This window comes from Klebsiella spallanzanii (assembly GCF_902158555.1).
In the GTDB taxonomy this organism is placed as follows: Bacteria; Pseudomonadota; Gammaproteobacteria; order Enterobacterales; family Enterobacteriaceae; genus Klebsiella; species Klebsiella spallanzanii.
Genome location: NZ_CABGGS010000005.1, coordinates 115344 through 173014, shown reverse-complemented (window position 1 = coordinate 173014; position 57671 = coordinate 115344). Strand labels below are relative to the sequence as shown.

At 55.0% G+C, this 57671-nt stretch carries 53 protein-coding genes and 3 pseudogenes (2 of these 56 cut by a window edge); 23 read left to right on the top strand and 33 right to left on the bottom strand.

The genetic code is table 11. The features are described from left to right. Window positions 1-561, top strand: partial view of a GmrSD restriction endonuclease domain-containing protein gene (locus FN082_RS08225; RefSeq protein WP_142981411.1) — the final stretch only. 1539 nt of this gene lie to the left of the window's left edge; only the last 561 of its 2100 coding nucleotides appear in the window; the start codon falls outside the window, past its left edge; its stop codon occupies window positions 559-561. A gap of 45 nt (window positions 562-606) precedes the next feature. Here FN082_RS08225 and symE read toward each other — a convergent pair whose 3' ends face one another. From symE to FN082_RS08195, 5 genes are all read right to left on the bottom strand, one after another. Next, window positions 607-954, bottom strand: a complete 348-nt coding sequence (gene symE, locus FN082_RS08220; RefSeq protein ID WP_142981410.1) for an endoribonuclease SymE — start codon at window positions 952-954, stop codon at window positions 607-609. 215 nt (window positions 955-1169) lie between these two features. Then, window positions 1170-2870: a restriction endonuclease subunit S gene (locus tag FN082_RS08215; RefSeq protein WP_142981409.1), complete on the bottom strand. Its 1701-nt coding sequence runs from the start codon at window positions 2868-2870 to the stop codon at window positions 1170-1172. Next, complete coding sequence (locus FN082_RS08210; RefSeq protein WP_142981408.1) at window positions 2870-4339, bottom strand: type I restriction-modification system subunit M; 1470 nt, start codon at window positions 4337-4339, stop codon at window positions 2870-2872. The genes FN082_RS08215 and FN082_RS08210 overlap by 1 nt, the downstream gene beginning before the upstream one ends. A 74-nt stretch (window positions 4340-4413) precedes the next feature. After that, window positions 4414-6843, bottom strand: coding sequence for an EcoAI/FtnUII family type I restriction enzme subunit R (hsdR, locus tag FN082_RS08205; protein ID WP_142981407.1), 2430 nt, complete (start codon window positions 6841-6843; stop codon window positions 4414-4416). 864 nt (window positions 6844-7707) lie between these two features. Then, window positions 7708-9120, bottom strand: a complete 1413-nt coding sequence (locus FN082_RS08195) for an aminotransferase-like domain-containing protein (RefSeq protein WP_142981406.1) — start codon at window positions 9118-9120, stop codon at window positions 7708-7710. A gap of 177 nt (window positions 9121-9297) precedes the next feature. Here FN082_RS08195 and FN082_RS08190 point away from each other — a divergent pair, with 177 nt between their 5' ends. The 9 genes and pseudogenes from FN082_RS08190 (at window position 9298) to FN082_RS08150 (ending at window position 18534) form a co-directional block, all read left to right on the top strand. Then, window positions 9298-9462 (top strand): DUF1127 domain-containing protein, encoded by a 165-nt coding sequence (locus FN082_RS08190; RefSeq protein ID WP_139539278.1) that lies wholly within the window; start codon window positions 9298-9300, stop codon window positions 9460-9462. Between the two features lie 231 nt (window positions 9463-9693). Then, entirely contained in the window at window positions 9694-10158 is a 465-nt protein-coding gene (locus FN082_RS08185) for a MarR family winged helix-turn-helix transcriptional regulator (RefSeq protein WP_139539279.1), read from the top strand. 6 nt (window positions 10159-10164) lie between these two features. Beyond that, window positions 10165-11232, top strand: a pseudogene (locus FN082_RS08180) (HlyD family secretion protein). After that, window positions 11222-12286 carry a DUF2955 domain-containing protein gene (locus tag FN082_RS08175; protein WP_139539281.1) on the top strand — a complete coding sequence of 355 codons (1065 nt, stop codon included), beginning with the start codon at window positions 11222-11224 and terminating at the stop codon, window positions 12284-12286. Before FN082_RS08180 ends, FN082_RS08175 begins: the two are co-directional and overlap by 11 nt. A 554-nt stretch (window positions 12287-12840) precedes the next feature. Beyond that, window positions 12841-13209, top strand: a complete 369-nt coding sequence (locus FN082_RS08170) for a winged helix-turn-helix domain-containing protein (RefSeq protein WP_139539282.1) — start codon at window positions 12841-12843, stop codon at window positions 13207-13209. A gap of 198 nt (window positions 13210-13407) precedes the next feature. Then, window positions 13408-13968 (top strand): fimbrial protein, encoded by a 561-nt coding sequence (locus FN082_RS08165; RefSeq protein ID WP_142981405.1) that lies wholly within the window; start codon window positions 13408-13410, stop codon window positions 13966-13968. A gap of 73 nt (window positions 13969-14041) precedes the next feature. Beyond that, a complete protein-coding gene (locus FN082_RS08160) occupies window positions 14042-14737 on the top strand; it encodes a fimbrial biogenesis chaperone (RefSeq protein ID WP_142981404.1) in 696 nt (231 codons plus the stop codon). Between the two features lie 70 nt (window positions 14738-14807). Beyond that, window positions 14808-17327 (top strand): fimbria/pilus outer membrane usher protein, encoded by a 2520-nt coding sequence (locus FN082_RS08155; protein ID WP_142981403.1) that lies wholly within the window; start codon window positions 14808-14810, stop codon window positions 17325-17327. Between the two features lie 16 nt (window positions 17328-17343). Further along, the gene (locus tag FN082_RS08150; protein WP_142462170.1) at window positions 17344-18534 is read left to right on the top strand and encodes a fimbrial protein; all 1191 of its coding nucleotides are present in this window, start codon (window positions 17344-17346) and stop codon (window positions 18532-18534) included. Here the strand turns inward: FN082_RS08150 and FN082_RS08145 are convergent. The 4 genes from FN082_RS08145 to FN082_RS08130 form a co-directional block, all read right to left on the bottom strand. Next, the gene (locus FN082_RS08145; protein WP_142981402.1) at window positions 18521-18790 is read right to left on the bottom strand and encodes a DUF3343 domain-containing protein; all 270 of its coding nucleotides are present in this window, start codon (window positions 18788-18790) and stop codon (window positions 18521-18523) included. The two genes, FN082_RS08150 and FN082_RS08145, sit on opposite strands and share 14 nt — an antisense overlap. Continuing rightward, the gene (gene yjiL / locus FN082_RS08140; protein ID WP_142462172.1) at window positions 18787-19554 is read right to left on the bottom strand and encodes a putative 2-hydroxyacyl-CoA dehydratase activator YjiL; all 768 of its coding nucleotides are present in this window, start codon (window positions 19552-19554) and stop codon (window positions 18787-18789) included. The genes FN082_RS08145 and yjiL overlap by 4 nt, the downstream gene beginning before the upstream one ends. 9 nt (window positions 19555-19563) lie before the next feature. Then, a complete protein-coding gene (locus tag FN082_RS08135) occupies window positions 19564-20715 on the bottom strand; it encodes a double-cubane-cluster-containing anaerobic reductase (RefSeq protein ID WP_139539288.1) in 1152 nt (383 codons plus the stop codon). An 81-nt stretch (window positions 20716-20796) separates the two neighbouring features. After that, the gene (locus tag FN082_RS08130) at window positions 20797-21036 is read right to left on the bottom strand and encodes a DUF2164 domain-containing protein (protein WP_139539289.1); all 240 of its coding nucleotides are present in this window, start codon (window positions 21034-21036) and stop codon (window positions 20797-20799) included. 357 nt (window positions 21037-21393) lie between these two features. On the opposite strand from FN082_RS08130, the gene FN082_RS08125 reads away from it, so the two are divergent. Both FN082_RS08125 and FN082_RS08120 read left to right on the top strand, forming a co-directional pair. Then, window positions 21394-22605 (top strand): phosphoadenosine phosphosulfate reductase, encoded by a 1212-nt coding sequence (locus FN082_RS08125; protein ID WP_142981401.1) that lies wholly within the window; start codon window positions 21394-21396, stop codon window positions 22603-22605. Beyond that, a complete protein-coding gene (locus tag FN082_RS08120; RefSeq protein ID WP_142981400.1) occupies window positions 22605-23231 on the top strand; it encodes an IbrB-like domain-containing protein in 627 nt (208 codons plus the stop codon). The genes FN082_RS08125 and FN082_RS08120 overlap by 1 nt, the downstream gene beginning before the upstream one ends. A 12-nt stretch (window positions 23232-23243) precedes the next feature. Here the strand turns inward: FN082_RS08120 and mdtM are convergent, their stop codons facing one another. From mdtM to FN082_RS08100, 4 genes are all read right to left on the bottom strand, one after another. Further along, complete coding sequence (mdtM, locus tag FN082_RS08115) at window positions 23244-24488, bottom strand: multidrug efflux MFS transporter MdtM (protein WP_185932111.1); 1245 nt, start codon at window positions 24486-24488, stop codon at window positions 23244-23246. Between the two features lie 172 nt (window positions 24489-24660). Next, the gene (locus FN082_RS08110; RefSeq protein WP_142981399.1) at window positions 24661-25950 is read right to left on the bottom strand and encodes a DUF445 domain-containing protein; all 1290 of its coding nucleotides are present in this window, start codon (window positions 25948-25950) and stop codon (window positions 24661-24663) included. Then, on the bottom strand, window positions 25943-26605 hold the full coding sequence (locus tag FN082_RS08105) for a LysE family translocator (RefSeq protein ID WP_142462174.1): 663 nt from the start codon (window positions 26603-26605) through the stop codon (window positions 25943-25945). Before FN082_RS08105 ends, FN082_RS08110 begins: the two co-directional genes overlap by 8 nt. A 46-nt stretch (window positions 26606-26651) precedes the next feature. After that, entirely contained in the window at window positions 26652-27467 is an 816-nt protein-coding gene (locus FN082_RS08100; protein ID WP_142981398.1) for an AraC family transcriptional regulator, read from the bottom strand. Between FN082_RS08100 and FN082_RS08095 the strand changes: the two are divergent. Then, a pseudogene (locus FN082_RS08095) lies at window positions 27457-28189 on the top strand (Rpn family recombination-promoting nuclease/putative transposase); the annotation flags it as partial. The gene FN082_RS08100 and the pseudogene FN082_RS08095 overlap by 11 nt on opposite strands. 180 nt (window positions 28190-28369) lie before the next feature. After that, complete coding sequence (locus tag FN082_RS08090) at window positions 28370-29740, top strand: NAD-dependent succinate-semialdehyde dehydrogenase (protein WP_142981397.1); 1371 nt, start codon at window positions 28370-28372, stop codon at window positions 29738-29740. Between the two features lie 192 nt (window positions 29741-29932). On the opposite strand, the gene yjiA is transcribed toward FN082_RS08090, so the two are convergent. From yjiA to FN082_RS30465, 15 genes and pseudogenes are all read right to left on the bottom strand, one after another. Next, window positions 29933-30889: a GTPase gene (yjiA, locus tag FN082_RS08085; RefSeq protein ID WP_139539297.1), complete on the bottom strand. Its 957-nt coding sequence runs from the start codon at window positions 30887-30889 to the stop codon at window positions 29933-29935. Window positions 30890-30900: 11 nt separating this feature from the next. Further along, a complete protein-coding gene (locus FN082_RS08080; RefSeq protein ID WP_004098292.1) occupies window positions 30901-31104 on the bottom strand; it encodes a YbdD/YjiX family protein in 204 nt (67 codons plus the stop codon). A gap of 110 nt (window positions 31105-31214) precedes the next feature. Then, window positions 31215-33365: a carbon starvation CstA family protein gene (locus tag FN082_RS08075; RefSeq protein ID WP_139539298.1), complete on the bottom strand. Its 2151-nt coding sequence runs from the start codon at window positions 33363-33365 to the stop codon at window positions 31215-31217. Window positions 33366-33670: 305 nt separating this feature from the next. Further along, entirely contained in the window at window positions 33671-34183 is a 513-nt protein-coding gene (locus FN082_RS08070) for a 4-hydroxyphenylacetate 3-monooxygenase reductase subunit (protein WP_004108563.1), read from the bottom strand. A gap of 19 nt (window positions 34184-34202) precedes the next feature. Continuing rightward, window positions 34203-35765, bottom strand: coding sequence for a 4-hydroxyphenylacetate 3-monooxygenase, oxygenase component (gene hpaB / locus FN082_RS08065; protein WP_139539299.1), 1563 nt, complete (start codon window positions 35763-35765; stop codon window positions 34203-34205). A 362-nt stretch (window positions 35766-36127) separates the two neighbouring features. Continuing rightward, a complete protein-coding gene (gene hpaA / locus FN082_RS08060) occupies window positions 36128-37018 on the bottom strand; it encodes a 4-hydroxyphenylacetate catabolism regulatory protein HpaA (RefSeq protein ID WP_142981396.1) in 891 nt (296 codons plus the stop codon). A 9-nt stretch (window positions 37019-37027) separates the two neighbouring features. Next, window positions 37028-38404 (bottom strand): 4-hydroxyphenylacetate permease, encoded by a 1377-nt coding sequence (gene hpaX / locus FN082_RS08055; protein WP_139539301.1) that lies wholly within the window; start codon window positions 38402-38404, stop codon window positions 37028-37030. Window positions 38405-38502: 98 nt separating this feature from the next. Beyond that, complete coding sequence (gene hpaI, locus FN082_RS08050; protein ID WP_142981430.1) at window positions 38503-39294, bottom strand: 4-hydroxy-2-oxoheptanedioate aldolase; 792 nt, start codon at window positions 39292-39294, stop codon at window positions 38503-38505. Between the two features lie 10 nt (window positions 39295-39304). Then, window positions 39305-40108: a 2-oxo-hept-4-ene-1,7-dioate hydratase gene (hpaH, locus tag FN082_RS08045; RefSeq protein WP_043018631.1), complete on the bottom strand. Its 804-nt coding sequence runs from the start codon at window positions 40106-40108 to the stop codon at window positions 39305-39307. A 132-nt stretch (window positions 40109-40240) separates the two neighbouring features. After that, the gene (locus FN082_RS08040; RefSeq protein ID WP_112215119.1) at window positions 40241-40621 is read right to left on the bottom strand and encodes a 5-carboxymethyl-2-hydroxymuconate Delta-isomerase; all 381 of its coding nucleotides are present in this window, start codon (window positions 40619-40621) and stop codon (window positions 40241-40243) included. Window positions 40622-40633: 12 nt separating this feature from the next. After that, the gene (hpaD, locus tag FN082_RS08035) at window positions 40634-41491 is read right to left on the bottom strand and encodes a 3,4-dihydroxyphenylacetate 2,3-dioxygenase (RefSeq protein ID WP_142981395.1); all 858 of its coding nucleotides are present in this window, start codon (window positions 41489-41491) and stop codon (window positions 40634-40636) included. A 1-nt stretch (window position 41492) separates the two neighbouring features. Beyond that, the gene (gene hpaE / locus FN082_RS08030) at window positions 41493-42959 is read right to left on the bottom strand and encodes a 5-carboxymethyl-2-hydroxymuconate semialdehyde dehydrogenase (RefSeq protein WP_142981394.1); all 1467 of its coding nucleotides are present in this window, start codon (window positions 42957-42959) and stop codon (window positions 41493-41495) included. Next, window positions 42956-43720, bottom strand: a complete 765-nt coding sequence (locus FN082_RS08025) for a fumarylacetoacetate hydrolase family protein (RefSeq protein ID WP_139539305.1) — start codon at window positions 43718-43720, stop codon at window positions 42956-42958. Before FN082_RS08025 ends, hpaE begins: the two co-directional genes overlap by 4 nt. Beyond that, complete coding sequence (locus FN082_RS08020; RefSeq protein ID WP_139539306.1) at window positions 43717-44349, bottom strand: fumarylacetoacetate hydrolase family protein; 633 nt, start codon at window positions 44347-44349, stop codon at window positions 43717-43719. Before FN082_RS08020 ends, FN082_RS08025 begins: the two co-directional genes overlap by 4 nt. Window positions 44350-44407: 58 nt before the next feature. After that, window positions 44408-44482: pseudogene (locus tag FN082_RS30465) on the bottom strand (hypothetical protein); the annotation flags it as partial. 152 nt (window positions 44483-44634) lie between these two features. On the opposite strand from FN082_RS30465, the gene hpaR reads away from it, so the two are divergent. Next, window positions 44635-45075 carry a homoprotocatechuate degradation operon regulator HpaR gene (gene hpaR, locus FN082_RS08015; RefSeq protein ID WP_139539307.1) on the top strand — a complete coding sequence of 147 codons (441 nt, stop codon included), beginning with the start codon at window positions 44635-44637 and terminating at the stop codon, window positions 45073-45075. Window positions 45076-45199: 124 nt separating this feature from the next. On the opposite strand, the gene FN082_RS08010 is transcribed toward hpaR, so the two are convergent. After that, window positions 45200-46414: an amino acid deaminase gene (locus FN082_RS08010; RefSeq protein WP_142981393.1), complete on the bottom strand. Its 1215-nt coding sequence runs from the start codon at window positions 46412-46414 to the stop codon at window positions 45200-45202. Between the two features lie 201 nt (window positions 46415-46615). Between FN082_RS08010 and FN082_RS08005 the strand changes: the two genes are divergently transcribed. The 5 genes from FN082_RS08005 (at window position 46616) to FN082_RS07985 (ending at window position 51602) form a co-directional block, all read left to right on the top strand. Further along, the gene (locus tag FN082_RS08005) at window positions 46616-48055 is read left to right on the top strand and encodes an N-acyl-D-amino-acid deacylase family protein (RefSeq protein WP_139539309.1); all 1440 of its coding nucleotides are present in this window, start codon (window positions 46616-46618) and stop codon (window positions 48053-48055) included. 10 nt (window positions 48056-48065) lie between these two features. After that, window positions 48066-48458, top strand: coding sequence for a RidA family protein (locus FN082_RS08000; RefSeq protein ID WP_139539310.1), 393 nt, complete (start codon window positions 48066-48068; stop codon window positions 48456-48458). A gap of 187 nt (window positions 48459-48645) precedes the next feature. After that, window positions 48646-50133 (top strand): sodium:solute symporter family protein, encoded by a 1488-nt coding sequence (locus FN082_RS07995; protein ID WP_139539311.1) that lies wholly within the window; start codon window positions 48646-48648, stop codon window positions 50131-50133. 10 nt (window positions 50134-50143) lie between these two features. After that, window positions 50144-51016 carry a 2-dehydro-3-deoxygalactonokinase gene (locus FN082_RS07990; RefSeq protein WP_142462235.1) on the top strand — a complete coding sequence of 291 codons (873 nt, stop codon included), beginning with the start codon at window positions 50144-50146 and terminating at the stop codon, window positions 51014-51016. Further along, window positions 51003-51602 carry a 2-dehydro-3-deoxy-6-phosphogalactonate aldolase gene (locus tag FN082_RS07985; protein WP_142981392.1) on the top strand — a complete coding sequence of 200 codons (600 nt, stop codon included), beginning with the start codon at window positions 51003-51005 and terminating at the stop codon, window positions 51600-51602. Before FN082_RS07990 ends, FN082_RS07985 begins: the two co-directional genes overlap by 14 nt. Here FN082_RS07985 and FN082_RS07980 read toward each other — a convergent pair. Together FN082_RS07980 and FN082_RS07975 are read right to left on the bottom strand one after the other, a co-directional pair. Beyond that, on the bottom strand, window positions 51599-52462 hold the full coding sequence (locus FN082_RS07980; RefSeq protein WP_142981429.1) for a MurR/RpiR family transcriptional regulator: 864 nt from the start codon (window positions 52460-52462) through the stop codon (window positions 51599-51601). The genes FN082_RS07985 and FN082_RS07980 overlap by 4 nt on opposite strands. A gap of 70 nt (window positions 52463-52532) precedes the next feature. Beyond that, complete coding sequence (locus tag FN082_RS07975; RefSeq protein ID WP_139539313.1) at window positions 52533-53066, bottom strand: GNAT family N-acetyltransferase; 534 nt, start codon at window positions 53064-53066, stop codon at window positions 52533-52535. Between the two features lie 32 nt (window positions 53067-53098). On the opposite strand from FN082_RS07975, the gene FN082_RS07970 reads away from it, so the two are divergent. Beyond that, complete coding sequence (locus tag FN082_RS07970; protein ID WP_142981391.1) at window positions 53099-53935, top strand: GNAT family N-acetyltransferase; 837 nt, start codon at window positions 53099-53101, stop codon at window positions 53933-53935. Window positions 53936-53938: 3 nt separating this feature from the next. On the opposite strand, the gene FN082_RS07965 is transcribed toward FN082_RS07970, so the two are convergent. Together FN082_RS07965 and FN082_RS07960 are read right to left on the bottom strand one after the other, a co-directional pair. Beyond that, window positions 53939-55300: an MFS transporter gene (locus FN082_RS07965; RefSeq protein ID WP_142462187.1), complete on the bottom strand. Its 1362-nt coding sequence runs from the start codon at window positions 55298-55300 to the stop codon at window positions 53939-53941. A gap of 179 nt (window positions 55301-55479) precedes the next feature. Further along, window positions 55480-56394, bottom strand: a complete 915-nt coding sequence (locus FN082_RS07960; protein ID WP_139539316.1) for a GntR family transcriptional regulator — start codon at window positions 56392-56394, stop codon at window positions 55480-55482. A 140-nt stretch (window positions 56395-56534) separates the two neighbouring features. On the opposite strand from FN082_RS07960, the gene FN082_RS07955 reads away from it, so the two are divergent. After that, window positions 56535-57557 carry a zinc-binding alcohol dehydrogenase family protein gene (locus FN082_RS07955; protein WP_142462188.1) on the top strand — a complete coding sequence of 341 codons (1023 nt, stop codon included), beginning with the start codon at window positions 56535-56537 and terminating at the stop codon, window positions 57555-57557. An 11-nt stretch (window positions 57558-57568) separates the two neighbouring features. Continuing rightward, window positions 57569-57671: the 5' portion of a tagaturonate reductase gene (locus tag FN082_RS07950; protein WP_139539318.1), read on the top strand. The gene runs 1343 nt beyond the window's last position; 103 of the gene's 1446 nt are visible here — the first part of the coding sequence; the start codon lies at window positions 57569-57571; its stop codon lies beyond the right edge, outside the window.

The following is a 57671-nucleotide window of genomic DNA, read 5'->3' as shown; positions in this document are numbered from 1 at the left end:
ATTGAGGGTGGCTTTAAACAAAGTCCGTTGCATTTAAACGCCGGATTAGGGCAGTCCGAGAAATGGGATGAAGCAGCGATGGACGCGCGGGCCGAGCGTCTGGCGAAGCGTGCCGTTCAGGTCTGGTGCGCGCCTGCACTGAGTGAAGAGGTGCTGAGCCAGTATCGCCAGCAGCCAGAAAAAACCATGAACTACAGCCTGACGGACTTCCATCAACTGGAAGTTGGTTCGCACAGCCGGATACTGTTTGACCAGCTGGCGCCGGAAATTTTAAAGCTGGATGCAAGCATCACCCAGGACGTGCTGAAGCTGTATATTGCTTTCAAGGCAGAGACCAATTTTGTCGACGTGGTACCGCAGAAAAGCCGACTGCGCCTGTCGCTGAATATGCCATTCCATGAGCTGGTTGACCCGAAAGGGATGGCAAAAGATGTAACGGATCTTGGTCGCTGGGGCAATGGTGATGTAGAGGTCGGTTTCAGCGATATTGCTCAGCTGCCGTATGTGATGGGGCTGATTCGCCAGGCGTTTGAAAAACAGATGGATAGCGCGGCGGTTTAGCCTCGATGTCAACCCGGCAGCGCGGAGGCTGCCGGATAGCTGGTTTTATGGTTTCCGCTTGCGGGGCTTATCGGCAATGACGGCGATAAACTCCTGCACCTGACGCTGCTTACGCGCGGACAATTTAGACACCCGGCGCAGCGACTGTAGCAATGCGGGCTCTTCCGGCTCCGGCTGCTTTGCCGTTAGCACGATACAGCCTTCCATCACTTTGATATCAATTTTGGTGCCGGTGGCAAAACCGGCAGCTTCCAGCCACTGGCCTTTCATGATAATCGCCGGGATATGCTGATGATCTTCAAAGCGGCTCGCGTAACTGACGGTACCTTTACGGTTATTTTCCGGGAAGACTTCTGGAACGGTGAATTCTGCAATAGAATGCGGGGTAGTCATGATGGCTATTCTCCTGAAATAGTGATTGTGATTAGCGAGGCGCTCGTGTTCCAGCACGGGCACCTTGCGAAAAATACCTGTACATATCATCAGGGAATAGAAGGAAAGTCCAGCTGAAAATGAATGAAAATAACGACGTGGATGAAGGGAAAGATTATTACTGGTGATGGGAATAAAGCGGCTATTTAGCCGCTTTATTGGTTTCTGGGGGCGGGTTAATTTATGGCCGCGTCGGTGAGGGCGTCGGCCAGGTGGAGTTGGGTTTGCTGGGCGTTTTTAATCCGAATTTTGATCATTTCTAATAAATCAATAAATTCAGATAATTTGTCAATTATGCGTTGTTGTTCTTTTTGAGGTGCTATTGCTACCAGCATATTTTTCATAATAGTTCCATTAACATTCGCTTGCCCACATTGTTGTTTTACATATGGCATAATTTGATATTTTCTAAAAAGAGGTGCTTGCATATTTAGATTTAGGAAGTCAGGAATAGCATCAACCTTAATTGTTCTTATTCTTATTAAATACGAAGCAAATGAGAATATATTGTTCTCACCTTTGAAAATTCCTGTTTTACCCACTAGATCAGCACTGTTAGTCCTATTGTATAAGATATCATCGTATTCAAGATATAAGAATGGTAATTCTTCTATTGAGTTGTCGACAACTTGTTGATTACCTATTATAACTTTACCATTCTGGATATCTCCCATCTTGAATACAGGTACGCCAATATCAGAAATAAATGTTTTATGAGATAAACCATATTCTGTTGATATACTGTAATTGCCAATACGGCACCATTCCCATCCATCCGGCAGTGCAAACGGTTTTTCCTCATCACTAATTGGCGGCAACGGTTTTTGTTTTTTAATTTTCCCGTCTTTTACCAATTGTGCTTTTTCCTGCGCAATACGTTTGAGCAGTTCAGAAGCCGGTTCGTCGTTCGGATCCTGCGGCACCAGTTTGCCCATCACCGCCAGTTGCAGAATGGTCTGTTTTAAGGCGTCAATACTGGCTTCGGTGGTAAACAGCGTGTCGAAATGCTCGCTGATACGCGCCCAGTTTTCGGCCAGTTCTTCGGCGTTCTGGCTGTCGGTTAGCGTGGTTAGCAGGGTTTCAACCAGCTGTTGATGGGTGTCCAGACTGGTCAGGGAGTGCTGCTCCAGTTGGTCGCAGAGGGACATCAGCTCTTCGAGCTTAGTTACTATTCGGATTTGTTCAAATAAAGGTGGTAGAGAAAATAATTTCTCATTTAACATTTTATAATGCCTAGAATACCCCCTTGATTCAATTTTAAAAGATTTAAGCTGCCAGTAAAAATATCTTTCATTAATAATAAGGGGTGAAAGTATTTTCACACCATCAGCGCCCACGATAAAATCAAAATCAATATACTTTAAATTTCTAGTATGATCGCCAAATATTATAACGGGATTGTTGATCTTAATTAAGAGCTCTGAGCTGTTAGAGTAACCAGATATAAACTCAGCATTTTGTTCAATAACAGGGTGACAGCCTTCATCTATAATATCAGATGACTTAACTTTATGTGATGATTCTGACTGAGGGATATATATTTGTGGTAATCGCGCCCACTCCCACCCCATCGGTAGCTCAAACGGTTTCTCCTCCTCGCTAATCTCCGGCAGCGGCTTGGGCTTTTTAATTTTCCCCTGCTTCACCAGCTCGGCCTTTTCCGCCGCAATACGTTTTAGCAGCTCCGACGCCGGTTCATCGTTCGGATCCTGCGGCACCAGCTTGCCGCGCACCGCCAGCTCCAGAATCAGCTCGCGCAGCTTCTTAATGCCGTACAAGTCAATCTTACCCGAACTGCCGCGCCCCGCCGTGGAGCGGGTTTGCAGCGCCGTGGTCCAGGTGTCGATATGGTCGACAATCAGTTTTTCCACCGCCATCAGTTGGCCTCCTTACCGGAGAGCGCCGCGCCGAGGATATCGCGCAGCTGGTGGCGCAGGGTCTGGATCGCTTCCTGCTGTTTGGCATATTGCGCCAACAGTTCATCCGGATCGTGGCTGACGGTTTCCGCCTGGTGCGGGTTCTTGATATCGAGGTTAAAGTTGCGGGCAATCACCTCGTCGATGCTGACCTTCCACGCCTGCTCGTTCTCGACGCGGCTGGCGAAGCCGTCGGCCTCGTTGCCCCACCAGTCGATCTCGGCCTGGAATTCTTCAAACTTCATTGGTTTGGTTTTGCTGTAGTTCTTCACGCCCGCCGGGTACGGGTGCTCGTAGAACCAGATGTCTTTGGTCGGCTGGCCTTTGGTAAAGAACAGCAGGTTGGTTTTGATCCCGGTGTACGGGTTAAACACGCCGTTCGGCAGACGCACGATGGTGTGCAGGTTGCACTCCTCGGTGAGGAGCTTTTTAATTTTGGTTTTCACGCCTTCGCCAAACAGCGTACCGTCCGGCAGTACCACCGCCGCGCGGCCGTTTTTCGCCAGCACTTCAACGATCAGTTGCAGGAACAGATCCGCCGTTTCGCGAGTCTGCATCTCTGCCGGGAAGTTCTTCTCGATACCGTCTTCTTCGGTGCCGCCGAACGGCGGGTTGGTGACGATCACATTCAGCTGTTCATCCCACGACGACAGCGGCTTGTTGAGGGTGTTGTCGTGACGAATTTGCACCGGCACTTCGATGCCGTGCAGCAGCATATTGGTGGTCGCCAGCAGGTGCGGGAGCTGTTTTTTCTCTACGCCGTGGATCTGCTGTTGCAGTGTCTGGTGATCGGCCACGCTCTTCACGTAGTTGTTTTTTACGTGATCGAACGCGCAGGCGAGGAAGCCGCCGGTGCCGCAGGCCGGGTCCATAATTGACTCGCCGAGCTTCGGATCAACGCGATCGACCATAAAGCGGGTGACGGCGCGCGGGGTATAAAACTCACCGGCATTGCCCGCCGATTGCAGATCTTTGAGGATCTGTTCGTAAATGTCCCCGAACAGGTGGCGTTCGCTGGCGCTGGTGAAGTCGATTTCGTTGAGCTTGTTGATCACCTGACGCAGCAGGGTGCCGTTTTTCATGTAGTTATAGGCATCGCTGAACGCCTGTCTGACCACAAAGCCACGCGGGTTTTTATCGATAGGCGCGGTGAGGTTTTTCAGCGCCGGGAACAGGTCATCGTTGACGAACTCCAGCAGGGAATCGCCGGTAATGCCTTCGGCGTTCGCCGCCCAGGTGCGCCACAGGTAGCGCTGCGGGATCGGGTACTGATAGTTATCCTGCTCCAGTTCCAGCGCCTCTTCCTGGGCGTCAAAGATTTTCAGAAACAGCAGCCAGGAGAGCTGGCCGAGGCGCTGCGCATCGCCGTCCACGCCGGCGTCTTTGCGCATAATGTCCTGTAAGGATTTGATAACTGAGCTGATTGACATGATGTGTTCCATGTTTCATTAACAATAAGGCCTTCTGCTACGCGGTGGCAGCAGAAGGCGCAAAAGGGGAGTGGTTACGCGGAGCGGGGCGGTAAGTGGTAGATTTCGCTCTCCAGCTCGCTGATGGCCTGATTATACCCGTTACGGTCGCCGAATCCGCTTTTAATGATCTCCGGCAGCGTACCCATGCTGTCGAACGGCTTGAGCTTCAGCACCTGAATACTCTCTATTTCCTGCACGCCCGCGTCGGCGTATTTATCCAGCAGCGTATTCAGCACCGCCTGCGCGGCGTCGGAGTATTTGGTGAAGTAGTTGCGTTTACGCACGTTCTCTGCCCGCTCTTTGCGGGTTAACGGCGGCTGACCATACACCACGTGGCACAGCATGTCGAACGGGTCGAGCTCTTTACCGACCTCTTCCGCCAGCACTTCCCAGATAATCCCCTGCTGCTCCAGCTCCTTGATGATGGCCTCTTTGCGCTCGGCGCCCTGCCATTTGCGGGTGAAATCATCCAGCGAGGCGTACTCTTTGAGCAGCGTTTTGCGGGTGTAATCTTTGAAGGATTCGGTGACCAGCTTGCCATCAGCATCGTAATACTGCACGCGCTGGGCAATTACGCCGACGGCGACGCCGTTGACGTGAAACTTGCGCACTTTGTTTTCATCGTCTTCCGGCAGCGGGCCGACATCGTCTGCACCGGTGACGGTATACGGCGCGGGATCTTCATCGGCACCGGTGATGTCATCTTCAGTCTCTTCTTCGTGCTCGTCGAACTGCTCTTCAAAATCAGAGTCCGGGTCGGCGATATCTTCCGGCGTGGTGTCCATCACCTTTTCCGGGATGCCGTCGAAGCGTTCGTCGGCGAACAGTTCGGTAGCCTTTTTGAAGTCGAGGATGGTGAACCATAGCTTGCCGTAGCGTTCATCGATGCGGGTGCCGCGGCCGATGATCTGCTTGAATTTGGTCATCGACTGAATGTTTTGGTCCAGCACCACCAGTTTGCAGGTTTTGGCATCCACGCCGGTGGTCATCAGCTCGGAGGTGGTGGCGATAACCGGATACTCTTTTTTGGGGTTAATAAAGTTATCCAGCTGGGCTTTGCCAATGTCGTCATCGCCGGTGATTTTCATCACGTACTTGTCGTTCTTTTTGACCTGTTCCGGGTTGAGATTGACCAGCGCGCGGCGCATGCGCTCCGCGTGATCGATGTCGTTACAGAAAATGATGGTTTTATCCATCGGGTTGGTGCGCTTGAGGTAATCGGTAATGGTTTTCGCCACCAGTTCGGTGCGTTCATCAATCACCATCGTGCGGTCAAAATCTTTCTGGTTGTAGATACGGTCGTCGATCAGCTCGCCGTTTTTATCCGTCTGGCCTTTGGTGGGACGCCAGCCCTGGAGATCGACATCGATATCGACGCGCACCACTTTATAAGGGGCAAGGAAGCCGTCCTCGATGCCTTCTTTCAGCGAGTAGATATATACCGGATCGCCGAAGTAATCGGTGCTGGAGACTTCATGAGTCTCTTTTGGTGTGGCGGTTAAGCCAATCTGCGTGGCGGCGCTGAAATAGTCGAGGATTTCGCGCCACGCGCTGTCTTCCGAGGCGCTGCCGCGATGGCATTCGTCGATCACAATCAGGTCAAAGAAATCCGGCGCCACCTGTTTAAAGGCTTTTTGATCTTCTTCCGGGCCGGTAATGGCCTGATACAGCGCGAGATGGATTTCAAATGCCGGATCGATGGTACGCCCGGTGACCTTGGTCATCGCCGTGCCAAACGGCAGGAAATCGTTGTTTTTGGTCTGATCGACCAGAATGTTGCGATCGGCGAGAAACAGGATCCGCTTTTTACTTTTCGCTTTCCATAAGCGCCAGATGATCTGGAAGGCGGTGTAGGTTTTCCCCGTTCCGGTTGCCATCACCAGCAGAACGCGGTTCTGCCCGGCGGAAACGGCTTCAATGGTTTTATTGATGGCCTGTAGCTGGTAATAACGCGGCGCTTTGCCGCTGCCGTCGTCGTAGTAGTCCTGAGTAATCACCGGGAGTTGGGCGGCGGTGTAGCCTTTCCAGACGCAGAGCTTATGCCAGAGTTCGGCCGGGGATGGGAACTCATCCAGAGTAATGTGTTTTTCGAGCAGCTCGCCTTCAGTTGCCGTGGCATCGCGGAAAATAAAACCGTCGCCGTTAGTGGCGAAGACGAAAGGAACATCCAACAGGCGCGCGTACTCGATCCCTTGTTGCATCCCTTTGCCGATTTCGTGTTTGTTGGCTTTGGCTTCAATGACCGCCAGTGGAATCCCCGGTTTGTGATACAGCACGATATCGGCGGATTTCACCGTTCTACGCGCCGCGACTTTGCCGCGCACGATGACCTTACCGTCCCGGAGTTTGACCTCTTGTCTGATTTGCGTTGTGTCGTTCCAGCCAGCATCAAGGATGGCGGGCATAACGCGTTTGGTGATGATGTCTGCTTCCGTCAGGGTACTCAGGTTCAGGTCAGCCATAGTTCTCTCTTTACGTGAACAGGAACCTTCTGATTTTACATAATTATCAATTCCGGGAGAAGATATTTATACACTCATTCAGGTATAGGTTTTTATCGATTTTATTAATGTGTGAGGGATTTATTTTTAAATCATAAGATAATTCGCAGAATTCTTTTTTGTTCACGATTCTCTTTCCGTCTACTAATTTCATTTGATTGGCTAAATAATAAGAAATGCTAATTGATAAGAGTAGGATAATTGCACTGGATGGTTTTTTGTAATACATCGACAAGTAATGAAATGATGGAGCTATTAATAATCTGAATGTAAGTATAAGAACAAGTAATGCCAATATAAAACCTATCATTAGATCAATGTTGCCAGATGGTCTGTTAAAATCTCCAGTAAGGAAAATTCTGTTGATTGCTATACAAAACAAGAAGAATATTATTACATTAATAACCGCGTAGGTTTGAAGTACCTGAAAAAAATAAACACTATGGCACACATTTTTTTTAAATCGAGTTGCTGTGGACATACACAGCCAGAAAAAGACTCCAAACTTTATAGGTTGGATTAACAAAAGAATATACCAATATAGTTGATTGAATATTAATTTAAAGCTAGTTATGGGAGCTGATTTAATTGAAAGAAAAGTGAATGCAGTTATCAATGATCCTACAATTAATATGGATTTTAATAGATTAGCGCCAGAGTTTACAAGTGGAGCATATTCATTGTTGCCGTCATATATTTCGGGGTGTTTAATGAATATATACATTTCCGAGAGAAAATCATACCCCGGAATAATTTTTAATGCATTTATCAAAAATGATTTTAGGTTACTTCGCATATATTTTTCCAGTCAGTTGAAATTATTACTCACTCCATCGCCACTTTCACCGCCATGCCCAGCTGCACCATCACCTCCCGATGCTTCTCGATCGGCGGCAGGGCGCAGTTGATCCTTAAGCAGTTACGATACTTCCCTGAAGCCGAAAACAGCGATCCCGGCGCGACCTGGATCTTCATGCGGCACAGCTGTTTGGCGACGCAGACCATATCCACCTGCTCGGGCAGTTCGACCCACAGCATAAAGCCGCCGGTTGGGCGGGTGACGCAGATGCCACAGGGAAAATATTCCCGCAGCCAGCAGGTGTAAATCTCCATATTGCGCTGGTAGATCTGCCGCATTCTTCGCACGTGGCGGTGATAGTGGCCTTCGCGAATAAAGGTGGAGGCCGCCAGTTGAGTTGAGGGGACGTTGGTGCCGCTGGCGGCGTATTTCATCTGCAACAGGCGATCGTAGTAGCGGCCCGGGGCGACCCAGCCGATGCGCAGGCCGGGCGCGATGGTTTTGGTAAACGAGCTACAGAGTATGACCCGGCCGTCGATATCCCATGAATGAATGGTGCGCGGGCGCGGGTAGTCGGTCGCCAGCTCGCCGTAAATATCATCCTCAAAAATCACGATATCGTGGCGCTGGGCGAGGCACAGCACGGCGCGTTTGCGGGCATCCGGCATGATAAACCCCAGCGGGTTGTTGCAGTTCGGCACCAGAATGACCCCTTTGATTGGCCACTGCTCGAGCGCTAGTTCTAAAGCTTCAATGCTGATCCCGCTGTTCGGATCGGTGGGGATCTCAATGGCTTTGATCCCCAGGCCGCGCAGCATCTGCATGGTGCCGTAATAGCAAGGGGATTCGACGGCAACGATATCACCGGGCTGACACACCGCGAGCAGGGCCAGCGACAGCGCGCTGTGGCAGCCGCTGGTGATCACCAGCTCGTCGGCGGTGACGACGGAACCGCCATCGAGCATCAGGCGGGCGATCTGCTCGCGCAGCTCGCGGCGTCCGGCCAGCTCATCGTAGCTCAGCACGTCGATAATATTATGCTGGATCACCCGGCTGAGCTCGCGCCATAGCGGTTTTAAACTCGGCTGAGATACGTCCGGTGAGCCGCCGCCGAACGGGATAATGGTTTTGTCATTGCGGGCGTCGAGCATGTTCAGCACCTGATCCCACTGGGTTATTTCCACCGGGCGTTGTACCGGGCGCGACATCGGCGGTACCGGCGGCTGGGCTTTTTGCGGGGCAACGAAATAGCCGGATCGCGGCTGCGGGGTGATCAGCTGGCGCTGTTCCAGCGTCTGATAAGCCTGCTGGACGGTGCTGATGCTGACGCCGTGCTCCTGGCTCAGGCTGCGCACTGAGGGTAGCTTTTCGCCGTGGCGATACAGCCCTTGTTCAATACGTTCAGCCAGCAAATTGGCCAGATGTTGGTAGCGAGTCATGCTGTATCCCTTTTTGTTGCCATACAGATGGATAAACCAGTACAGATGGGCGGTGAAAACCGCACGCAGATATCGTTTTAATCAATCTGTATGTTAAAGAAAAGTGTTTTGTGAATCTGTATTGTCTGGCCCCGGATCCGCGAAGATAAAGCCTCTGGCAAGGCGAGGAGGCAGAGGATGGAATTTCACGAGAACCGGGCAAAACAGCCGTTTATCGGCTTGGTATTTTTAGGGCGGGCGATCAGAAAATGGTGGCTTCGGATGCAAACGCGACGAGTTTTGCAGCGAATGAGCGATGAACAGCTGAGAGACGTCGGATTAAGACGGGATCAGATCAATTAAAACATGCGGTTTTTCACCCCGCGCGCGTTCGTCGCCTCGGTAAGCGTCAGCGCTACCGGGGTTTTCCCGGAGGCGGCGCTTGACGCGCCTGTCCGGGCTACCAAACCAAACCGATACTCCATCGGGAATTTACATTCACATAATTTATCATTTCATGCTTCTCTACTCTTCGTTTCTTGATACTTACCCTGATAAGTATTATTTTCCTTATCGTTAAATGAGGAAAAGAAGATGACCGAAGACGACCTGTTTGCTCGCCGCCCGATGGGGATGCGTATGGCGATGGTGGTGCGCCAGTGGCGCGCGATTATCGATTCTGCCATTACCGATACCGGCCTGACCCAGTCAAGCTGGACGGTGCTGATGCAGCTGCATCAGCTGGGGGATAACGTCTCGGTCAGCGAACTGGCGGAGGTGCAGGGCATTGAACTGCCGCCGCTGATGCGCACCCTCACGCAGCTGGAAAAGCAGGGCTATCTGATGCGTTCCACATCGCCCTATGACAAACGTATACGCCTGCTGACGCTGACGGCGGAAGGCCGCTCGAGGCTGGAAGAGCTGAACCGCGTGATTGAGACTTATCAAAATCGCGTCACCCGAACCATTCCCGAGGCGGAACTCGCCACCTTCAGCGCTACGTTAAATCACATCGCCTGCAATCTGCGGACTATCCGCGAAGAAGATAATAAGATCTAAAAAACTATGATGACCCCTGAACAGAAGTTTGCCCGTTGGGTAAGGGTGAGTATTGCCGCGTTCCTGGCGATATTCGCCTGGTTTATCGTTGCCGATATCTGGATCCCGCTCACCCCGGACTCCACCGTGATGCGCGTGGTGACCCCGGTCTCGTCGCGCGTCTCCGGCTATGTCTCCCATGTCTATGTCCATAACAACAGCCAGGTGAAGAAGGGCGACCTGCTCTATGAGCTGGACCCGACGCCGTTTATCAACAAAGTTGAAGCGGCGCAGATCGCCCTTGAGCAGGCTAAGCTGAGCAACCAGCAACTGGACGCACAGATCGCCTCTGCCCGCGCCAACCTGCGCACCGCCCAGTACACCGCGCGAAATGACAAGGTTACCCTCGACCGATATCAGCGGCTGAGCACCATGCAGAACGTCTCACAGTCGGACCTGGATAAGGTGCGCACCACCTGGCAAACCAGCGAGCAGTCGGTCAGCGCGCTCAGCGCCAGCATCCAGAACCTGCTGATCCAGCGCGGCGAACGCGATGATGCGCGCAACGTGACGCTGCAAAAGTATCGCAATGCGCTGGAAGAGGCGCAGCTTAACTTCGGCTGGACGCAGGTCCGCGCCGAAACTGACGGCATGGTGAGCAACCTTCAGCTCAACCCCGGACTGTACGCCACCGCCGCCACGCCGTTGCTGGCGCTGGTGAGCAATCACACCGATATCGTCGCTGATTTTCGTGAGAAGAGCCTGCGCCACACCGGCGTGAATACCGATGCGGCGGTGGTGTTTGATGCGCTGCCGGGTAAAGTTTTTAAAGCGCGCGTCACCAGCAGCGATGCCGGGATTCTGGCCGGGCAGGAAGAGGTCAACGGCCAGCTGTCGCAGCCGGAGTAGTCCACCCGCTGGGTGCGTGATGCGCAGCGTATGCGTATTCACGTAGCGCTCGATGAGCCGCTGGACAAGCCGCTGCCCACCGGCGCGCGCGCCACGGTGCAGCTGTATAATAGCGATGGCCCGTTTGCCCGCACATTTGCTGGGGCGCAGATCCATCTGGTGAGCCTGCTGCACTATGTCTATTAACACCCTGGCGCGGGTCTTCACTCCGCACGGCAACATCGTCTACACGGCGAATGATTTTCGCCAGACCCTACGTATCGCCGTCGCCGGAACTATCGCGCTGAGCATTTCGACCTTCTACGATGTGCAGTATGGCGTCTTTTTCGTCGTGTATCCGCTGATGCTGCTGTCGCTGGTGCCGGTATTTAACCGCCACGTGGCGCGGCAGTTTGTGTTTAGCGCAGCGGTGAACTGCGTCGAAATGGTGCTGATCGTCGGCTATCTTTCGCAGTGGCCGGTGATCATGACGTTGGTCGTGTTTGGCCTGTACGTGATGCGCTTTCGCTTTATGAGCCAGGGACCGCTGTTTCTGCTGGGGTCGATGGGCGTGGTGTGTCAGAGCACTATGCTCAACTTTATGAGCTATCCCACCAGCAACTGGCACACGCTGATGTTCTCCAACATGGAGGCCTGCGTGATGGCGGTAGCCCTCAGCGCGCTGCTGAACTACTTCATTCCGGATGTGGAACCGCGCAAACCGCCGCCGCGCATTGAAAAAGATGCCGCCCGTATTCGCCATGAATCGCTGCTTTCCGGCAGCGTGGCGACGATGATCTTTGTGATTTTTCAGGTCTGCGATTTGAGTGATTCCCTGTCGGCGCTGATGGCGGGGATTTTAATTCTCTTCCCGATGCACTATCGCGGCGCGGTGATCAGCTCGATCTGGCGCGTGGTGGGCGTAATGCTGGCCTGTCTCTATATTCTGCTGGTGCAGTTAATTATCTATGATTTCAGCAACCATATGGTGCTGATGATGCCGCTGATTGGCCTCGGTCTGGCGTTTAGCGCCCGCCTGCACGTGATGGAGAAAGTCGGCGCTGGCGTTGGCTTCGCCAGCATTACCACCATCGGCATCATGTTCGGCCAGAACCTGCATCCGGACCAGGACTTGGTGTTCAGCGATCTCTATCGCATCACCTCGGTAACTGCTGCCCTGGTGGTGACGCTGACCATGGTCTTTCTGGTGCATCGGCTGCTGAACTGCTTTACGCCAACGCGGTTTGTTATTACGGAGTGAGGCGTGCTTTGGCGTCAAAATTACCATTCAGATTTGACGTTTGTTTGAAACCTGAGGGGGCGATTTTGCCCCCTAAGAATAATATCCGCGAAGAGAATTTATTTTTTATAAATTATAAATATGTATTTGTGCATGAGATTTTTCTTGTGAATGACTTGTTTTTTGTCACACTAAATAAAATTAGTTCACATTTCTACTTCACAATCTCATTTTTATTTAATTCTTTGTTTTAAAACGAAATTTATATAATTTTAGATTTTTATCCTGATTTTTCAAAAAATAAAGTTTTATGTTTTTAGTATTTTTCGTTACATCTTTAAGATTATTCTTCAATTTTTAAGAGGGTTTGTTTTTGGTTTTACATTTGATTGTGGTTTTTTGTTCTTGTTTTTCGTGATTTGACAGTGTTTATAGCTAAATGTGATGCGGGTTGAGGTTTATTTAATATTAAGATTATAATCACCGAAGAACATTAAGATTATTATTAGTGCGTACCAGGAAATACTTATATTCACTTGATGTATAATTACGGATGATTATATAAGGATATGTGAATGCCATTCTCTGTTTTTGGTTTTCTTATTGATGATGCAATTTTTTGTTTTGATAGCCCACTTAAAATAGTTAACGTTTCTCGTCAGTTACAGAGAGAGAGCCCTATTGTTTTACGTAGTACGATGTCTAATCTTTTATTCTTTCTTCTCATGCAACATCAGAAAGAGATTATTACCGATAATGACATCATGCATCACGTCTGGGATAAAAATGGACTGAGTTCTTCGCATTCCAGATTAGTGCAAGTGATGACGGCTTTAAAACAAAACCTGCAGTTAGCCGGTGTGCAGGATAATATGATTGAGCGAATTGCCGGAAAAGGATACAGAATTACCTCTGGGAATATAAAAATACTTTATCAGCCTTAATTATTAATTGTGATGATATTTAGTCTGTAAATAAATCAGACCTCATGGCCGTTTTGTTAGTAGCTAATATTTTTGTATTGGCACTAATAAATAGTTGACCGTTATGGATAGTCTGCTTTGACGGTTTACCCTCTAGAAAGAGTGCTTATCTATAAATGATGCTCCCTTATCCAGGGATTTTTTAACATGGAGTTAAATATGAAACGTTTATTATTATCTACTGCGGTTGTTTCTTGCCTGGTTGCGGCGGGCGCTCAGGCGACTGATGGGCAAATCAACTTCCAGGGCAAGCTAACCGACGCGACCTGCCAGATCGCTGTTGATGGCGCAGCTTCCCCGGCTACGGTCGTATTACCGACACTTTCAACCGCATCTTTGGCGACTGCGGGCACTACTGGTGGACGTACGCAATTTAATATCGAGCTTTCTGGCTGTACTGGCCTGGTAACCACTTCTACGGCAGCCGCTTACTTTGAAGGTGGTGCAACTGTAGACAGCGTCACCAATAATCTGGTGAATACGACTTCAAGCGGCGCTGGTAACGTCCAGCTACAGTTGGTTGATGTCCAAAGCGATAGCGCTATTAAGGTGGGCCATAACTCGCAGAGTTCAACCAATACTCAGGTTGTTATTCCGAATACTACTGGGGCGAGCACAGGAACGACTATCCTGCCTTATGCTGTTCAATATTACGCGACAGGCGCAACGACTCCGGGGGCAGTAACCAGTAACGTGAATTTTAGCATTAACTATCAGTAAATTTATCGTCATTGGATGACATATGAAATCACCGATGGAAGGAATTCCATCGGTTAACAGGAGGGATTCCGTAATGAAAAAAAGCATTCTCACTATGCTGCTTGTTATAACTGCGGCCTTTCCTGCCTGTGGCTCAGTGGTTATCTCAGGAACGCGCGTTATTTACCCGGCAACCGAGCGGGAAGTGACCGTGAAAATGGAAAATAAGGGGAGTTCGCCGGTACTTATTCAATCCTGGGTGGATAATGGCGATCAAAATTCAACCCCGGATACGGCAAAAGCTCCTTTTTTGCTAACCCCGCCGATTAACCGTGTTAATGCCGGAAAAGGACAGACGTTGCGTATTCGTTTTACAGGCGAAACGTTACCGCAGGATAAAGAGTCTATTTTTTATCTTAACGTTCTGGAGGTTCCCCCCATGGTTAAAGGCGAACTAGCAGAGAAAAACCTGCTATCAATGGCTTTTCGTTCTCGTCTGAAACTTTTCTATCGCCCCAAAAATCTGATTAAAAACGCGAGTGATGCCCCGGAAAACGTTGTCTGGAAGCGCCAGGGAAATAAAGTCACCGCGCATAACGCCACCCCATATCACGTGACGGTAGCCTACTTTTCAGAAGATGAAAAAGGGGAAAAAAATATTGGCGCAGGCGGCATGTTAACGCCAGGTGAAACTCATACCTGGTCGCTGGACCGTGCGACCACCCGCTGGTACCCGATGATTATCAATGACTACGGCGCTCTACGTCCTGTGGATCCTAATAAAAAATAAATTAATTAATGCGGTATTCATTGTGTTATCGCCGCCCTGTAAACAGTAATGGAATAGAACGGGGTTCTTGATGATTCGTTCCTGCTATTTTAAACCGACGCCTCTGGCTGTGGCGTTCTCGCTTGGTTTTAGCCCCCTTGCAATCGCGCAGGACGCAGATGAAGTGCAGTTTAATAGCACCTTTATGAGCCAGGGCAGCCAGAAAAAAATCGATCTGAGACATTATGAACGCGACCAGGCCGTGCCGGGAAAATATCGCGTGGAGCTACGGCTCAACGGTCAGTATCAGGGTTTCCAGGATATTACGGTCAGCGAGAGTAAACCGCCAGCCATAACAGGGGGCATATGTCTGGCGACTGAAACATGGCGTACGCTGCCGCTGAATGTCGAGAAGCTTAGCGAGAATGCGCAATCGCTGCTGGCTAATAGCGCGGATGATGCCTGCCTCTCTATGGCGGAGATTATCCCCCAGGTAAAGTCGGAATTCGATCCTGGCAACCAGGCGCTGGATTTAGAACTTCCAACGCTTTATCTGATTCGTAACCCGCGGGGATACGTCAACCCGGCGCTGTGGAACAAAGGCGTGACGGCAGGGCTGTTGACCTACAATGCGAACTATTATCACCAGCAAAACCGGGGAACGGAAAACGATAGCGCCTATTCGGGGATCACTGCGGGTTTTAACCTGGGGAACTGGTATTTTCGTCACAATGGCAACTGGAGCTGGCAGGATGACGAGGGCAGCCACTATCAGGCGCTCAATTCCTGGGTTCAGCGCGATATTCCGGCGATAAAAGGACGCCTGTCGATAGGCGACCGCAATACCCGCGGCGAGCTGTTTGATACCCTTGCATTTCGCGGTATTCAACTGGCGAATGAAGAGCAGATGCTGCCTGATTCCCAGCGCGGCTATGCGCCTATTGTTCGCGGAACTGCCCGTACGTCGGCGAAGGTGCAGATTCTCCAGCAGGGGCGTTTGCTGTACGAAACGGCCGTTTCGCCCGGCCCGTTTGAAATTAACGATCTCTATCCCACTGGCTACGGTGGCGATCTGCAACTGGTGATTAAGGAAGCGGATGGCTCCGAGCAGCAGCAGACAATCCCCTACGCGGCGACCAGTAATTTACTCCGTTCGGGCACTAACCACTACAGCATGACGATAGGTAAGCTGCGTAAAGATCAGGTGGAAAGCGAGCCTGCTTTCGGTGAACTGACGTGGAGCCGTGGGTTGAACAATTTTTTTACCGGCTATGCGGGTCTTCAGGGTAATGAAGATTATCAGGCGGGTATTGTGGGTATGTCGCTGGGTACGTCCGTCGGGACATTCTCTCTGGACGCCACCCAGGCGCAGGCGCAACTGGAGAAACCGCTGGAGGGCTACGGCAAGCGCATGTCGGGGCAAAGCTATCAGTTGAAATACAGCCAATTCATTTTATCTACCGGCAGTAATTTTAACGTTGCGGCATACCGTTATTCGACCGAAGAGTACCTCGACTTTATGACGGCGATGCAGATCCGCGATGCGCAGAAATATGGCGATAGTACGTGGGATATCCATCGCCCCAAAAGCCGTCTCAGCATCAGCGCCAGCCAGAATCTGCCGGAAGGGTGGGGAAATTTTTACCTCAACGTCTGGCAGCAGAACTACTGGGATAACAATCAAGGTACTGACCGTCAGTATCAGTTTGGTTATAACAATTCTCTGGGGCGAGTGAGCTACGGTCTGAGCATGAGCCGTAACCGCAATGGTGATGGCGATTATGAAAACCACTACCAGTTGACGCTGAGCATTCCGCTCGGCAATACCACGCCTTTTAGCCAGATGTCGATGAACCTGAATCACGATCCGGGCGGCGTGGTTCGCGAGCAGCTAGGGCTGAGCGGTACGGCGCTGGAAGATAACTCGCTGAGCTATGGCTTGTCGGCGTCCAATAGCAATCATGGGGGGGCAACGAGCGGTTCGCTGAATACATCGCTGCGCAGTTCGCTGGCGATGCTCCAGGCGCAGGCGGGAACGGGTAAACATTACAGCAACTACTCTTTTGGCATTAGCGGCGGCGCGGTTGCGCACAGCGGCGGCGTCACGCTGACCCCCTATACCGCCGACACCATGGCGTTAGTTGAAGCAAAAGGCGCGCAGGGCGCGAAAGTGAGCGGTTATTCAGGCATTACCGTCGATCGTTTTGGCTACGCTATCGTCCCTTATCTGAATGCTTATCAGAACAACCTGATCGAAATTGACCCGAAAGGTATTTCAGAGAGCGTTGAGCTGGAAAATACCAGTCAGAAAATTGCGCCTTATAGCGGTGCGGTGGTCAAACTGCGTTTTGATACCGTGCAGGGACAGGCGGTGATGATTCGTCTGGTCAATAATCACGATATTCCATTTGGGGCCGATGTGCAGGATGCGGAGCAAAACGTGGTTGGCGTGGTAGGCCAGGGGCAACGTATTTTTGCCCGCCTTGCTCATATTTCAGGCCAGCTGCGGGTGAGCTGGGGAGATAGCAAAGAGGACTCCTGTACCATCAATTATTCACTTCCGGCCTCTTCAGGGGCGGAAATTATCAACATGAATGCCGAATGCCGCTAACCTCCAGGGAGGGTTAATGATGCCGATGAAAAGCTGGCTACGATGGGGATTAGCGGGATTATTACTGCTGCCGTTTGTTTCGTCCGCTTCGATTACCTGTGCGAAAAATTATTCTGGCCGTACGTCTTATATTGAAAAAAGTGTCTCGGTATTAGGCAAAGGTACGACGGTTTCGGCGTTACGCGATTTGCCTGTGGGATCGGTACTTTACAGACAGTACATTTATGATGCCGATACGCAGCTCATCGGTGTCGATGGCTGTATTTCGAACGTGTCTGGTGGGGAATATATTAAGCTGGTCCATGCGTTAAATATTGAAGGGGCGCTGCCTGCGATCGTTGGCCAGTATCGGGGATTTAATGTTTACAGTACGGGGGTTTCCGGCATTGGGATGGTTGTCACCGTTACCTATAATAATAATTCAACATCGTTATTTGGGTTACCGGACTCCTCCACTCTGCAAACGAAAATCTCTGATGTGGAAGCCACGCCTTTTGGCTCGGTGTATACCGATCAGGCGTTTGAACTTCTGCTGGTTAAGGTCGGGGATATCTCTCCGGGGGTCTGGTCGGTGGCGTTCAACTACCCGGCGATTACTCGCTCTGCTCAGGCGACGAACACGACTGATATGACCAGGGACTACGGTTACCGTTGGTATATTTCTGGTTCAGTGAATGTCGTTGCCGGTACCTGCCAGACGCCGGATGTCACGGTGCCCATGGGAGAACATTCGATTGCGGAATCGACGACCACCGAATGGGTGGATTTCAATATCAATCTCCTGAACTGCCCGCCGATGTACGGACGCTACAACCGTAATGCATCGGACTCTTCGTCGACGGCGGTGATTCGCTGGAGAAGTTCGACCGACTATACGATAGGCGCGCCAGACATGGCTAATAGCATTGGATTTTTGCTTAATCCGGTCAGTGGCTATCAAACGCTGGCGACGGGCGGCGAGTGCGCAGCGCTGACTGATGATACCGATATGGCAAAAGGCATGTGTCTTGAGATACAAAATCGCGAAAACGTGAATGTGTTGACCAATTCGAAAGCCAATACGCTGACCGACTCGGGACTGACGTTACAGCAATCCACCGCCAGCTACGCAATACCGCTCAAAGCGCGCTACGCCCGCAACAATGAAAGTACGCTGCGGGCAGGTAAGGCCGATACGGCGGTCGAATTTACGCTTAACTATCAGTGAGGTTTGTCGTAGATGGGAGCGCATGGAGGAGCATAAAAGCTCCTTCATCGACACGGTAAATCGCTTCCGTTTCACCTGCAACAACCCACCGCTGTTCCTCACCGGGTTCACAGCTCAGATAAATGCACAGTCCGCAGCCGCCGCGCAGCTGGCGCGGAATGTCCTTCACCCGGAAGGTCATTCCCGCTGCCTGCAAGGCTTTGCGGGTGCGCACCACGCCCACCGTTGAGTGAAATAAAAACAGATATTCCGTCATCTGCGGCTCCTTTGACGTAAACCGATCAGCGCTGCACCGATCGCTCCGGCGAACTGGGCGTCGGGATGGGTATGTACCGCCATGCCGACGTGGCCTTCCAGCATTCGCGCGAACGCCGCACAGTGGCTGACGCCGCCGGTAAACAACAGCGGGCCCTGCGCCGACAGACGACCAATAAAATTGGCGCTACGCCGGGCCATGGCGTTGATCACTCCGGCGAGAATGGCCTCCGGCGGTACCCCGGCTGAACGCAGGCTGATGACCTCGGATTCGGCGAACACCGTGCACATGCTGGTAATCGCATGCGGCTCGACGCCTTCGGTGATGCTGTCGAGCTGTTCGACGCTGGCCCCGAGGGTGCGCGAGATAACCTCCAGAAAGCGTCCGGTGCCCGCTGCGCATTTGTCATTCATCAGAAAGTCGGTGAGGTTGCCGTCATCATCCAACTGGATAACCTTGCTGTCCTGGCCGCCAATATCGATAACCGTGCGGGTCTCCGGAGCGAGCAAGCGCGCGCCGAGACCGTGGCAGGAGATCTCAGTTACCTGTTTATCGGCAAAGTCCACCAGTTGGCGACCGTAGCCGGTTAAGGTTAAAAACGGGCGTTCATCCAGCCCGGCGCAGAGCGTTTCCCACGCTTCCACGATGGCATCGGCGGGGCGAAATGGCGTCGGGCAGAGAAAACGGCGTTGTATAGCGCCGTCCTGGAGCAGAATGCCTTTGGTGGCGGTGGAGCCGGAATCAATCCCTACGGTAAACGTCACTCATGCCCCCTACAGCATTTCAATAAAGGCCGCGACGCGGGTGCTGAGCTGACCGATATCCGCTGTCGAATAGTCGGTCTCAATGGCGATATAGGGAATGTTGTGCTGATTGCGCACGTGGCGCTTAATCGCCAGCGATTCCACCGCGTAGGTGTGGCAGGCCTGCAATATCACATCTACCACGCCGTCGGCCTGGTACTCTTCTACCATCTGGCTGAGCAGGGTTAAGCGCTGGTCGTTCGGCGAGATGCAGGAGCAGCCGATGGCGAGGTATTTGTCGGTCAGGGCGTCGTAAACATCACCGGTTTCTTCGACGCAACGCTCGGTGGCTTTGGCGCCGGTGCAGTTTTCAAAACCGACCACCCAGCCGCCGTTGTCCTCAATCGCTTTCACCACTTTTTCCGCCGCGCCACCTATCGGGCAGCCAGTGATAAGAATGCGCGGTCGCGCTTCCAGCCGTTTGCCCTCTTGCCATTCCTGGCGAACCCGCTCGGCCATGCTGTTGAGTTCGTTAATCAGCGCCTCTTTGTCGAAGCGGAAAGTTGCGCCGTAGACCACTTTTAAGATATCGCTGCCGCTGAGCGCGGGTGGGTTGAGCTGCCCGACGCGATAGAAGTTCGCCAGCGCCCGACGTTCACGGTTCTTGAGGATAATTGCCTCGCGCAGCGCGGCTTCGGTAATGGGCGTGCCGAAGCGGTCTTCTACCGCCCGTTGCAGGCGCAGGATTTCTGCTTTCCACAGCGCCCGCGAGGCGTCGTCGTTGGCGCTGTTAGGTAGCTGCATGACGTGCACGGCTTTGAATTCGGCCATGTACTCATACATTTTCTTTTTGCCGTCGCAGGTGGTTTCGCCCACGACGAGGTCGGAAAAGTAGAAGTAGGGGCATTTGTCGGTTTTGCCAAAGCCGTAGCTGCTTTTAATCAGCGGACAGAGGTTGCGCGGCAAATCCTTTTCCGCCTCTTCGATAGTCTCGTCGGAGGTGGAGCACAGTGAAACGACTACCGCCCCTGCGGCCAGCGGGATCTCCTGCGGCATAAAGGTGCAGTAGGTGCCAACCAGCGGGATATTTTGCTCTTTAAGATCCATGACCGTAAGAAAGCCCTTCTGGCGGGCTTCGGAGAACTGGTCAAAAATGGCGGGTAGATCGGTGATAAGCGACATGATTTCCTTCCCCGTACACGGGAGATGATGAAAGAAGCCGCATTATAACCATGAAAACTATGCGTGTTTATTGATCTCCCGCTAGTAGACTTTTTTCAGATCCATCTCTTCCTGAATCCGATCGCTCCAGGCAACGTGAGTCGCAATCGCTGTATCAATCCCGGCGTTATAAAACATCGGCCCCAGTTCTTTTGCGATAAAGTCGACAAAGAATTCGGCGTCAAATTGCTCCAGCTCCAGTTCAAAATTCTCTTCGCAGTATTTACACAGCTTCTCGCGCAGAAGATCGCGTTGTGCCGGGCTGAGGTCTATATCGCTCATATCGTTCCTTAATAAATATCGTCATCTTTAAACTGGTCTGGAATTATATCTAATTCTGGAAAGACGGGGGGTGTTTTTGGCCAGAAATGATATTGATAAAATAAATCAGGTGGTAAGTGTGATCAAGATCACACTCTTTTGCATTAAATGAAGAGAATAAGGCCGTTTCTCATAACGTTATGAATTTAAATGGGATAATATGATTTTCTGATGTGAATAACATTTAGTTGCGCTCGCTTTTTTTCAGCATGTTGGTATCTGGTTGAATAATCTATGGACCTGATTTACAGGTTATTTTGTTTACGGAATTTATTGATAAGTACATTCTGAAGGCGATTCATTTATCAGGGGTGAAGGATGAAACGCGTAAAACTGAATATGAATGTTTTTGACGCTGCTCTGATGCGCCTGGATTGGGTGTTTGATACTTTCGAGCAGGTTTGTTTATCTTTCTCCGGCGGTAAAGATTCAACGGTATTATTTCATCTGGCGGCGGTGGTCGCGCGTCAAAAAGGGAAAAAGTTTGCGGTATTGTTCGTGGATTGGGAAGCGCAGTATTTATTAACTATCCAGCACGTGCAAAATATGAAAAACCGCTACCAGGACGTGGTGAGCCAGTTCTACTGGGTGGCGCTGCCCATGACGACGGTGAGCGGCGTATCGCAGCATGAGCCGGAATGGGTTGCCTGGCGGGCCGGAGCGGAATGGGTGAGGCAACCGCCCGATGACGCGATCACCGGTGCCGGTTTTTTTCCTTTTTATCAGCCCGAAATGACGTTTGAAGCTTTTGTTCCAGCGTTCTCGCACTGGCTGGCAGCGGGCCGGAGTCTCGCTTCGCTAATCGGTATTCGTACCGATGAGTCGCTGCATCGCTATATGGCGCTGACCTCGCCAACTAAACTGCGTTTTGAGGAGGATAAGCCCTGGACGACCGCCTCGCCTGAGGGGTTCAGCTATACCTGCTATCCGCTCTATGACTGGCGTACTCGCGATATCTGGATTTTTAACCACAAGTCGAGACTGCCCTACAACCCGCTTTATGACCTGATGCATCGCGCCGGAGTACCGCTAAAGAATATGCGCGTCTGCGAGCCTTTTGGCCCTGAGCAGCGGCGCGGTCTATGGCTGTATCACATTCTGGAGCCGGAGACGTGGGAGCGCATGTGCCGACGAGTATGCGGCGCACATAGCGGCGCGATTTACGCCAACGCCAGCGGCGACTACTTTGCTCTGAAGACGAAAATCCGCAAGCCCGCGCACTTTAGCTGGCGTGAGTATGCGCTCTTCCTGCTCGACAGCATGCCGGAAAAAACCGCTGAACATTACCGCAATAAAATCGCCATCTATCTACACTGGTACCAGACCCGTGGTTTCCCCGACGATATCCCCGATGAGCAGGAAAAAGATCTCGGCTATCGCGATGTTCCCTCATGGCGGCGGATTTGCAAAACGTTGCTGAAAAACGATTTCTGGTGCCGAATGCTGTCATTCAGCCCGACGCAGCCTAAGCACTATGAACGGTACTGTCGGCTTATGAGCAATAAACGTAAAGAGTGGAGGACGCTCTGATGTCACCGGATGTGGCTAAAACAGTGATCGAATATCTTGAGTCGTTTGACGATCTTGACCTGAAAATCAAAGCGATTAACGAGCTGAAGAGCCTGATTCATCAGCACAGCCCGTTTTGTCGCGAACCGGTTGACTGCGTGCTGTGGGTCGAATCCAAAACGGTAGAGGCAAATGACTATAATCCTAACGTGATGGCGACGGTAGAAAAGAAACTTCTGGAGCGATCCATCGAACTGGATGGTTTCACCCAACCGGTGGTGGTGGCCTACCAGCAGCGGCGGCATCTGGTCGTGGATGGTTTTCATCGCCACCTGATTGGTAAGACGCGCCCGGAGCTGAGTCGACGCCTGCATGGCTATCTTCCGGTGACCCTGATTAATGCTGAACGCGAGGGGCAGAAAGAACGTATTGCCGCCACGATTCGGCATAATCGCGCCAGAGGAAAGCACCAGATCGCGGCCATGTCGGATATCGTCCGCGATTTACACCGTCAGGGATGGGACGATCGGCGCATTGGCGAAGAGCTCGGTATGGATGCCGATGAAGTGCTGCGCCTGAAACAGATCAGCGGCCTGACGGAGCTATTCGCCGACGAGAGCTTTAGCGAAGCCTGGACCGTGGAGTAGCGCGCCTTGCTATTACGGCTCTTGTGCCAGCGCAGTTTCCGGGCGCTGGCGGATCCGGCTTAACAACCCTGCCAGACAAAATGCAGCAGCGATCCCTGCCGCAACGCCCAGCAGATGGAAAGGTAGTCTGCCGCCGTGAAACCACAGCCAGCGTGCCGCTTCGATGGAGAGCGCGCTGACGCTGAGGATCACGATGTTCAGCGAAGCGGAAACGGTGCCTTTTGGTAGATCGTTAGAAAACAGGGTAAAGCGGAACAGCGTCGGGAAAACCAGCCCGATGCCGAAGGCATAGAAACAGGTGCCCAGCACCGACCACAGCCAGACGTGCGGCCACAGCAGATTGCCGAGGATCAGCATGGCCAGCCCGGTCATCTGGATGGGTACAGCGTGCCAGATAAAGCGCGGGCGGGCGGGGTCTTTTACCCAGCGCGCCACCGACAGGTTGGCGATAATGACGGAACTGAATATTGGCACCTGGGTCCAGGCGAACTCAGCGGTGGTCAATCCGCCATCGTCAATCAGGATAACCGGCGAGACCGCAACCCAGCTCATCAGCGGGATGTAGCTCAGCGAGAGCGTGGCGGCGCCGAACAGAAAGATGCGGTTGTGAAAGACATCGCGGAAATCGCGGAGCACGCCGCTGGCGCTAAAAGGAACCTCGCTGCGCCGCACGGTTTCCGGCATATTCAGCAGCAGTCCCAGCCAGGCGATAAACCCCATTGCGGCAATAATCCCGAACAGCACTTTCCAGTGGACGAAGTGCATTAGCGCCGCGCCCGAGAGCGGGCCGATAATCGGCGCTATCAGCACGATCGAGGTAATAATCGCCATCAGCTTAATGCCTTTTGTCTGGCCGAAGGCCTCCTGTATGGTGACGTAGCCGACCGTGGCGATAAAGCAGATGCTGGTGCCCTGAATAAAGCGCACGGCGAGAAACTGCTCCATCGAGGTGGTGAACAGGGTCGCAAAGCAGGCAAGAGTAAAGATCAGCGCGCCGGTCAGCAGCACCGGGCGGCGGCCAATACGGTCTGAAAGCGGTCCTAGCAGCCACTGTAGCGCCATGCCGCCGGCCATATACAGGCTCACCGATGCGGGGGCCAGCGCCACGTCAGCGTTGAAATCGCGCACCACATGGATGATACCTGGCTGGATAAGGTCGGTGGTCAGATAAGCCGCGAAATCATACAGAATCAGCGCTGCCGGGAAGAACAGCGTGGCGGAATGGCGGGCGAAAAAACGGGATATCCATTGCAACATCAGTGGGCTCCTTGTTGAGTTTTGCGCGATAAAACAGCGATGCACGCTTAACCGGCGCGCACTATTCCAGCACTTCACACTGCAATAAATTTAGGGTCAACAGAAATATCCATACCTTTTCAGGTGTTAATTTATATTTATGATAAATATGTATTTGAAACAATCATTTATATTAAATATGGAGGTGCAGCAGTGACGGTATTTGTGAAAACAGCCATAGCACCAGACCGATAGTGCCGCCGACCAGCGTACCGTTGATGCGGATAAACTGCAGATCTTTACCAATGTTCAGTTCGATCTGCCGCGACATGTCGCGTGAGTCCCAGCTTTTGACCGTATCGCTGATATGACGGGTCAGGAAGGCCGCAAACTCCGGGGCCACCCGATGCGCCGCCTGTTCAAGATGCTCGTTCAGCGACTCGCGCAGCGCCTCATCGTGGAGCAGCGTTTCGCCAAACCACTGCCCGGCTTCGGCAATGCGCTGCTTAATGCGTGAATCCTCGCGATTAACGTCGTTTTTGATCCAGCCGCGCAGGTCGGCCCACACCTCGCCAAGATAGCGATTAAAAGCCTCGTCGTTTTTTAGCCATGCCTTGATGTTATCTGCTTTTTCCGCCATCTGCGGATCGGATTTCAGGCTGTCGATCAGCTTGAGTGCAGTGCGATCGAAGGCCTGGCGAATCTGATGCGTGCGATCCTGAGTCACCTCATCAAGCAGCGTATTGACCGCGTCGGTGACCATTTCGGCGCTGTGTTCGCCCAACCATTCGGTGGGCAACAGTTTAGCTTTTAGCGGATGTTCGGTCTCCAGCCAGCGGACGATCCCACGGGCAATAAACGCCCGCGAACTGTCGCGCTGTAGTAGAGCGATGAGCTGGCTAATCAGCGAATCCAGCAGCTTCTGATGGCGGTTGTCGCGGGTTAGCCCCTCCAGCATCATGGCGCTGGTTTGGGTTAAATCGACCTTATCAATGGCTTTGTGCACCGCCCGACGCAGCAGGCGCTGGATGCGCGCATCGTCGGTCAGTTCCAGAAAGCCGCTCATGACCTGCAACAGGTGCTGACCGACCCGGCGAGCGTTATCCGGCTGGCTGAACCAGTTGCCGAGCATCAGCGCCGGTTCATAGCGGCGGATCAGCGCGACCAGCGACGGAGTATCGAGAAATTTCTCCTGCACGAAATAGCCAAGATTATCGGCAATCCGGTCTTTATTGCGCGGGATAATCGCCGTATGTCGAGAAACGAACGGCAGCGGAATACGGCGAAATAGCGCCACCACCGCGAACCAGTCCGCCAGCGCGCCGACCATTGCCGCTTCGGAGATAGCCTTCAGCGCACCGACCCACGGCGTTGGCGGCAGCACGAGGGTAGTGATAAAAATAGCGACTGCAATCAGCAGCAGCGAGAGCGCCAGCAGTTTGGCGCGTTTCAGTTCAGCGAGTTTTTCCATAAGGTTAAGCATATAGCTTGATGGCGGCCTCGTGCAAAAACTGCCACACAATCCAGCAGCCAAAAGCCATCAGCACGCCGCCGGCCGCCCGCTCGACTCGCCAGACGACGGCGGACAGACGACGCTGCACTGACGGTAGCGCAATCAGCGCCACCAGCAACAGATCCCATATCAGTACGATGCTGGTCATCCACACCCCGCTGACGGCCTGCTGCACCAGGGTGACGTTCGGCCCCAGTAGCGACGTCATCAATGCGAGATAAAATAGCGCGTTTTTCGGATTCAGCAGTGAAGATCCGAGCCCCAGAAGAAGCTGTCTTACCAGCGAAGGACATGAAGCTGAGGCGCTACGTAAATCCAGCGTTGTCGGGCGGCTTCTTAGCAGCAGACTGCCAATCCACAGCAAATATGCTGCACCGAGCAGTTCAATCAGCGTAAACAGCAGCGGCGCATGGCGCAGGAGCCCCCAGCCGATAATCGCCAGCATAATATAGAGACCGTTTCCGGCGGCAATGCCGATACACAGGCCGACGCTGCCGCGCAGACGATAGCGGATGGCGTAGCCCACCAGCAGGAAAAAATCCGGGCCGGGGCTCAGCAGGGCGACGAAATGGGAAAGCGCCAGCGCGGGGAAGGCGGGAGGAAAGAGCGTAGCGAGTATGTCCATAGCAACCTCAGTAATAACCTGAGGTCACCCTATGCCAGCGTGAATGCTAATTATTGTCTGATATTGATCGCCCCTGCGCATACTGGCGCGGCGTGGCGGCGGTATAGCTGACAAAGGTCTTATGGAAGTGGCTCTGATCGGCAAACCCGGCCTGATAGCCAACGTCGGCAATATTATCCCCGGCGCGCAGGCGCGTTTTGGCGAACTCAATACGCGCCATATTGATAAAGCTGGCGGGCGTCAGGCCGGTATCGTGCTTGAAGGCGCGGATCAGCGTCTCTTTACGCAGGGCGAACTCATTGGCGAGACTATCCAGCGTTGGCGGTTCTTGCAGACTGGTTGCCAGGCGGCTAAACAGCCGGGAACTGGTTTGGCTTAACGCCTGCGGTACTTGCGGGCGCAGCGGTAATGCCTGAAGCAGCCGGGCAACGCTTGCGGGGAGCGCCGCGGTGTTCTGCTGGCTCATCAGTTCCACAATCTGCAGATACCGCGCAAAGAGGCCAGCGTCGCGTATCACGGGCTGTAATGTCATCAGTTGGCGCTGCTGAGGTGCGGTTGCCAGCTGTTGCCAGCACCAGCTTAAATCGAGGTAAAGCATATGGTAGCTGCGCGGCTGGCCGTTGCGCGGATTGCAGCTATGAGGTGCCTGCGCGGGGATAATGATCAGGTCGCCAGGGCGCAGCAGGTACTCCTGCCCGTTGCAGATACAGCGCGTTTCCCCGTCGATAATCGCCCCCACCGAGAGCTGCGGATGGCGATGACGTTTATAGGCCTGACGGCTGCGCCAGGTGCTGCGCAGCTCCAGCCATGGCAGCTGTTCATCACGCCAGAAGGTTTGCAGAATATCGCGCGTATGGCTCACGAAAGGCTCCTTAGCAGAGGGATTTCTGTTTATAACATGCCAGCAGGTCGAGGGCGAAATGCGAGCTGCGTTCGGCAAAAATACCGCGCTTGCAGCAAAGGAAAGATATCTTTCGTCGAGGCTCGTAAAAACGCTGCCGCTGGTGGTACCGATTTTTTTCTATCACGGCGCGGTGTCTCCCTGGCCGTATTCGTTATCCTGGCTCTGACCCTGCTTTGGCTAAACAGCTCTACACCGTACCGTTTCCGCTGGTGGATATTACCGTCGTGCCAGATGATGAAATTGTGCAGCATCGTAGAGTCGCGTTACTGGAACTCATGCAAAAGCATATTCGTCAGCGCGATCTGCTGGGCATTGTTGAACATCTGACGACCATTCTGCTTAGCGGATACGCTAATGACAGGCAGTTGAAAACGCTGTTTAATTATCTTATTCACTCAAGCAAAGCGCTTCGTTTGGGTAGGTTTATCCGCGAAGTGGCCCAGCGGGTGCCGCAGCACAAGGAGAAGTTAATGACTATCGCCGAAAGATTACGTGAAGTGGGGCGCAGGCAGGGCAAGCGGGAAGGTCGGCTTGAGGGCCGCCTTGAAGGGGTTGAAGAAGGCCAGCGCGCCGAAGCGTTACGCATTGCCCGAACCATGCTTGCTGATGGCATGGCGCTGGACACGGTGCTGAGAATTACCGGTCTGCCGGAAGCGGATATCACGGTCAATAATCACTAATCCATTGCTGTTCTGTTGAGTTCTCCGGTAGAAAGTCTGTTCGGTGATTATCGTTATTCTTTTCTTGGAAAATTCCGGATATACCTGAGTTTACACTCATCCCTGGCCATCTCGACTACCCTTAATATCCTGTGCAGCATTTATGACTGTGTTAATAGCGATAACAAGGAGACATACGATATGGCTTACCAGACGGTGAATCCTGCGAACAACCAACTTATCAAAGAGTATCCCGCTCATAGCGATGCGGACGTGGAGGCGGCGCTGCAAAAAGCAGATGCGCTTTATCATTCCGAATGGGCGAAAGGGGATATTGACCAGCGGCTGCCGGTGCTGCGTAAGCTGGCTGATATGATTGACAGCAGGGTGGACGAACTGGCCAAAATCGCCAGCCAGGAGATGGGGAAGCTCATCGAGCAAAGCCGCGGCGAGGTTAAGCTGTGTGCGCAAATTGCCCGCTACTACGCCGACAACGCGAAACAGTTTCTGGCCCCGGTGAAGTATCAGTCAGAGCTGGGCGAGGCGTGGGTCGAACACCATCCTGTCGGCGTGTTGATGGCCGTAGAGCCGTGGAACTTCCCTTATTACCAGCTAATGCGCGTACTGGCACCAAATCTGGCGGCGGGGAATCCGGTGATCGCCAAGCATGCCAGCATCGTTCCGCACTGTGCGGAAACTTTTGCTCATCTGGTGCGTGAAGCCGGTGCGCCAGAAGGGGCATGGACCAATCTGTTTATTTCTCAGGATCAGGTGGCGAAGATTATCGCCGACGATCGGGTACAGGGCGCGGCGCTGACCGGCTCGGAAAAAGCCGGGAGCGTGGTAGCAGCGCAGGCGGCTAAACACATCAAGAAAGCGACGCTTGAACTGGGTGGTAACGATGTGTTTGTGGTGCTCGATGACGCAAATCTGGAGAAAGCGGTGAAGATTGGTGTTCAGGCCCGACTCAACAACGCCGGACAGGTCTGTACTGCCGCAAAACGCTTTATTCTCCATGAAAAAATTGCTGACCAGTTCCTCAGCAAATTTGCCGATGCGTTCCGTCAGGTGAAGATGGGCGATCCGCTAGACGAGAGCACGACGCTGGGTCCGCTCTCCTCAAAAGACGCGCTGGAAACCCTGAGCAAACAGGTGGATGAGGCGGTGAAAAACGGCGCCAAATTGCACCTGGGCGGCAAACCCGCGCAGCGGGAAGGCAGCTTTTTCGAGCCGACTATTCTGACCGGAATCACCCGCGATAATCCGGCATATTTTGAAGAGTTTTTTGGTCCGGTGGCGCAAATTTACGTGGTGAAAGATGACGATGAGGCGGTGAAACTGGCTAACGATTCGCACTATGGCCTGGGGGGCGCAGTGTTCAGCCAGGATATCGAACGGGCGAAACGGATGGCATCGCGAATCGAAACCGGGATGGTCTATATCAACTGGTTAACCGATACCGCGCCGGAGTTGCCGTTTGGCGGCGTCAAACGCTCCGGATTTGGCCGCGAGCTTTCCGATCTGGGGATTAAAGAGTTTGTGAATCAGAAGCTGGTGGTGGTGCATAAATAACGGTGTGAATACAAAAAACCTGCCATCAGGCAGTTTTTCCTTAGTGCTCACATTACTGCCGGGCGGCGGCTAGCGCTTTGCCCGGCCTACAAAAATCACAATATCATCAGGTTATGATTTTTTGTAGGCCCGCGCCAGCGAAGCGCCGCCGGACGATTACAACAGCGCTGCACTCTGTCAGCAATCAAAGGGTTACTTGAGCAACCCGGCAAACGCCGCGCGAATTTCCTCTTCCGGCAGATTGATGCCGATAAACACCAGCGTACTGTGTGGCGGTTCTACGCCCCACGGCCGGTCCCAGTCGGCGCTGTAGAGGCGCTGAACGCCCTGAAACAGCAGGCGGTTAGGCTCGCCGTCAATCCACAGCATCCCTTTGTAGCGCATCAGCTGTTCGGCGAAGGTGAGCAGCAGATTCTCCATCACCCTTGAGACTTCGCTGATATCCACCGGATAATCCAGTTCCACCACAATCGACGAAACATCGTTTTGCTTGTCGGCCATAAAGTGGAAGCGCGGTTTGCTGCTGACCACGTTTTCCTCCAGCATAAAACCGCTGGTGTTAAATAGCTGGCTCAGGTCGATATCGCCGTGGATGACGCTGTAAATTGGCGCGCGAGCATTAATACGCGTCAGCCGTTCACGAAGCTTGTCGCTGTCGCCCGCTACGTCAGTTTTAGTGAGCAGGATGCGATCGGCATAGCCCACCTGTGACTGGGCAATGGTGAACTGGTTCATCTGCTGATCGGCATGCACTGCGTCAACCAGCGCAATCACCCCATCCAGCAGGTAGCGCTCGCACAGCACATCGTGGGAGAAAAAGGTCTGAATAATCGGGCCAGGATCGGCCATGCCGGTGCACTCAATGACTAACCGGTCAAAATCAATCTCGCCGCGATCGCGGCTGTCGAGCAGATCGAGCAGGGCATCTTCCAGTTCGTTGGAACGGGTACAGCAGATACAGCCGTTGGTCAGGGTTTTAATCTGCGTGGCGCGGTCGCCGATAAGCTGGTCATCGACGGCGACTTCGCCAAATTCGTTTTCGATAACGGCAATTTTGAAGCCGTGCTCTTCGTTAAGAATATGGCGCAGCAGGGTCGTTTTACCTGCGCCAAGAAAACCAGTCAGCAGGGTGACTGCAATCGGTGCCATGTTTGCCTCCATTAACAGCAGCGTACGCCGCCTTTACCGTCGCCGCCGTAGCGGGCCTGCTGGCGTTCGCGAAAGAATTCATCATAGGTCATGTACGGCTTATCCGGATGGTTGGTCTGCATATGCTCGACGTAGTTGTCATAATCCGGGATGCCAATCAGCATTTTTGCCGCCTGACCGAGGTATTTTTTTGCCTGACCTAAGTTACCAAACATTATAGGTTCCAGATAACGAATAAAGCCGGATGGCGGCTAGCGCCTTATCCGGCCTACGTACATTCGCTTTTGTAGGCCGGATAAGCGTAGCGCCATCCGGCATTAAGGTTTTAGTGATGCGAAGAAGTCTTCACGCCGCCTTCCGGTACCGGCACATACGGAGTCTCTTTATCGGTACGCACTTTATTGTTGCGCACGTTGAGCCAGGTTTTGATGCCGTAGAAGATGATGCTGTAGACCACCACCAGGAACAGAATGCTCAGACCCGCGTTGGTGTAGTTGTTCACCACGATATGGTTCATGTTGGCAATCTGCTGCGCGGTGAGTTCGCCGCCGGAAGCAATCTTCTCTTTATACTGCTGAGCCATGAAGAAGAAGCCTTCCATCTGCGGGTTGGTGCTGAACAGTTTCAGGCCCAGCGCCCAGGTGGTGCACAGCAGCAGCCATGCGGCCGGGATCACGGTGACCCAGATGTATTTGGTACGCTGCATTTTGACCAGTACCACGGTACCAAGCACCAGCGCCACGGCGGCCAGCATCTGGTTAGAGATACCGAACAGCGGCCACAGGCTCTTCACGCCGCCCAGCGGGTCAACTACGCCCTGATACAGCAAGTAGCCCCACAGCCCAACGCAGCCCGCGGTGCCGATGACGCCCGCTACCAGCGAGTCGGTTTTCTTGAGGAACGGGACGAAGTTACCCAGCAGATCCTGCAGCATGAAGCGGCCTGCACGGGTACCGGCATCCAGTGCGGTGAGGATAAACAGCGCTTCAAACAGAATACCGAAGTGGTACCAGAAGCCCATGTCCGCCATCGGGATGATTTTGTGGAACACGTGAGCGATACCGACGGCCAGCGTCGGCGCGCCGCCCGCACGGTTCAGTACCGACGGTTCGCCGATATCTTTTGCGGTTTGCAGAATTTGCTCAGGTGAAATCACAAAGCCCCAGGAGCTGACGGTTGCCGCTGCGTGAGCGGTCACATCCTTCAACTGCGCGGCGATCAGCGCAGCGTTTTCACCGCCCATTTCGTGCAGGTTCGGCATGGTGATGCCCAGGCCCGCAGGCGGGGTGTTCATTGCGAAGTAGAGGCCCGGTTCGATAATTGATGCCGCTACCAGCGCCATCACCGCCACGAAGGACTCCATCAGCATCGCACCGTAGCCGATAAAGCGGGCGTCGGTTTCGTTAGCCAACAGCTTCGGCGTGGTACCGGAAGCGATCAGGGCGTGGAAGCCGGAGACCGCGCCGCAGGCGATAGTAATAAACAGGAACGGGAACAGCGCGCCTTTCCACAGCGGACCGGTACCATCAATGTACTGGGTCACTGCCGGCATTTTCAGGTCCGGGTTAAGAATCACGATACCCAACGCCAGGCCGACGATAACGCCGATTTTTAAGAAGGTCGCCAGATAGTCGCGCGGCGCCAGAATCAGCCATACCGGCAGCAGCGCGGAGATGAACGCATAGCCAATCAGGGTAAAGGTGATGGTGGTGTCTTTAAAGGTCAGCGCCGGGCCCCAGTACGGGTCGTGGGCAATAATGCCGCCGAACCAGATGGATGCCACCAGCAGGACGATACCGATAACCGACACTTCGCCCACGCGGCCAGGGCGCAGGAAGCGCATGTAGATCCCCATAAACAGGGCAATTGGCACGGTCGAGCAGACGGTGAACACGCCCCACGGGCTTTCCGCCAGCGCTTTCACCACGATTAACGCCAGCACCGCGAGGATGATGATCATAATCAGGAAGCAGCCGAACAGCGCGATAGAACCCGGAACTGGCCCCATCTCTTGCTTGATCATCTCACCCAGCGAGGCACCGTTACGGCGCGAGGAGATAAACAGCACCATAAAGTCCTGCACCGCCCCTGCCAGCACTACGCCTGCCAGCAGCCACAGCGTACCTGGCAGGTAGCCCATCTGCGCGGCAAGAACCGGGCCTACCAGCGGACCGGCACCGGCGATGGCGGCAAAGTGGTGGCCGAACAGCACGTAGCGGTTGGTCGGGACGTAGTTCAGACCATCATTGTTAATTACCGCAGGCGTGGAGCGCGTAGGGTCGAGCTTCATCACCTTTTGCGCGATATACAGGCTGTAATAACGGTAGGCGACAAGGTAGACGGAAACCGACGCCACTACGATCCACAGTGCGCTGACGTGCTCACCGCGGCGCAGCGCGACGACTGAGAGGCAAAATGCCCCGATGATTCCAAGAATCACCCAGGGTATGTGCTTGAATAACTTTTTAGTATCCATAGTAAAACCTGGCTTAATGAGATGAATAATGGGCCGAAGCCGTCTGGGTTTAAGTTAGGGTTTGAGGAGGTATTGATTCGCTATGCTGGGGACGATCTTGCCAGAACTCCGCGCGCGTAAAGTTGGGTAAATCTGTGAGTGGTTATATGTGGGATTAAGCGGTCACTTGCGGGGGTAAGCGGTTGGGGGGGAGTGCGAGTGGGTGTGAATATGTGATTGAGATCACAGGAATATTTCCGCCATGGAGAGAGGGGAAATACAAGCCTTCCCCTCTCCTGCGCGAGAGGGGAAGGAGAAAATAAAAGCTACGCCACCACTTCCATCTCCATCATCACCGGATGGAAGCGGCGTTTAAAGTAAATCAGCCCGTGGCCTTGCTGGCTGAGGGTAATGTTGCGGATTTCCACCAGATAAACCAGATGGCTGCCGATGGTTTGCACCTGGCTAATCTCACCTTCGAGACTTGCCAGTGAGCCTTTCAGGACCGGCTGGCCCAGCGCGCCTTTCTGCCAGCAGGAGAGGCCGAAGCGGTCATCCATCGTCATCCCGGTCATTCCGGCGAAGTGGCGGGCCATTTCCTCTTGCTCGTGGTTCAGCACGTTGATACACAGCTTGCCGTTGCCCTGGAACACCGGGTTCATCGCGCTGTTAGCGTTGATGCAGACCATTACCGACGGCGGCGTATCGGTCACTGAACAGACCGCCGTGGCGGTAATACCGCAGCGGCCCGCTTCGCCTTCGGTGGTGATGACGTTAACCGCGGCCGACAGACTGGCCATGGCATCGCGAAAACGCAGACGTTGTTCATCTAATTGCATTGTGACCTCCCGCTGCCGTTTACTTCAGCAGCTTATCCAGCATGTTGATATCGGTATTGTTGTGCAGATGCGGCACCGTCCAGCCGTGCTGGTCGTACTCGGACAGGCAGCGGTCTACCATCGCCATCATTTTGTCCATGTTGCCGGAGCTTTGCGCCTGGCGCAGGCACTGCAGGCGAATTTCATCCTGGCTGCCGGAGTAGTTGATTTCATACAGTTCGTGACGACCACCAAATTCGCTGCCGATGGCGTCCCACATCAGTTTGAGGATCTTGATACGCTCGACGTGATCCATGCCGTTCGAGCCGCGCACGTATTTCGCCAGGTATTCGTTGATCTGCGGATTATTGAGATCGCGGGCGCTGGACGGCAGGTAGATCAGGCCGCTGGTGACGCTGCGCTCGATAATGTTTTTGATTTTGGCGTAGGCCATCGGCGCCATCACGCGATAGGTTTGCAGCGCGGCGTGATCCGGCAGATACGCGCCGTTGACCCACGGCGTCGCTTCGGCGCACATCGAATCGCTCAGCGCCCAGAACATATTGCGCCAGGCCACGACTTCGCCAAGCTCCGCCTGTACGCCGCGGAATTCCAGGGTACCGGTGCACTCCAGCGAGCGCTTCAGCAGGGCGGTGATGAAATCGAGCTTCACCGCCAGACGTACGCAGGCCTGCAGCGGATACATGCGGGCGAAACCGCCTTCCATCGTCCAGCGACGGCAGCGATCGAAGTCGCGATAGATCAGCACGTTTTCCCATGGGATCAGCACGTTATCCAGCACCAGGATCGCGTCGTTTTCGTCGAAGCGGCTGGAGAGCGGATAATCGTATGGCGATCCGGTGGCTCCGGCCACCAGCTCATAGGAGGCGCGGGAGATAAGTTTGACTCCTTCGGCATCCATCGGTGCGACGAACATCAGCGCGAAATCCGGATTTTCGCCCATCACCTGCGCGGAGCCGAAGCCAATCATGTTGTAGTGGGTCAGCGCCGAGTTGGTGGCGACGACTTTCGCGCCGCTGACGATGATCCCGGCGTCGGTCTCTTTCTCCAGCTTGATATAGACGTCTTTCACTTCATCCGCTGGTTTATGACGATCAATCGGCGGATTGACGATGGCGTGGTTAAAGTACAGGCCGGTTTCCTGAATACGGGTGTACCAGTCGCGGGCGTTCTGCTCAAACTGGCCGTAGAATCCCGGATTCGCGCCTAATGCGCAGCCGAAGGCGGCTTTATAGTCCGGGGTGCGGCCCATCCAGCCGTAGCTCAGGCGCGACCACTCAGCGATGGCGTCGCGCTGCTGGCGCAGGTCGTCGGCGCTTTTTGCCACGCGGAAGAATTTGTGGGTGTAGCCGCCGCTGCCGGTGTCGGTGCCCCAGCACAGGGTATCCTGCAGTTCGGGCTTGTGCAGCGCGTCGTACATTTGTGCGACGGAAGCGGCGGCGTTGCGGAACGCCGGGTGGGTGGTCACGTCTTTAACGCGCTCGCCGTAGATATAGATTTCTCGGCCGTCCTGCAGGCTCTTCAGATACTCTTCACCGGTTAACGGGCGTTTAGCGTCTGCACGGAAATTTTCAGGTTTCATAGGGGACCTCTTCAGTATTAATCGGAATGCGATGTTAAATTTATGTTTTGTTTTTGTTGTTCAATTGAAGCGGTTAACGCGGTTTTCGTGAAGAGACTTTTAGGTCAACGGTGGGTACTTTTCGGGCGGGGTTGAGTTATGTGATCGGGGTTGGTTTTTCGATTTTTTGACCTGGCTCTCCGGTGGGGTGGGCGACAAATCAGTACGGGTTTTGAATTTGTAGCCCGGACAGATGCGCAGCATCGCCTCCGGGAAATTCAGATACTCTGCGCTCTGCTCCCGGTGGCGGCGCTTGACGCGCCTTGTCCGGGCTACCGCCTCTCAGACGGCTGCGAACTCGCCGCGCCGTCCCCGGAAAGATCCTAAGACACTGGCACTTTTTGCGTTCTGAAGGCGCTCGGCGAGCAGCCCACCAAGCGGTTAAAAAAGCGGGCGAAATAGGCCGGGTCTTTAAAGCCCAGCTGCCAGGCTATCTCGTTAACCGCGCTATCGGAGAACAGGAGCAGCCGCTTGGCCTCGCGCAGCTGCCGGTCGAAAATCAGCCGCTTTGGCGGGCGGTTGGCGAAGCGGCGGCAGATATCGGTTAGCCTGGATTCGGTCAGATGCAGCTCGCTGGCGTAATCCGGTACCGTCCAGTGCAGGTGGTAGTGGCTATCGATCAACTGGTTAAAACGCTGGAACAGCTTTAGCTCGCCGCGCATCCCGCTGGCGGCATGATCGTCAAGCTTTGCGTTGCGTAGCAGCAGGGTGAACACCGCCTGTGCCAGCAGCATCAGGGTGTGTTCGCGCCCCGGCAGCTGCGCGGTCGATTCCCGTTCAATCAGCCGCCAGTAGTGCGCCAGCGCCGCCAGCTCCTCGGGCTTATCGGCTAGCGACAGACAGATACCCGGCAGGCCGAAGGCTTCCCGCGTGCCGGGGTAGAGCACTTCCAGAAGCGGCCAGACCAGATCCTCCCGTATCGTCAGCACGTGGCCGTCGCTATCGGACTGAGTGATAAACGCGTGCGGCACCGAGGGCGGCGTCAGGACAAACAGCGGTGCCTGTACCGAATAGCGAATCTCGTCGAGCTGCAGCTCAATCTGCCCGGTATCAAGAAAGTGCATCTGAAAATACTGGTCGTGACGGTGCGCCTGCATATCACGACCGAAGAACTCCGCCATCCGGGCAAACGACTGATAATGCACATCTTCCGTTCCCAGACTCTCATCGTACTCTTTATTAATATCGATATTGGCTACAGGGCTCTGGCACATAGCGGCTCCTTACGGCGTCGCGCGAGGACGCGATCCTTTCATCGGAATAGCCCAGATAATCACCGCGCCAATGACCAGCAGGGCGGCGACGAACCACAGGCCGCTGCTAAAGCTGCCGGTAACATCTTTCAGCCAGCCGATCATTAACGGACTGATGGCCGATCCGATATTGCCGGTGGCGTTGATCACCGCGATACCGATCGCTCTGGCGCGCAGGCTGATGGACTGATCCGGGGTGGTCCAGAAAATGGCCATTGCGCTAAACGATCCGGTGGAGGCCATTACGATCCCCAATAGCTGGATCAGGTTGTGATCGGTGGCCGAGGCCAGCAGCCAGCCCGCAGCGGCGAACAGGAACGGTAGCGCGGTGTGATGTTTTCGTTCCTGATGCCTATCTGAGTGGCGGCTCCAGTAGATCATCCCCAGAATGGTACAAATCTGCGGGATCGCCGCCAGTAGGCCAATAGTGATATTGCTGCTGCTTTCGTTAAAGCTTTTGAGGATCTGCGGCGTCCAGATGCTGATCGCGCTGAGGGTGTTGGTCAGGCAGAAGTAGGCCAGGGTATACATCAGCACGATGGGCGTAAACACTTCGCGCCACAGGCTGCGCTTCTGCATAGCGTGATGGCTGATGGCCCCTTCCGGCTGTACCAGCGTGAGGCGATCGTTATCCATCATCTCCTGCAGGCACTTTTTGTCTTCCGCCGTTAGCCATTTGGCCTTCGACGGCGAATCATCGAGCCAGAACCAGACCATAATGCCGAGCAGCACCGACGGGAAGCCTTCCAGCAGGAACAGCCACTGCCAGCCGTGCAGGTTCAGCAGGCCGTCCATCGACAAGATATAGCCTGAAACGATCGACCCCAGCGCGGTAGTCACCGGCATCGCTATCATAAACAGCGCGTTGGCGCGGGCGCGGAAAAAGGCCGGGAACCAGTAGGTCAAATACAACAGGATGCCGGGCAGGAAACCGGCCTCGGTGATCCCCACTAGCATCCGCAGGATATAGAGGCTGTTCGGCCCGGTGGCGAACATGGTGGCGGTGGAGGCGATGCCCCACAGCACCATGATGGTGGCAATCCAGCGGCGAGCGCCGACAATGCTGAGCATCACGTTGCTGGGAATGCCGAAAATGACGTAGGTAGCGTAAAACAGGGTGGTGGCAAGGCCGAACATGGTGGCGTTCAGGCCCAGATCCTGCCCCATGGTCAGTCCCGCAAAGCCGATATTGATCCTGTCTAAAAACGAGAAGATAAACAGCACGAACAAAAACACGATCAGGCGGCGGAACAGCTTGTTGATAACCGACTGCTGCTGCGCCGTTAGCTGCTTGTGCTGATTAGCCGGATCGAATTTTTCCGGGATGGCAGATGATGTATCGCTCATTATCATTTTCCTCTAATGGGAATTTTGTAGGGTACTGCGCTTACCCGGCCTGCGGTTCGCTACGGCTGTAGGCCGGGTAAGCGTAGCGCCACCCGGCGTTAATAGACGCCTGACGAATCCTGCGCGTTTTTTTCCGCGCCAAATCGCGCCGCCAGCGCTTCTGCGCCACGAGCCAGCAGAGTGGTATCGACGCCGACGGCGACAAACAGCGCGCCAAGTTCCAGATAACGCTTTGCCAACTGTTCGTTAGCCATCAGGATCCCCGGCGCTTTGCCCGCCGAGCGAATTTGCGCGATGGCCTGTTCGATGGCGGCCTGCACTTCCGGGTGCTGCGGATTGCCACCGAAGCCCATGTCGGCGCTCAGATCCGCCGGGCCGATAAACACGCCGTCCACGCTGTCAACGTCAAGAATTTGCGCCAGGTTTTTCAGGGCTTCGCGAGTTTCGATTTGCACCAGCACGCACATCGCGTCGTTGGCCTGATGGATGTAATCGGGGATGCGGTTCCAGCGCGAGGCGCGGGCGAGGGCGCTGCCGACGCCGCGAATGCCTGCGGGCGGATAGCGAGTAGCCTTTACCGCCAGCCGCGCTTCGTCGGCGTTCTGCACCATCGGCACCAGCAGGGTTTGTGCGCCAACGTCCAGCAGCTGTTTAATCTGTACCGGGTCGTTCCACGATGGACGCACCACCGGCTGGCTGGGGTAGGGGGCGATCGCCTGGAGCTGGGTCAGTACCGTTTGCACATTATTCGGCGCATGTTCGCCATCAATCAGCAGCCAGTCGAATCCGGCTCCGGCCAGCAGCTCGGCGCTGTAGCTGCTGGTGAGTCCCAGCCACAGGCCAATCTGCGGGCGACCCGCTGTTAAGGCATCTTTAAAGGCGTTATTCATCATATTCCCCTTAAACAAAGCGGCAGCTAATTGCGCCCATGTTGCCGTAGTCGACGTGGAAGGTGTCGCCTTTGCGCGCCGGAACCGGTCGGGTAAAGGAGCCGCCGAGAATAATCTGTCCGGCTTCCAGCTGGACGTCGTATGGTGCGAGCTTGTTTGCCAGCCAGGCTACGCCGTTGGCCGGGTGATTGAGCACCCCTGCGGCGACGCCGGTCTCTTCAATCACGCCGTTGCGATAGAGCAGGGCGGAGATCCAGCGCAGATCCAGCTCGTCGGGCTTAATGGGCCGACCACCGAGGATCACCCCGGCGTTGGCGGCATTATCGGAGATGGTGTCGAAGACCTTGCGCGGGCGTTGGGTCTCCGGGTCGATGTTGTGGCAGCGGGCGTCGATCAGCTCCAGCGCCGGGATCACGTAGTCGGTCGCGTTATAAACATCGAACAGGGTGCAGTTGGGGCCGCGCAGCGGTTTGGCCAGCACGAAGGCCAGCTCCACTTCGATGCGCGGGACGATAAAGCGGTCGGTAGGAATATCGCCGCCGTCGTGGAAAAACATGTCGTCCAGCAGCGCGCCGTAGTCCGGTTCACTGATTTGCGAGCTGGCCTGCATCGCTTTTGAGGTCAGACCGATTTTATGCCCTTTCAGCACGCGCCCTTCGGCGATTTTCATTTTTACCCATTCGCGCTGTACGGCGTAGGCGTCTTCGATGGTGATCGTTGGGTGATCCAGCGAGATAGCGCGGATCTGTTCGCGCTGTTTTTCCGCCTGGTTCAGCCGTTGAGCGATCAGAGTATGGGTATGTTTATCGAGCATAGTTGCTTCCTGTGGCATTGTTTTCCCCCTCTCCCTGTGGGAGAGGGCCGGGGTGAGGGCATCAGGCCGCAGAGAGCCCCCCTCACCCTAACCCTCTCCCCCAAAGGGGCGAGGGAACGGACCGAGCGCGCCTTATTTAAACAGCGCGTGCACGTTGTTCTGTTTGTAATTCAACGTCGGATGCAGCTCGGTGATTTCAAACGACAGCGCCAGATAGCGGCTCTCCATCAGCGCGGCGAAATGAGCTTTAATCAGCGCGAACAGCATATCGCCCACGTCCTGACGGCTCTCCTGACTGCGCCCGGAGCCAATCTTCAGCGTCATATGCACGAAAGCGTAATCATGCTGGCCGTCGGCCATCTGCCAGGTATCCAGCCAGATGGCGCGACTGCGAATGCCGCCGATGGGAAAGATGCCGGTCGCCGCCAGCGCTTCGTTCACTTTGCTGAACAGACCCGGTAAATCGGCCTGTTCGCGGATGTTGTCGGTACATTCGGCGATAAAATGCGGCATTCTGTGTTCTCCTTAAGCCGGTTCCGGTAGCGGGAAGACGGCGTTGACCTGGCCGGTACCGGAGCTGGCGAACAGTTCGGTAATAAACTCCACCTTGCCGTCATACTTGTCCCAGCCGAGCAGGCCAAGCAGCATCACCGTGTCGTGCATGTTGCCCTCGCCGTAGCAGTAGTCGGCGTACTCCGGCAGCATGGTGCAGAACTCTTTGAACTTACCTTCACGCCACAGCTTCACCACGCGCTCGTCCATCTGATGGTCGAACTCGCGGGTGTAGCTGTTCATACCTTCTTCCGCACGCTGATCGTCGATAAAGCGATGAGACAGGGAGCCGCTGGCCAGCACCGCCACGGTGCCGTCATATTTGTCGATAGCTTTAAGAATGGCCTGGCCCAACTTGCGGCTGTCGGCGAAATCGTGAACGGTGCAGAACGCCGAGATAGAGACCACTTTGAAATGCTTATCGCTATTCATGTAGCGCATCGGCACCAGCGTGCCGTACTCGAGCTTCAGGCTCGGGATGTTGTGCGCTTTGGCGCGGACCCCGAGCTTGACCGCTTCGTCGGCGATCAGGTGGCCGAGCTCCGGATTACCGTCGTAGTCGTAGGTCATGTCGCGGATAAAATGCGGCAGCTCGTTGCTGGTATAGACGCCCTGGAAATGGTCGGCGCAGTTAATGTGGTAGGCGCTATTCACCAGCCAGTGAGTATCGAAAACGATAATCGTATCAACGCCCAGTTCGCGGCACCGCTTGCCGATTTCCTTATGCCCATCGATAGCGCTCTGACGGCAGCCGTGGTTTTTCCCCGGCAGTTCAGAAAGGTACATCGACGGCACGTGAGTGATTTTTGCTGCTAACGCTAACTTTCCCATATCAGACTCCCCATTTTGGGATCGGATGGTCGCCCATCGAGATGCAGACGTTTTTCATTTCAGCGAACACTTCAAAGCTATATTCGCCACCTTCTCGGCCGGTACCGGAGGCCTTCACGCCGCCGAACGGCTGACGCAGGTCGCGGACGTTCTGGGTGTTGACGAACACCATTCCGGCTTCGATGCCGCGTGCCAGGCGCAGCACTTTGCTGACGTCCTGGGTCCAGATATAAGAGGCGAGGCCGTACTCTACGTCGTTGGCCAGGCGCAGACCTTCCGCCTCGTCTTTAAACGGCAGCAGACAGGCTACCGGGCCAAAAATCTCTTCCTGCGCCACGCGCATGCGGTTGTCGACGTCCGCCAGCACCGTCGGGCGCAGGAAGTTACCGCTTTGCAGATGCGCAGGCAGGTCGGTGGGTTTGTCCGGGCCGCCGGCCAGCAGGGTCGCGCCCTCTTCAATGCCGAGGCGGATATAGCCGGAGACTTTCTCCCAGTGCTGTTGGCTAATCAGTGCGCCCACCTGGGTGTTCGGGTCATTCGGGTCACCAACGCGCAGGCGGTTCGCGCGCTCGGCAAAGCGTTTGACGAATTCGGGATAAATGCTCTGCTGAATAAAGATGCGCGAGCCGGCGGTGCAGCGCTCGCCGTTGATCGAGAAGATGGTGAACAGCGCGGCGTCGAGTGCGCGCTCGATATCGGCATCTTCAAAAATCAGCACCGGCGATTTGCCGCCGAGCTCCATGGAGTACTTTTTCAGCCCGGCGTTTTTCATGATATTACGCCCGGTGGCGGTACCGCCGGTAAACGACACCGCGCGGATGTCGTGGTGGCGCACCAGCGCATCGCCCGCCGTCGCGCCGTAGCCCTGCACCACGTTCAGTACGCCCGGCGGAATGCCTGCCTCCAGCGCCAGTTCGCCCAAGCGATCGGCGGTCAGCGGCGACAGCTCAGACATTTTCAGCACCGCGGTGTTACCCAGCGCCAGGCACGGCGCGACCTTCCAGGTGGCGGTCATAAACGGCACGTTCCACGGTGACACCAGCGCGCAGACGCCGACCGGCTGCACGAGGGTGTAGTTGAGCATCTTGTCGTCAACGGGATAGGTCTTACCGTTCATCTGCTGGCACACTTCGGCGAAAAATTCGAAGTTGTGCGACGCGCGCGGGATCAGCACATTTTGGGTCTGGTGGATCGGCAGGCCGGTGTCGGCGGTCTCCATGGCGGCGATCTCCGGCACGTTCTGATCGATCAGGTCGCCCAGACGACGCATCAGGCGTGCGCGTTCTTTCATCGGCAGGTTGGCCCATTTCGGGAACGCCTCTTTCGCCGCCGCTACCGCCTGGTTGACTTCGGCTTCGCCGCCGGAGGCGACTTCCGCCAGAACCTCGCCGCTTGCCGGGTTGGTGGTATGAAAATACTCGGCGCTGGCGACGTTTTTGCCGTTGATCCAGTGGTTAATCTTTTTCATGACAGCTTCTCCTCATACGCTTGCTGGCTGATGATGCGGTTGACCAGGCGGCCGACGCCTTCCACTTCGACGATCACTTCATCGCCCGGCACCACGTCCGACAGCCCTTTCGGCGTACCGGTGGCGATCATGTCGCCCGGTTGCAGGGTCATAAACTCGCTTAAATAAGCGATGAGGAACGGGATGCTGAAGATCAGATCGGCGGTGGTGCCCTGCTGGCGCAGCTCACCGTTGACCCAGGTGCGCAACGCCAGGTTATGTGGATCCGGGATCGACTCTTTCGCGACGATCCATGGGCCGATCGGCGTCAGGGTGTCGCGGCTTTTCACCCGCAGGTTCGGGCGATAGTAGTTTTCCAGATAGTCGCGGATGGCGTAGTCGTTGCAGACGGTATACCCGGCGACGTACTCCATGGCGTCGGCTTCGGCGACTTTACGCGCGGTTTTGCCGATCACCACCACCAGTTCGGCTTCGTAGTGCATGTACTCGACGTTATCCGGGCGTACCGATTCCTGCTGGTGGCCGATAAAGGTGTTCGGCGCTTTGATAAACACGAGTGGTTCGGTGGGTGGCTTAAATTCCAGCTCGCTGGCGTGATCGGCGTAGTTCAGGCCCAGCGCGAACAGCGTGCCGTCAGCGGGCGGCAGCCAGCAGAATTCGCCCTCGTTTAGCAGCCTGCCGTTGGCGAGGTGGACCTGACCGTGTTCATCAATCTGCACATCGTGCTGCTGTCCCTGCCATTCAATACGTGCCTGTTTCATGCCAGCTCTCCTTCTGCGACCACCGGGTTTTCCAGCGCCGGGAAACCCTCGGCGAGAATACGAACGCGATCGCCGGGTTGCAGCGTGACGCGGTTGTGCGGGGTGCCGATCAGAATGGCGTCGCCGGGGTTGAGCGTGGCGAATTCGCTCAGGGCGCTCAGCAGCTCGGCGGCGGAGCGCTGGAGGTCAGCGGTGTTCCAGCTGTCCGCTTCGCGACCGTTGATTTCGGTGATGATAGTCAGGTTATCGGCGTTGCTGACCGGCGCGAGTGCGCCAAGCGGGCAGAAGCCGTCGCGGCATTTAGCTTTGATCGCCGGGCGATAGAAGCTCTCTTCCGGCAAGCTGACGTCATTAGCCAGCGCATAGCCAGCAATATAAGCGGCGGCTTCTTCTGCGGCCACTTTGCGCGCGGTTTTGCCGACGATCAGCGCCACGGTCGCACCGCTCTGCACCGTTTCACCCGGTGGATATGGAATGTTCTCGCCGTTGCCGATAACGGTGTTGCGCGGCTTGATAAACCAGACTGCGGTCTTCGGCGGCGTTTTATAGGGGGCCTGTTGGAACGCTTCGCGCCAGGCATCAAGCTGGCTGCGATGGTTAAGCGCCACGGCGAAGATGGTACCTTTCATTCACCACTCCTTTGCTGCTGATTTCGGAATCGAAGATATTTCATTAATATGTTAATGATCATCTTTTATGCTTTGCAGAAACGTTTGGCAAACAGAAGTGAATGTTTTGTGATCTGATTAACAATATATTTACAGATTTTATTTTTATTTTTATAAATCAATGGTTAATTATTTTTTGTTGTACCATCTGGTACTTTTCAGAGGCAGAAACCGGTTGCGTTATGAGGCAATTAACGCTAATTATTAACTTATTAATAAATGAAGGGTGTGGTTCAGAGGTCACTCATGCATGATTCATTAACTATCGCGTTGCTGCAGGCGCGGGAAGCGGCGATGGCGCACTTTCGTCCCATCGTTAAACGCCACAATCTGACCGAGCAGCAGTGGCGTATCGTGCGCATTCTTGCCGAAAATCCGTCGATGGATTTCCACGACCTGGCTTTTCGCGCCTGTATTTTACGCCCGAGCCTGACCGGTATTCTCACCCGCATGGAGCGAGACGGTTTGGTGTTGCGTCTAAAGCCGGTCAATGACCAGCGCAAGCTGTACGTTTCGCTAACGCCTGCGGGGTTGAAGCTGTATGAAAGTGCCCAGGCCCAGGTGGAAGAAGCTTATCGTCAGATTGAAGCTGAGTTTACCGCGGAGAAAATGCAGCAGCTCACCGCGCTGCTGGAGGAGTTTATTGCCTTGGGGAATGGGATAAGAGGAGAGGAAGAGGAGTCGTAAGATGGCCCGAGCCGTGAAAACGTGAAAATCCCCGGAGGCGGTGCTGGCGCACCTGTCCGGGCTACGGGTTCACAGCACGGTAGCCCGGACAGGCGCAGCGCGCCGCCTCCGGGAAAGGCACCATTCAGAACAGCGTATCCAGCTCTTCCAGCACGTTGTATTGGTCATCCACCAGCAGCAGCGTTTTCCATTTATCAAACGTCAGGCACGGGTGCGAGGTCCCAAACACCAGAATATCGCCGACCTGCACGTCGCTGCCCGGTGCAAGGTGCAGCATGCAGTGCTGATCCATAATCCCCACGCTCGCGATCCCCTCGGCGGATAGCTGCTCACCGTGACGATAGAGGGCGATGGGCTGCGGCAGTCCGGCGTCGAAGGCGCAGTCGCGCTTGCCGAAGTTAACCACCGCGCGATCCGCTTCCGGCACCGACTGGACCATCGCCATCAGCTCCAGCGCCGAGGTTAAGTCGCCGCCCAGATCGCAGGCGATCGGATCCCGCGCCACCAGCTCCTGCTGCGCGATATCGTAGATCCCCCGGTCGTGGGTGATATAGCAGCCGGGGCGGATAACGATCCGGCAGTTCGCCGGTTTCTCCGCCGCCAGCCAGATGTTACACACCACGTCGTACCAAACGGTACCGGCACCGGTCAGCACAAACTCGCCCTCAACCAGCGGCGCCATTCGACAGGCCAGTTCGGCGGCCTGGCGCAGCAGGGCTTCAACCTGCGGCTGCGGATCGTCGCCGTGCAAAACCCCTTCATACAGCTCAAGACCGCGCAGCTTCAGGCCCGGCAGCTCCGCCACCGCCTGTGCCAGCGCCAGCGCGTCCTCAACGCTGCGACAGCCGCAGCGCCCGCCCTGCACACCCAGCTCAATCAGCACATCCAGCGTTTGCCGCCGCTCGCTGAAAAACGCCGACAGCGTGCGGGCATTGGCAAGGCTATCCACGCAGCAGATAAAATCTGCCGCCCGATAATGCCCTTTCAGGCGCGATACCACCTGCATATTGGCCTTGCCGACCAGTTGGTTGACCATCAAAACGCGCTGCACGCCGCTGGCCATCGCCGCGCTGGCTTGCCAGGCGCTACCCACGCCGATCCCCCATGCGCCCGCCTGCTGCTGCGCCTGAAAAATCCACGGCGTCATCGTCGTTTTACCGTGCGGTGCCAGCGAGACGCCGCGCGCATCGGCGTAGCGTTGCATCCAGGTGATGTTATTTTCCAGCGCCGTTTTTTTCAGCAGCGCGGCGGGGAGGCAGATATCCTCTGCCAGCAGATTTGCCGGGGCGGACATCACGGCGGCTTTGTGCGGGACAAGCGTATCGGAATGGTATTTCATAACAATGTCCTTTCAGGGTTTATGCTCGGATAAAAGTTGGGTATCAATTTTAATTTATTGATAAATATAAATTTAATATGTGATCTTTGTGTTTAATGAATAAAAGTATCATAAATTGATCTGGTTTTTGCGTAGTTTTCCACTGTTTTTCCGCCTTGTAAATGGTTAACTTGTCGGCAGAGTTGAAAGGGAGTAATTGCGATGAAAGTTAACTGGCTTTTCAAAAACGTCACCGTCATCGACGGCAGCGGCGGGCCGCAGTTTCTTGGCGACGTGGCGGTGAAGGGCGATCGGATTGTGGATATGGCCCCGGCGTTGAATCTGGCGGCGGAGCAGGTGGTCGAGGGGCTGGGGCGCGTACTGGCCCCCGGGTTTATCGATGTGCATACCCATGACGATATCAACGTCATCCGTATGCCGGAGTATTTGCCCAAGCTGAGCCAGGGGGTGACGACGGTGATCGTTGGCAACTGCGGGATCAGCGCGGCGACGGCAACCATGCGCGACGGCGTGCCGGACCCGATGAACCTGCTGGGCGAGCAGGAGCAATTTATTTATCCCACCGTTGAGGCTTACGCCCACGCGGTGGAGGCGGCGAAGCCGTCACTGAACGTCGGCACGCTGATTGGCCATACCGCGCTGCGCAACAATCATATGGATGATTTGTTCCGCCCGGCGACGGAAAGCGAAATCGCCGGGATGCGGGTTCAACTGCGCGACGCTCTGCGTCAGGGGGCGCTGGGGCTGAGTACCGGTCTGGCCTACGCCAGCGCATTCCAGTCCACCACTGAAGAGGTGATGGCGCTGGCGGAAGAGCTGGCGGCGGAGAAGGGTATTTACACCACTCACTTGCGCTCGGAGTTTGAACCGATTCTGGAAGCGCTTGACGAAGCGTTTCGCATTGGTCGCCACGGCAACGTGCCGGTGGTGGTCTCGCACCACAAGTGCGCCGGGGCGAAAAACTGGGGTCGCACGAAGGAGACGCTGGCTTTCTTCGATGAGATGCGCCAGCGCCAGGAGATTGCCTGCGACTGCTACCCCTATTCCGCCAGTTCGTCGACGCTGGATATGAAGCAGGTGACCGATGAGTTCGACATCGTTATCACCTGGTCGGAAGCGCAGCCAGAACAGGCCGGTAAAACCCTCAAGCAAATTGCCGATGGCTGGCAGGTGAGCCTCCATGATGCGGCGGCGCGGCTAATGCCCGCAGGTGCAATCTATTACAACATGGACGAGCAGGACGTGCGGCGGGTGCTGCGTTATCCGGTCACCATGATCGGCTCCGATGGCCTGCCGAACGACCCGATGCCGCATCCACGGCTGTGGGGGGCTTTCCCTCGGGTACTGGGCCACTACAGTCGCGATGAACAGCTGTTTCCGCTGACCACCGCCATTCACAAAATGACCGGCCTCTCGGCGGCACGCTTTCAGCTTGTGGATCGTGGGCTGGTGAAAGTGGGCTACTTCGCCGATCTGGTGCTGTTTGACCCGCAAACGGTGCGCGATGTCGCCAGCTTCTCCGACCCGAAACAACCGGCGGACGGCATAGAAGCGGTGATGGTCAACGGCGTGATGAGCTACGGCAGCGATAAAAAGATTACCGGGCGCGCAGGGCGTTTCCTGCGCCGCCGAATGAGCTAAGGAGTGAAAGATGAGTATTAAACGTTATGGCGTGGAAGGCGGAACCGGCACCGGCGGGCAGCATCTGCCGTTCGCCCGCGCGGTGGAAGCGGGTGGCTGGCTGTACGTCTCCGGTCAGACGCCGATGAAAGATGGCGAAGTGGTGGAAGGGGGGATTGTCGACCAGGCGCGTCTGGCGATTCAGAACTGCGTGGATATCATGACCGAAGCGGGCTATACCCTCGCCGACGTCGTACACGTCAAAGTGATCCTCACCGATTCGCGCTATTTCCAGTCCTTCAACAAAGTGTTCCGCGAGTTCTTTGGCGATAACCCGCCAGCCCGTATCTGCTGCGTGGCGGACCTGGTGGTGGATTGCAAAGTCGAAGTGGATGTGACCTGTTATAACGCGGCGCGCGTGTAAAACCGCGCGAGAAAAATAACATTCTTCTCCGCTCGGGGAGGAATAAGCAAAAAAGTGTGATATTGGCGCCAGACTGAATAAACAGGCTGGCACCAGCGGTGTCGCTTTGCCTTTTTTCAGGCATTGTTTCTATCAACTTATAATATTCAGCAGTACGAGTATTATTTATTACGTCTGGATGTGAGCAATGAATAATATGTCCTTTTTGATTTGGTTCTCGGTCTATGCCTGCGCCATGATTACGTTAGGCTGGTATGTGTCGCGTAAGCAAAAGACGGGTGAAGATTTTTTACTGGGCGGCCGTTCTCTGCCGATGATCCTGACTCTGGGTTCAACCGTCGGTACCATGGTCGGTACCGGCTCAAGCGTTGGTGCGGTGGGCTTTGGCTACACTAACGGCTGGGCGGGGATGCTGTATGGTCTTGGCGGCGCGGTAGGGATCCTGCTGGTGGCGTGGCTATTTGCTCCGGTACGTAAGTTTCGCTTTATGACCATGAGCGAAGAGATGTCTTATTATACCGGCGGCAGCAAAATAATTAAAAACCTGGTCGCTATCCTTATTTTTATTGCCTCAATTGGCTGGCTTGGTGCACATATTTTAGGGGGCGGTCTGTATCTTGCCTGGGCCAGTGGTATCGATATTAACGTTGCCAAAATCATTATCGCCCTGGCCTTTGTGGTGTATGTCGGTATCGGCGGTTACTCGGCGGTAGTCTGGATCGATACCATTCAATCCATCGTGCTGTTTGTCGGTTTTATTCTGATGGCGATTCTGGCGGTGCATCACGTTGGCGGCTGGAGCCATATTCAGCAAGCGGTTGACCCGGCGGCGCAAAGTTTATTTGCCGTGGATAAACTGGGTATTCTGCCTGCGTTCTCTTTGGCGATAGTCATCGGCGTTGGTGTGCTGGCGACACCTTCTTATCGTCAGCGAATCTATTCGGCGAAGACGGTCTCCTCGGTACGTCAGTCTTTCACCATCACGGGTCTGCTGTACCTTGGCTTCTCCTTCCTGCCAGCGATTATCGGCATGGCGGTGTGGACCATGAATGCGAACCTGGAAAACAGCGGTTTCGCCTTCCTGTTTGCCACGCAGGTATTGCCGCCGGTGCTGGCGATGGCAATTCTGATTGCCGGGATGTCGGCCAATATGTCGTCAGGCAGCTCCGACGCGATTGCCGCGGTGTCCATCATGCTGCGCGACCTCTATACCCTCGTCACCGGGCATATGCCTGCGCCGGAAAAAGCGATTCGCCTGTCGCGGATGTTCCTCGTGCTGGTTATCGCGCTGGCGTTGCTGTTCGCGCTGACCTCTAACGACATCATCAGCTATATCACCAAAATGATCTCAATGATTATGTCCGGGATGTTTATCTGCACCATGCTTGGCCGCTTCTGGAATCGCTTTAACTGGCAGGGCGCGGTTGCCGCGCTGGCAGGCGGCGCAGGGGCATCGGTGGTGGTACTGATGGACAGCGACTGGATGGCTTTCTGGGGCAATCCATGTATTCCGTCGGTGCTGACCAGCCTGGTGGCCTCAGTGGTGGTCACACTGCTTACGCCTGCCAGCAAGATGAGCCGTGAGGAAGCGCTGGAGATGATCACCCAGGAACGTGAAAGTCGCCCATCTGCGCCGCCGCTGCCGATTGGCAAACGCAATACGTCGCGGGGCTAAGGAAATGGGGATAAATAACTACATTGCCGTCGACTGGGGATCCACCCAGCTACGCGGCTGGTTGATTCGCAACGGCCAGTGCGTCGAGACGAAGCAACTGCCGCTGGGCGTGACTCGCCTCAACGGACTGCTGCCTGAGGAGGTATTCCTGCAGCACCTGGCTCCCTGGCGCGGCGCAGAGAAGCTTCCGGTGCTGATGGCCGGGATGATCGGTAGTGACGCGGGCTGGCAGTCAGTGCCGTACTTGCCTTGTCCGGCGGCGATTGATGCCCCAGGGCAACAGCTGTTTGCCGTTGCCGAAGGCGTGTGGATTATTCCCGGCCTCAAAATTGAACAGGTCGGGGAGTACAACGTGATGCGCGGGGAAGAGACGCAGCTGCTGGGCGCGTGGCAACTGGCCCCGGCGGAGTGCTACGTGATGCCGGGCACCCACTGTAAATGGGTGCAAGTAGAGCGCGGCGTGGTGCGCCACTTTGCTACCGCGATGACCGGTGAGCTGCATCATCTGCTGATGACGCAATCGCTGCTTGGCAAGGGGCTTACGGCCCAGTTGCCGGACGAAGCTGCTTTTGAACTGGGGCTGGAAAATGGGCTGGCGCAGCCCTCGTTAATTAGCGAACTGTTTGTCGCCAGGGCGGCGCGGGTATTGGGGGCGCTGGCGGCGACATCGGTCAGCGACTATCTCTCCGGGCTGCTGATTGGCGCTGAGGTCGCAACCCTGGGTCAGCGTTACCGTATATCAACCGTCACCCTGGTGGGGGACCCGGCGCTGAATGCCCGCTATCGTCGGGCGATGATGGCGGGCGGGATGACGGTCAACAGCTGTAGCGGCGACGAGGCATTGCTGAGCGGCATGGCGAGGATAATGAATGGACAAGCTTAAACTGGTGGCGATTTTGCGCGGCATTCGCCCCGCAGAAGCGGCAGAGCATATTGATACGCTGATTGGCGCAGGGTTTCGCTATATTGAAATCCCGCTCAATTCGCCGGACTGGCAGCAAAGTATCCCGCAGATGGTGGCGCAGTTTGGCGAGCAGGCGGTGATTGGCGCAGGGACGGTACTGAAGGTTGAGCAGGTCGATTTTCTGGCCGACGCCGGGGCAAAGCTTATCGTCACGCCGAATACCCAGCCTGCGGTTATCCGCCAGGCGGTGGCGCGCGGGATGCTGGTCTGCGCCGGGTGCGCGACGGCGACGGAGGCGTTTAGCGCGCTGGATGCCGGGGCGCAGTGGCTGAAGATTTTTCCCTCTTCCGCTTTTGGCCCGGACTATATTCGTGCGCTGAAAGCGGTGCTGCCGCCGGAAGTGCCGGTGCTGGCGGTAGGCGGCGTGACGCCGGAGAATCTGGCGACCTGGGTGCAGGCCGGGTGTGCCGGAGCCGGGTTGGGGAGCGATCTTTATCGCGCCGGACAAACGGTGGAACGCACCCGCCAGCAGGCAGGGAGGTTTATCTCCGCAAGTAAAAGCTAATCACCCAGCGGCTGGCGGTCGACGCCGCCGCGGTGGCTGTCGAGCGCCAGCTTAATACGCCGCAGCCGGCCTTTGGCCTGGGTTTTGTTGGCCATCGCCAGTTCGGTGGCCAGCACATCAACCATCGCCAGCATCGCATAGCGCGAAGTGCTGGGCTTGAAGATATAGTCGTTTTCGCGCACCAGCAGCGGCAGCACCAGATCCGCCTGCTCCGCCAGCGGCGTTCCGGCCGGGGTAATCGCGATCACCTTCGCACCGTACTGGCTGGCAATCGCCGCGCTTTCAATGATTTCCTGGGTATAACCGCCTAATGACAGCACGATAACCACATCCTTTGGCGTCACCGCCGAGCTCATCATGCGTACCAGCAGGCCGTCATTCAGGCTGACCACCGGCAGGCCAAGGCGAAACAGACGATACTGAATCTCCTGGGCACAGATGGTGGAGCCGCCGCCCATGCCGAGGGCCAGAATCTGCCGCGCATCGCTCAGCCAGCTGACCGCGCGCTTCAGCGCTTCGATATCCAGCGCCCGGCGGTTGGTTTCCAGCACACCGATAATCGATTCATAGATCCCCTGCACGCCTTCAAGGTCCGGGACATCGAGAATAAAGCGCTGGCCGACCGCCAGAGATTGCGCCAGCTTCATCTTCAGTTCGCGAACATCTTTGCAACCCAGCGCCCGCGCGAAGCGGGTGACCGAGGCCTGGCTGGTGTTGGTCAGCCGCGCCATTTCGGCGATAGGCAGTTCCGCCGCCGCCGCGACATCATCGAGAATAAACTGCGCGATGCGCTTTTCGGTCGCCGTCAGCTCAACAAAGCGATCGGTAATGCAGGAAATGATATCGATTGACCAGGACATACGGGTATCAGCGGGTAAGTTTTGAATGATACTTTGTACCATATTCAGGCGATGAAAGCAGCGCCGGAGGTCACAGCGCCAGCCGCATGGTGCAGCGCGTTTCTGGTGCCAGTCCATGTTCCGTTTCCAGCTCCCTTTTTGCCGCCAGTCCTGACGGCAGCGTCAGCTCGTCCAGCATCGAAAAGCCCAGGCGCGTATAAAACGGCGCGTTCCACGGCACTTCACGAAAGGTGGTGAGCGTGACCGCTGGATATTCCACCCTGCGGGCATTTTCAATCACCTGCTCCAGCATTATGCGGCCAATTCCTTGCCCCTGCCATGCCTGATGGACGGCAATCTCGACGATAAACAGCGCATCATCCAGCGGTTCGGTGAGCAGGAAGCCTATCGGTTGTTCATCGGCTACGGCCAACAGGCTGTGTTCGGTTTCAAGAAACAGCCGGTGGCGATCGACACTTATCACTTCGCTTTCTGCCAGCCAGGCCAGTACCGGGATTTGGCGAAAAGCCTGGGCGGCAGAGCGCTCAATGGCGGGCAGGAGGGCGATATCGCTCTCCCGAGTTGGGCGTAATGTGATGGCGGCGGTTATAGTGTTAGTTTTCATCACCTCAGCATAGCAGCCTCCGGGAGAAATGTATGGAGCTTACCGCCGTTCCTGCCACGCAATTCAGCATCGAGCAGTTGACGGTTATCCTCGGCGACTGTTTTGAGGATTACCTGGTGCCCGTCACGCTGTCGGTGGAGGTTTTTGTCCAGCGTTTTAGTGCCGAAGGGCTAAGCCTGCTGGATTCTCGCGTCTGGCTGGATGGCGATGTACCCGCAGCGATGGCCGTTGTCGCCCGACGCGGCGATGAAGCTCGGCTAGCGGCTTTCGGGATGCGGTCCGGGTATCGCGGTAAAGGGCTTGGGCGTCGGTTAATGACGCCGCTGATTGCCTCTTTGCAGGAGCAGGGGGTACGGCGGATGTGGCTGGAGGTGATCCGCGAAAATCACGCTGCGATGGCGCTGTATCAATCGCTGGGTTTCGAGGTACGGCACGGGCTGTGCGGCTATTTAAGTTCACAGGCCGGAAGTGATGAGCCACCCATATTGCAAGATTGTGATGTGCTGGCCCTGACGCGCAGGGCCAGCGCTGAGGTCAACGGCCAGCTGCCGTGGCTAATGGACCCGCTTACTTTCAGCACCCTGCCATGCCGGGCATTAACCCTCAATCAGCAGGCCTTTGCCGTACTGGCGACGTTAACCAGCAGGCCGCAGCTCCAGTTTTTGTGGGTTGAACCTGCCGCCCGCGGGCGCGGGCTGGGACGAGAAATGCTGATTGCTCTTGCCCGTCAGTTTCCGGGGCTCGGCACGTCGGTGACCATCCCGGAAACCTTTACCCTGCTGTTTAAAGCCGCAGGCTATGCGCCGTTGGCCTTAAAGCAGTATGAGATGAGCATGGAATTTAACGCCCTATCGTCTGCAGGGCGGTAAGGTTTAGCCGTTACGCGGGTCGCTAATCGGCTGGCGAACCAGGAAAATATAGGCCAGCGCGCCGAGAGCGGTGACGCAGCCGCAAATAATCAGCGCCAGCTGGAATGAGTGGGTGGTATCGACGATAAACCCGGTCACTACAGGGGCAAATGAAGCGCAGATAAAGCTGGCGAAGTTCTGAATGCTGCCGACGGAAGCGGTCATTCGTGAAGCCACTGCGACGTGAATCAATCCCCAGCAGGAGGTTCCGGCAAAGTGAATACAGAACAACGCCATACCGATTAACAGCACTGCGGCTATTGATGTTGTCGCCTGGGGTACGACGAGCGTAAACGCGGCGGAGCAGAACATACCGGCAATAATGCAAATTTTGCGGCTCTTAATCGGGGCCATACCGCCTTTGACCAGCCAGTCGGTAACATAGCCGTTGATTAACATGCCTGCGGCACCGAACAGGAACGGGATGGCGGCCATAAAACCGGTACTTTTCAGATCGAGATTATACGCCGTTTGCAGATAACCCGGCAGCCAGGCCAGATACAGCCACGCGGTATAGTTGATGCCGCTGAAGCCGAGCATCATTCCCCACATGGTCTTGTTTTTGAACAGGCTGCGCCATTCGGCAAAGCTTAGCGGGTCACGGCGAACGTTGACGCTTCCGGCATTCAGGTAGGCCTGCTCATCGGCGGTGAGATTGATATCCTCCCGGTTGCGATAGAGCATATACCAGCCGATAGCGACGAAGATCCCCAGCACGCCGATGGTAATAAACATCCCGCGCCAGCCCATCATCAGCATCATCGCAGCCAGAATCGGCGGGCTGATGGCGACGCCAATAGTTGAGGCGGCGTTAAAGAAGCCCATCGGACGCCCACGCTCTTTAATATTAAACCAGTCGTTGATCACCTTGACGCCGCAAGGGTTCATCGGCGCTTCGCCGATCCCCATGCCGATGCGCACCAGGACGAACTGGGTAAAACTGTGCACCATCCCCGAGACCGCCTGAAACAGCGACCAGAAAAACATCCCCAGCCCCAGCATGATGCGTGGACCTTTGCGGTCCAGCAGCGGCCCGCAGGGGAGCTGCGCGATACCGTAGGCCAGTGAGAAGACCGACAGCAGCGCGCCGATTTCGGTGGCGCTGAGCCCTAACTCCTCGCGGATGGTTAAGTTAGCGACGGATAATGAACTTCTGTCGAGGTAGTTAATGACCGCCGCCAGAAATAACAGAATCATTGCCGTGGTCTGAATTTTTTTAATCCGAGCGCTACGCTGTAATGTATTATCTAACGGAACTGAAATCGTCTCCGCTTTCCCTTTTTCAAAGGTTGTCTGCGGGTCGATGGTTATATTTCTTTGTTCCACGCCTGACTCCTGGCTATTCTATTTGAACGACAAGTGACATCGAATGGTTTAAACACCACCCACATATTTCACAGTAAAGTAAGTCGACTTGTTTTCAGCATAAATAACCTTTTTTATCGCACTGGATTACGTTTTTAGATTTGTGCTGCTGATAATCATTTTCTGTTTTTAATCGGTACTTAATAAAGCAGAGACTCATTCTGCTTAAGGGAGTTAATCATTGATTGTTTCGCGGAGTTCAGGTGGTTACGTAGCGCCAGGTTGGCGTCCAGGTCACTGCGGCAGATAAGCGCGCTCAGGATAGTCATGTGTTCATCAATGGCGATGATATTGCGCTGCTTAAGATCGCTCTCATCCCACTGGTAGTGGAAGTGGAAGATAACGGAAATGATTTCAAGTGATTGATTAAAAAATATATTATCAGCAGCGGAAAGCAGTAGCGTGTGAAAATCTCGATCGAGCTGTGAGAACATGCGAAAGCTGTCGCCGATGCTGTCCCGCAGCGCCCGATGGCGCTCAAGCAGGGTTTTCGCCTGTAACCAGCGGGCATCGTTGTCCGGCAGGTTGAGGAAGTGCTGGAGCGCGTGGGTTTCCAGCATTTCGCGCAGCTCGAACAGCTGCTCCGCCCAGGATTGCTCAAACTTCTTCATATTCCACTGGCCGCGTTTTTCGCTTTCAATCAGGTTGTAGCGGCTGAACTTCAATAAAAACTCTCTGACCACCACCGGGCTGACGCCCGCGGCCCGCGCCAGCTGTAGCTCGGAAAATATCTCTCCGGCGCGCAGCTGGCGCTGATTGATCATGGTGAAAAATGCCTGCTCAAAGAGGCGATTTTGTTCGGCCAGCGAGGCGCTGGAACCATCGAAGCCGTCCTGCACTTCGGGCAGGCGGAGGATCAGGTAATCCTGATTGACCTGACTCAGCACGCCGCGCTCGCATAAGTGGCTGAGGATATGGCGCACAGTGGTGCGGCTGATGTTGTACATCTCCGCCAGCGCGCTTTGCGAGGGCAGCGGAGAGGGGATAAAGCCGCGCGCCATATCGTTAATGACCTGGTTAATCACGTTATGACGAAGGTTTTGTGAACGGCTCATACATAGACTCCCTGTTTTTTAGATATTAAAACCGGATTTAAAACGGTTTTGTGCGCGAGGTTTCACAATTTTCGCAATAACTTTATCCTGGATTGTGTTTTTCATCGATATCTAAGCCAACAAATACGGAGGCAATAATTATGACGTCGATGAATACATTAGTGTGTCAGGAACCCAAAAAACTTAATTGGGAAAAACGCCAGATTCCCATTCCTGGCGATGATGAAGTTCTGATTAAAATAAAAGCAGTGGGGATTTGCGGGACGGATATTCATGCATGGAGCGGTAATCAACCTTTTTTTAGCTACCCGCGAGTACTCGGCCATGAAATATGCGGCGAGATTATTGGCCTCGGTAAAAATATTCTTAATCTGAAGAGCGGCCAGCAGGTTGCGGTTATTCCTTACGTGGCCTGCCGTCAGTGTCCGGCCTGCCTGAGCGGGCGGACAAACTGTTGTGAGAAGATTTCGGTCATCGGCGTACATCGCGACGGCGGATTTAGCGAGTATCTCAGCGTGCCGGTGAAGAACCTGCTGGTGGTTGATGACGTTGATCCTGAGGCGGTGGCGCTGATTGAGCCGTTCGCCATTAGCGCCCACGCGGTGCGCCGCGCGGCTATTCAGCCGGGAGAGCAGGTGCTGGTGGTTGGGGCGGGACCGATTGGCCTGGGCGCGGCGGCAATCGCCAAAGCCGACGGTGCGCAGGTCGTGGTGGCGGATACCAGCCCGGCGCGACGCGATCATGTGGCGCAGCATCTTGGCCTGACCACCCTTGACCCCTCCGACCCGCAGTTTACCGAGCAGTTGTGTGAGACGTTTGGCGGCTCTCTGGCGCAAAAAGTGATCGATGCGACGGGAAATCAGCATGCGATGAACAACACGGTGAATTTAATCCGTCACGGCGGCAGCATTATTTTCGTCGGCCTGTTTAAAGGCGAACTGCAGTTCTCGGACCCGGAGTTTCATAAGAAAGAGACGACCATGATGGGCAGTCGCAATGCGACAGAAGAGGATTTTGCCAAAGTCGGGCGGCTGATGGCCGAGGGGAAAGTGACCGCCAGGATGATGCTGACCCACCGTTACGATTTCAAATCGTTGGCTGAAATCTATGAAAGCGAAGTGATTAACAATCGTCAGCTGATCAAAGGCGTCATTCATTTTTAGCAGGGAAGGCCATGAAAACGTTAAACAGAAAAGAGTTTCCGGGGGCGCAGTACCCGACGCGGGTGATTCAGTTCGGCGAGGGCAATTTCCTGCGGGCGTTCATCGACTGGCAGC

Coding starts and splice junctions, on each gene's coding strand:
- FN082_RS08010 (WP_142981393.1), bottom strand. CDS start 46,414: ATGAAATACCATTCCGATACGCTTGTCCCGCACAAAGCCGCCGTGATG.
- FN082_RS07960 (WP_139539316.1), bottom strand. CDS start 56,394: ATGAGCCGTTCACAAAACCTTCGTCATAACGTGATTAACCAGGTCATT.
- FN082_RS08130 (WP_139539289.1), bottom strand. CDS start 21,036: ATGAGCGATATAGACCTCAGCCCGGCACAACGCGATCTTCTGCGCGAG.
- mdtM (WP_185932111.1), bottom strand. CDS start 24,488: ATGTTGCAATGGATATCCCGTTTTTTCGCCCGCCATTCCGCCACGCTG.
- FN082_RS08090 (WP_142981397.1), top strand. CDS start 28,370: ATGGCTTACCAGACGGTGAATCCTGCGAACAACCAACTTATCAAAGAG.
- hpaX (WP_139539301.1), bottom strand. CDS start 38,404: ATGAGCGATACATCATCTGCCATCCCGGAAAAATTCGATCCGGCTAAT.
- FN082_RS08190 (WP_139539278.1), top strand. CDS start 9,298: ATGGAATTTCACGAGAACCGGGCAAAACAGCCGTTTATCGGCTTGGTA.
- FN082_RS08215 (WP_142981409.1), bottom strand. CDS start 2,870: ATGGCGGTGGAAAAACTGATTGTCGACCATATCGACACCTGGACCACG.
- hpaD (WP_142981395.1), bottom strand. CDS start 41,491: ATGGGAAAGTTAGCGTTAGCAGCAAAAATCACTCACGTGCCGTCGATG.
- FN082_RS08080 (WP_004098292.1), bottom strand. CDS start 31,104: ATGTTTGGTAACTTAGGTCAGGCAAAAAAATACCTCGGTCAGGCGGCA.
- hpaB (WP_139539299.1), bottom strand. CDS start 35,765: ATGAAACCTGAAAATTTCCGTGCAGACGCTAAACGCCCGTTAACCGGT.
- FN082_RS08125 (WP_142981401.1), top strand. CDS start 21,394: ATGAAACGCGTAAAACTGAATATGAATGTTTTTGACGCTGCTCTGATG.
- FN082_RS07970 (WP_142981391.1), top strand. CDS start 53,099: ATGGAGCTTACCGCCGTTCCTGCCACGCAATTCAGCATCGAGCAGTTG.
- FN082_RS08155 (WP_142981403.1), top strand. CDS start 14,808: ATGATTCGTTCCTGCTATTTTAAACCGACGCCTCTGGCTGTGGCGTTC.
- yjiA (WP_139539297.1), bottom strand. CDS start 30,889: ATGGCACCGATTGCAGTCACCCTGCTGACTGGTTTTCTTGGCGCAGGT.
- FN082_RS08005 (WP_139539309.1), top strand. CDS start 46,616: ATGAAAGTTAACTGGCTTTTCAAAAACGTCACCGTCATCGACGGCAGC.
- hpaA (WP_142981396.1), bottom strand. CDS start 37,018: ATGTGCCAGAGCCCTGTAGCCAATATCGATATTAATAAAGAGTACGAT.
- FN082_RS08210 (WP_142981408.1), bottom strand. CDS start 4,339: ATGTCAATCAGCTCAGTTATCAAATCCTTACAGGACATTATGCGCAAA.
- hsdR (WP_142981407.1), bottom strand. CDS start 6,843: ATGGCTGACCTGAACCTGAGTACCCTGACGGAAGCAGACATCATCACC.
- FN082_RS08105 (WP_142462174.1), bottom strand. CDS start 26,605: ATGGACATACTCGCTACGCTCTTTCCTCCCGCCTTCCCCGCGCTGGCG.
- FN082_RS08135 (WP_139539288.1), bottom strand. CDS start 20,715: ATGTCGCTTATCACCGATCTACCCGCCATTTTTGACCAGTTCTCCGAA.
- hpaH (WP_043018631.1), bottom strand. CDS start 40,108: ATGCTCGATAAACATACCCATACTCTGATCGCTCAACGGCTGAACCAG.
- FN082_RS08075 (WP_139539298.1), bottom strand. CDS start 33,365: ATGGATACTAAAAAGTTATTCAAGCACATACCCTGGGTGATTCTTGGA.
- FN082_RS08120 (WP_142981400.1), top strand. CDS start 22,605: ATGTCACCGGATGTGGCTAAAACAGTGATCGAATATCTTGAGTCGTTT.
- FN082_RS07995 (WP_139539311.1), top strand. CDS start 48,646: ATGAATAATATGTCCTTTTTGATTTGGTTCTCGGTCTATGCCTGCGCC.
- FN082_RS08145 (WP_142981402.1), bottom strand. CDS start 18,790: ATGACGGAATATCTGTTTTTATTTCACTCAACGGTGGGCGTGGTGCGC.
- hpaE (WP_142981394.1), bottom strand. CDS start 42,959: ATGAAAAAGATTAACCACTGGATCAACGGCAAAAACGTCGCCAGCGCC.
- FN082_RS07980 (WP_142981429.1), bottom strand. CDS start 52,462: ATGTCCTGGTCAATCGATATCATTTCCTGCATTACCGATCGCTTTGTT.
- FN082_RS08165 (WP_142981405.1), top strand. CDS start 13,408: ATGAAACGTTTATTATTATCTACTGCGGTTGTTTCTTGCCTGGTTGCG.
- hpaI (WP_142981430.1), bottom strand. CDS start 39,294: ATGAATAACGCCTTTAAAGATGCCTTAACAGCGGGTCGCCCGCAGATT.
- FN082_RS08150 (WP_142462170.1), top strand. CDS start 17,344: ATGATGCCGATGAAAAGCTGGCTACGATGGGGATTAGCGGGATTATTA.
- FN082_RS08040 (WP_112215119.1), bottom strand. CDS start 40,621: ATGCCGCATTTTATCGCCGAATGTACCGACAACATCCGCGAACAGGCC.
- FN082_RS08175 (WP_139539281.1), top strand. CDS start 11,222: ATGTCTATTAACACCCTGGCGCGGGTCTTCACTCCGCACGGCAACATC.
- FN082_RS07985 (WP_142981392.1), top strand. CDS start 51,003: ATGGACAAGCTTAAACTGGTGGCGATTTTGCGCGGCATTCGCCCCGCA.
- FN082_RS08020 (WP_139539306.1), bottom strand. CDS start 44,349: ATGAAAGGTACCATCTTCGCCGTGGCGCTTAACCATCGCAGCCAGCTT.
- symE (WP_142981410.1), bottom strand. CDS start 954: ATGACTACCCCGCATTCTATTGCAGAATTCACCGTTCCAGAAGTCTTC.
- FN082_RS08025 (WP_139539305.1), bottom strand. CDS start 43,720: ATGAAACAGGCACGTATTGAATGGCAGGGACAGCAGCACGATGTGCAG.
- FN082_RS08195 (WP_142981406.1), bottom strand. CDS start 9,120: ATGACTCGCTACCAACATCTGGCCAATTTGCTGGCTGAACGTATTGAA.
- FN082_RS08170 (WP_139539282.1), top strand. CDS start 12,841: ATGCCATTCTCTGTTTTTGGTTTTCTTATTGATGATGCAATTTTTTGT.
- FN082_RS08185 (WP_139539279.1), top strand. CDS start 9,694: ATGACCGAAGACGACCTGTTTGCTCGCCGCCCGATGGGGATGCGTATG.
- hpaR (WP_139539307.1), top strand. CDS start 44,635: ATGCATGATTCATTAACTATCGCGTTGCTGCAGGCGCGGGAAGCGGCG.
- FN082_RS07955 (WP_142462188.1), top strand. CDS start 56,535: ATGACGTCGATGAATACATTAGTGTGTCAGGAACCCAAAAAACTTAAT.
- FN082_RS08160 (WP_142981404.1), top strand. CDS start 14,042: ATGAAAAAAAGCATTCTCACTATGCTGCTTGTTATAACTGCGGCCTTT.
- FN082_RS08070 (WP_004108563.1), bottom strand. CDS start 34,183: ATGCAATTAGATGAACAACGTCTGCGTTTTCGCGATGCCATGGCCAGT.
- FN082_RS08110 (WP_142981399.1), bottom strand. CDS start 25,950: ATGCTTAACCTTATGGAAAAACTCGCTGAACTGAAACGCGCCAAACTG.
- FN082_RS07975 (WP_139539313.1), bottom strand. CDS start 53,066: ATGAAAACTAACACTATAACCGCCGCCATCACATTACGCCCAACTCGG.
- FN082_RS08000 (WP_139539310.1), top strand. CDS start 48,066: ATGAGTATTAAACGTTATGGCGTGGAAGGCGGAACCGGCACCGGCGGG.